Consider the following 56548-nt stretch of genomic DNA (forward strand, 5'->3'; position numbering starts at 1 on the left):
TGTTCGCGCCGGGCCTTGAAGAACGTCCCCATGTTCTGGATGTCGCTGATGGCCGCCTCAGCGTCCGGAGAATGCCCGGGCCAGCGACCCAGTTCGAGTCATTCCCGACGCCGGACCAGACGGCGGGGTCAGGCTCCCTCGGGAGTCACGTCCGACTCCGGGTGGTCCGCAATGCCACCGGTGGACGCCCTGCTGCCCTGGACGAACTCCGGCAACAGGACTGTCACCGGCCCGTCAGCCATTCCTGCAGGTCAGCGAGCCCTTCCGCGCGGCTTGAGCGGCACCGGAGGCAGCGCAGGAGCAGGCAGCGGGGCGCCGTCGTACCCCTTGACCTCGCCGAACCGGGTCCCCGTCATCCAGTCCGCGCGAGCCTGTTCGATCTCCTCCTGGGTGCGTCCGATCCAGTTCCAGAACATGATGAGTTCCTCCTCGAACGGCTCGCCCCCCAACAGCATCAGATCCGCGTCCGACTCGGCGCGCAGCGGGAGTTCGGTGCGGCCGCAGCCGAGGTACAGCATCGATCCGGGAAGCACCGGTACACCGTCGACGTGGGCCTCGCCCGACATGGACAGCACGGCGTACTCGAAGTCCGTGTCGAGCGGCAGGCGTACGTCCGCCCCACGAGTGAGGCTGAGGTCGGCGCCGACGATCGGGGTGTAGGTCGTGCCGGGCGACGTCGCGCCGTCGAGGGAGCCGAGGATGAGCGTGGCCGTCAGGCCCGGCGCGGTGACCTGGGGCAACTCGGCGTGGTGCTCGAAGTGCGGGTCGGTGTGGCGGTGGCCGTCGGGGAGGGCGACCCACAACTGGGCGCCGTGCAGGAACCGGGCGTGGGACCTGGGGCTCTCCTCGGAGTGGCTGATGGCCCGGCCGGAGGTCATGAGGCCCAGCTCGCGCGGGCGGATCGTCTCGAGGCTGCCGGTGGAGTCGCGGTGCAGCACCTCGCCCTGGTGCAGCCAGCTCACGGTCTGCAGGCCCATGTGGGGATGCGGAGGCACCTGCATGCCGGGCTCGTCGGCGATGTCGTCGGGACCGTAGTGATCGACGAAGCACCACGCACCGACCATGCGGCGGCCCAGGTTGGGCAGCAGGCGGCGGACCTCGGTGGACTCGCCGAGCTTCACGCGGCGAGGGCTGAGGAGTTCCCGGACCGGCTCGGCCACCACGAAGCCGCGGCCACCGCACAGGGTCGGGGCCGCCTCGCGATCAAGATTGCTCATGGCGCTCAACCTAGCCCCGCGCGGGCTTCCACGTCAGGTCGACGAGCTCCGGGGCAATTAGTAGCCATGGATATAGTAGTCATGTACTTTATTCGCATCACCGAGGTCCGAAGAGACACCACAGAGGAACCGTCAAGGCACCGAGGAGCAGTCATGACCACCCCCGCACCCACTGTCGACGGCCGGGTCATCGGCCTGGCCCACTACGCCGGACGCGCGGTCCTGGAGAGCGTCGTGGACCAGTACGACCTGTCCTTCCAGCACCTGGTGACCCTGCGACTCGTCGCGGTCTCCGACGCCCCCGTCGAGCGCGACGCGGTCGTCGGACAGGTCGCCGACTCGCTCAAGGTCGGCGCCGCCGAAGTGCACGGCGTCGTCGAGGAACTGACCGCCAGGCGACTGGTGACAGCCGAGGGGCCGAAGCTGCTGGCCACCGATGCCGGACGGGAGCTGTACGCCACCGCGAGCGCCGAGACCTCGAAGATCTCGGCCCGGATCTACGCCGGTGTCCCCGCGGCGGACCTGGCGGCCGCGGGGCGGGTACTCGCCCTGGTCACCGAGCGTGCGAACGCGGAGCTGACCGCGCTCGCCGGGGAGCGCCCGAAGTAGTGGAATGTTTGACCACCTCGCCCGGTTGAAGCCCGCGAAGGAGGTCGACAGTGGAGATGACGTACTACGACCACGGAACGCCGGCCGAGCGCTGGGAGCGCGCGCGGATGTTCTTCGACGCGAAGGAGTACGCGGCCGCGGCGCGTGTCCTGGGCGGACTGGTCGAGGAGGTGCCCGAGCAGACCGGACCGCGGCTGCTGCTGGCCCGCGCCTACTACCACTCGGCCCAACTGCGGCGCGCGGAGAGCGAGTTGCGCGTGATCGTCGAGCGGGACCCGGTGGAGCACTACGCGCGGTTGATGCTCGGCCGCACGTTGCAGCGGCAGGGCCGGGACGACGAGGCCGAGCCGCACCTGCGTCTCGCCTCGGCACTCGCGGGCGACTTCGAAGAGCGCTGAACGACGACGGCTCGGGCCCGGCCCCCAGGTAGGGAGCCGGGCCCGAGCCGTGTCACGCCGCCCTCGGATTCGCCAGGACCCGCTACCCGGCGTCGACGCCGCTCGCCTGCGCGCGCCGCCCCCGCCGGTGGTCGATCTCGCCGAGCACGACGTCCACGGCGATGAACGCGGCCAGCGGAATGCCGAGCAGCGGGACGAAGTAGCCCAGCACGGCGATCGCCGCCACGCACGGCAGGAGGATCTGCGGCGGCACCTGCTGCCAGGCGCCGCGCGGTATCGGCCGGCCGAAGGCGGAGCCGCGGCCGCGCTGCCACCACATGCGGTAGCCCAGCACGATCAGCACGATCAGCGAGAGCGCGAGCAGCATCAGCGCGATCTGGTTGACCAGGCCGAACAGCACGCCCGTGTGCAGGTCGATGCCCCAGCGGGTCAGCTTGGCCAGCACCGGATGGTCCTCGAACCGCAGGACGTCGGTGACCTCGCCGGATGCCGGGTCGATCGCGACCGCGTCCTGCTTCGTGGGCCAGCTGCGCTGCGTCTGCTTCACGACGTACGCCGAGGAGGCGTCGGCGGGCGGGACGATCTCGACGGGGTCGCCGAGGCCCTCCGCGCGGGCGGCAGCCAGGACCTTGTCTAGGCCCACGCCGTGCTCCGCGTCCCCGGCCGAGGCGGACGCACCGTGGCCCGAGTGGTCACCGCCCGCGGACGCCGTGACCGACGGGGTGGAGTGACCGAGCGCCGTGCGCAGTTCGTCGATGTTCGCTCCGGCGTACGTCGACCAGGTCAGCCCGGTCGCCGACAGGAAGAGGAACCCGGCCGCCGCCCAGGCCCCGACCGTGCCGTGCAGCCCGAGCGAGCGGCGCCGCCCGCTGGTGCCGCGCAGCTTGCGCAGGGCGCGACGGCGGGAGAACCACAGCACCAGACCGCCGAGCGCGATCACCCCCAGCCAGCTCGCGGCGAACTCGCTGTACAGACGCCCGTTCTCGCCCAGGTGCAGGTCACGGTGGAACTCGTCGATCCAGGTACGCAGCGGCAGAGCGCCGGTCGCGCCGTACTGCTCCAGCGCGCCCTGCACCTTCGCCGTGTACGGGTCGACGAACACGGCCAGGGTGTGGTTCGGGTCGACGCCCTCGACGCCGGACAGCAGCACCCGGGTGGTCGCGTCGTCCTCGGGCGAGGGGCGGACGGCCGAGACGGTGCCGCCGGGATGAGCCTCCCTGGCGGCGGCCACCTGCTCGGATATAGGCAGCCTGGCGTCGCCGACGGCGGAGACGGTCATCTCGTCGGCGTAGACGATCTTCTCGGCCTGGAACGCGCCGGCGTACAGGAAGCCGGTGACGGCGGCGACGAACAGGAACGGCGCGACGAACACACCGGCGTAGAAGTGCAGGCGCAGGACCAGCGGGCGCAACGGCGCCCAGCTGCCGCGGGGCTTCGGCGCCGGGGCGGCGGGCTGCGGGGCCTCGTCCGTGGTGGTCGAGGGAGCGGTGGACATCGGCGGGCTTCTCCCGGGGCAGGGGACGTTTCTCGGTGGTGGCGGTCCAGAAGTCGGGAAGAAGCAGCGCCGAGTTCCCGGCGGATCATGTGGCCTGCGTCACACGGAAGAGCGGGGGTCGGCTCGGGGCTCCGTGGCATCCTGGCGCGATGGCTGCTTCCCGTGATCGCGCGCCCCTGGCCGAACTGGTCGAGGAACTCCTGGCGACGGACGGCCCGTTGCCGATCGTCGCGGCCGGTGATCCGGTGCTGCGGCGCGCCGCCGAGCCTTTCGAGGGACAGCTGGGGCCCCGTCTGCTGGCCCGTTTCGTGGAGGCGTTGCGGATCACGATGCACGCGGCCCCGGGCGTGGGCCTGGCGGCACCGCAGGTCGGGGTGGGGCTGCGGATCGCGGTGATCGAGGATCCCGCACCGGTGCCGGAGGAGGTGCGGCTGGTGCGCGGACGGGTGCCGCAGCCGTTCCGGGTGCTGGTCAACCCGTCCTACGCGCCGGTCGGCGGCACCCGGGCCGCGTTCTTCGAGGGCTGTCTGAGCGTGCCGGGCTGGCAGGCGGTGGTGGCCCGGCCCGCCGAGGTACGGCTGACCTGCGAGGACGAGAGGGGTCGCGCGGTGGACGAGGTGTTCACCGGCTGGCCCGCCCGGATCGTCCAGCACGAGACCGACCACCTGGACGGCACGCTCTACCTCGACCGTGCGGAGCCGCGCTCGCTGTCCTCGAACGAGGCGATGGCCCGGTGGTGGGCGCAGCCGACGCCTCAGGAGGCCGCGGCCTCCCTCGGCTTCGAGCTGCCCGGGTGACGCGCGTCAGTTGTCCCGGTACGCCTCCAGCAGCCGCAGCCACACCTCGCTGATCGTCGGGTACGACGGGACCGCGTGCCAGAGCCTGCTGATCGGGACCTGGCCGGTGACCGCGATGGTCGCGGAGTGGATGAGCTCGCCGACGCCGGGTCCGACGAAGGTGACGCCGAGGAGGATCTCGCGTTCGAGGTCGACGACCATGCGGGCGCGTCCCCGGTAGCCGTCGGCGTACAGGCCCGCTCCGGAGACGGAGGCGAGGTCGTGGTCGATGGCGCGGACCCGGTGTCCGGCCTGTTCCGCTTCCGCCAGAGAGAGCCCCACGGAGGCGGCCTCGGGGTCGGTGAAGACGACCTGGGGGACGGCGGCGTGGTCGGCGGTGGCCGTGTGCGCGCCCCAGGGCTCCGACTCCAGGGTCGCGGTCCCGGAGGCGCGGGCGGCGATGGCGGCGCCCGCGATCCGGGCCTGGTACTTGCCCTGATGCGTGAGCAGGGCACGGTGGTTGACGTCGCCGACGGCGTACAGCCACTCGTGGCCGGTGACCCGCAGGCTGTCGTCGACCTCCAGCCAGGAGCCCGGCTCCAGACCCACGGTGTCGAGGCCGATGTCGTCGGTGCGCGGGGCTCGGCCGGTGGCGAAGAGGATCTCGTCCGCCTCGACCCGGTCGCCGGCGTCGGTGACGACCACGACCGTGCCCCTCTCGCGGGTGACCGACGCGACGGAGGTGCCGGTGCGGACGTCGACGCCGGCCTCGGTGAGGGCCTCGGCGACGAGTTCGCCGGCGAAGGGTTCCATGCGGTTGAGCAGACCCTTGCCGCGGACCAGGAGCGTGACCCGGGAGCCGAGCGCCTGCCAGGCGGTGGCCATCTCGGTGGCGACCACTCCCCCGCCGACGACGACCAGCCGCCCGGGGGCCGCCTTGGCGCTGGTGGCCTCGCGGCTCGTCCAGGGCCCGACCTCCGCGAGGCCCGGCAGGTCGGGCAGGACGGCCCGGGTGCCGGTCGAGACGGCCACGGCGTGCCGGGCGGTCAGGACCTTCCGCTCGCCGTCGGGGCCGGTGACCGTGACCGTGCGGGGCCCGGCGAGGCGGCCGTGGCCGCGGTGGAGGTCGGCCCCGATGCTGTCGAGCCATCCGACCTGGCCGTCGTCCTTCCAGTGGGAGGTGTAGTAGTCGCGGTGGGCGAGGACCGCGGCCGTGTCGAGGGGGCCCTGGACCGCCTGGCTCAGGCCGGGTGTGCGGCGGGCGTCGGCGCGGGCGATGACCGGGCGCAGCAGGGCCTTGCTGGGCATGCACGCCCAGTACGAGCATTCGCCGCCGACCAGTTCGCTCTCCACGACCGCGGTGGAGAGGCCGGCCGCACGGGTGCGGTCGGCGACGTTCTCCCCCACGGGCCCGGCACCGAGCACCACGACGTCGTACGCGATGGATTCCGTTTCCGTCATGGGGTCAGTCTGGTGGGTGGTGTGCGCACAGGCCACATGGGTACGCGCGCGGAATACGGACCAGCGCCGCCGTGTTGTGCCCACGGCTTCGCCCCCACACCGAGGAAGTAGGGATCACGCCATGACCAGCACCGTGGAGCTGACCAAGGAGAACTTCGACCAGACGGTCACGGACAACGAGTTCGTCCTGATCGACTTCTGGGCGTCCTGGTGCGGGCCGTGCCGTCAGTTCGCGCCGGTCTACGACAAGGCCGCCGAGGAGAACCCGGACCTGGTGTTCGGCAAGGTGGACACCGAGGCGCAGCCGGAGCTGGCCGCGGCCTTCGGTATCCAGTCGATTCCCACCCTGATGATCGTCCGTGACCAGGTCGCCGTGTTCGCCCAGCCGGGCGCCCTGCCCGAGGCCGCCCTGACGGACGTCATCGGGCAGGCCCGCAAGCTCGACATGGACGAGGTCCGCAAGGCCGTCGCGGAGCAGCAGGCACAGGCCGAGCAGAACGGCGCGTGACCCTGCCGAGCAGCGTGGGTGACCCGTCGGACCGCTAGAACGGGTACGGCGCGACGTCCCCGCGCACCGTCGTCCAGCGGACGTCGGTGAAGGCCTCCAGGTTGGCCTCGCCGCCGAATCGGGCGCCGGTGCCGGACGCGGCGATGCCGCCGAACGGGGCGACGGCCTCGTCGTTCACGGTCTGGTCGTTGATGTGGACGATGCCGGTCGGGATCCGCTCGGCCAGGTCGAGCCCGCGGGCGGTATCCCGGGTGACGATGCCGAGCGAGAGGCCGTACGAACTGTCCGCGGCCAGGACGGCGGCCTCCTCGATGGTCGAGAAGGGCCGTACGGGCGCGACCGGCCCGAACACCTCCTCCGCGTACGCGGGTGTGCGGTCGCCGACGTCGGCGAGGACCGTGGGCCGGTAGAAGAGCTCCTCGTGCGTGCCGCCCGCGGCCAGCCTGGCGCCCTGGGCGGTGCTCGCCTGCACCAGGCCGTGCACCTTGGCGAGCTGGCCGGAGTCGATGACCGGGCCGAGATGGACCTGACCGCGGAAGGGGTCGCCGACGGCCAGCGAGTCGGCCTTCGCCGCGAGCCGCTCGACGTACTCCGCGTACACGGACCGGTGGACGAGGTGGCGGCCGGTGGTCATGCAGATCTGGCCCTGGTGGAAGAAGGACCCCCAGGCGGCGGTGGAGATCACCGCGTCGAGGTCGGCGTCCTCCAGCACGATCATGGCGGAGTTGCCGCCTAGTTCCAGGTGTGCGCGCTTGAGGTGGCGGCCTGCGGCCTCGCCGACGGCCCGGCCGGCCGCGGTGGAACCGGTGAAGGAGATCACCGGCACCCGCGGGTCGGCGACCAGGGCCTGGCCGGCGTCCGGGCCGCCGGGCAGGATGTGCAGCAGGTCCTCCGGCAGGCCCGCCTCGGCGAAGACCGCGGCGAGCGAGAGGCCGCCGCAGACGGCCGTGCGCGGGTCCGGCTTCAGGACGACCGCGTTGCCCAGGGCGAGCGCCGGGGCGACGGAGCGGATCGAGAGGATCAGCGGGGCGTTGAAGGGCGCGATGACGCCCACGACCCCGACGGGGACGCGTCGGGTGTAGGACAGTCGGGGTGCCTCGCTGGGCAGGATCTGTCCGGCCGGGCGGGAGGCGAGGGCGGCGGCCTCGTAGCACTCCTGGGCGGCGACGTGCAGTTCGAAGTCGGCCTTGCCCGGGATGGACCCGGACTCGCGGACCAGCCACTCGCGCAGTTCGGCGGCGTGCTCGGCGAACAGGTCGCCTGCCTTGCGCAGCACGCCGGCGCGGACGAAGTGGGGAACGCGGGCCCACTCCGCCTGGGCGGAGCGGGCGGCCTCGGCGGCGGTGCCGACGTCCTCGGCGGAGGCGAGGGTGACGGTGCCGAGCGTGTCGCCGGTGGCGGGCTCCGTGATGGTGTGTTCAGGGCCCGAAAGGGTGCGGGACTGCCAGGTCTTGGGGTCGAGCAACGGCATGACGGCTCTCCGTTCGATCACCGGTGGGACTCACAGCGGGAGCGGAAGTCCCGTGTAGTGGGCGGCCAGTTCGGCAGCTGCGTGGCGGGATGCGGTGATGCGGCGCAGCCGTGCGAGCTGCATCCGGTTCTCGAACGCATCCCCGTTTGGTTGAGCATGCAACATCCTAGTCATGTCGTCGGAGAACCGGGTGGCCTGCCACACCCTGGCCAGACACAACTCGGAATACCGGTCCAGGAGTTGCGTGGACCCGGTGCCGTACAGGCCGGTGAGGGCGCGGGCCAGGAGGCGGACGTCGGACACCGCGAGGTTGAGGCCCTTGGCTCCGGTCGGCGGGACGATGTGCGCGGCGTCCCCGGCCAGCAGCAGCCGTCCGTGGCGCATCGGCTCGTGGACGTGACTGCGCATCGGCGTCACGGACTTGGCGGTGACCGGGCCGCGGCCCAGCGTCCAGTCGGCGTCGATCGCGAAACGGGCGGCGAGTTCGTCCCAGATCCGGTCGTCGGGCCAGTCCCCGGGGTCGGTCCCGTTGGGAACCTGGAGGTAGAGCCGGGAGACGGACGGGGAGCGCATGCTGTGCAGGGCGAACCCGCGCTCACCGCGCGCGTAGATCAACTCGTCGCAGGACGGCGGGACATCGGCGAGGATGCCCAGCCAGGAGTACGGGTAGTCGTGGGCGTACGTCCGGCTGCCCGCCGCCGGGAAGGCGTCACGGGCGATGCCGTGGAAGCCGTCACAGCCGACGACCCAGTCGCAGGCCAGCGTCCGCTCCCGGCCCTCGTGACGGAAACGGACGACGGGCTGCTCACTCTCCGGCTTCTCGACCGACAGCGCCTCCGCCTCGAACAACAGCGGCGGCCCGTCGGCGAGTTGCAGCGCCACGAGGTCCTTCACGATCTCGGTCTGGGCGTAGATCGTGACGGTACGGCCGCCGGTGAGAGCCGGGAAGTCGATGCGGTGGCGTTCGCCCGCGAACCGCAGCTCGATGCCGTGGTGCACCAGCCCCTCGGTGTCGAGCCGGTCGGCGGCCCCGGCCTCGTGCAGGGCGTCGACCGTGCCCTGCTCCAGCATTCCGGCCCGCTGGCGCTGTTCGACGTACTCCCGCGTCCTGCTCTCCAGGACCGCGCAGTCGATGCCGGCCCGGTACAGCAGTCGGGCCAGGAGCAGCCCTGCGGGGCCGCCGCCGATGATGCCGACCGTCGTGCGCATGGCCCGCCTCCCTGGGGATCAGCTGGAGTCGCGGTGCACCACCGTGGCTCCCAGCACCGTGTGCGTCTCGGGCGCGGCACCGGGGTTGCGCACCGCGCGGTCGACCAGTTCGGCCAGGTCGCGGCCGGACGGCAGTTCGATGTGCACGGTACTCAGTCTGGGCCGTAGCAACCGTCCGAGCATCAGGTCGTCGGCACCGATGACCGCCGCCTCGTCCGGGATGGCGACGCCCTCGTCCTGCAGGGCCCGCATCAGCAGCATCGCGTACTCGTCGTTGTAGGCGAAGACGCCGTCCAGGCCGAGCTCGCGCCAGCCGGCGGCGAGCCGGGCGGCGGCGGACTCCTCGTAGGCGAGCGGCAGCTCGGTGACCGTGGCGTCGGTGCCGTGCAGGGCCCGTCGTACGCCTTCGAGGCGGGGCGTGGAGAAGGAGCCGAGGCACGGTTCCTCGGGCACGACGACGCCGATGCGGCGCCGGCCGCGGGCATACAGGTGGGTCCCGGCGCAGTGCCCGACGGCCTCGTGGTCCATGAGCAGGGCGTGGGCGCCGTCCACGGCCTCGGGGCCGAGGGTGACCACGGCCCGGGCACCGGAGCGCTTGAGCACGGTCACACCCTTGGGATGCAGACCGGAGCCGGGCACCAGCACCGCGACCGGCCTGAGCTCGGCCCAGGCACGGGCGGCCTCGTCGCCGTGCACACCGACCGTGCCGAACTGTACGACCGTGTAGTCGAGGCGTCCGAGGGCCCACTGGAGCTCGCTGATGAACTGGCTGTAGAGCGGGCCGACCGGGAAGCTCGGCGCGGGCATCAGCACCATCCTGCTGTGCCCGGCGCGCAGACTGCGGGCGGCCGCGTGCGGCACGTACCCGAGTTCCTTCGCGGCCTCGTGGACCCGTCGGCGGGTGGGCTCACTGATCCGGACGGCGCTGGTGTTGTTCAGGACGTAGGAGACGGTCGCGCGCGACACGCCGGCCAGGCGGGCCACATCGGCGCTCGTGGGCACGGAGCGCGGTACGGGCGACGCGGGGGCGGGCGTTTTCGGTATCTGCACCATGACGTACCGCATCTTTGCAGAACCTGTGCGCACGACTTTCGTCTGGGGGAACCTTCGTGACGAAGGCGCTGGTGAGCGCGGCGGCCTAGTGCGGGGCCGACGGCGGCCCGGTCTCCGTGGCCGTCATCCGGTCGACCAGGTCGCACCAGCCGGACTCCAGGCGCTCCAGGGGCATCCCGCACTGCCTGGTGAGGTGATGGACGAGGACCGGGCTGAGATAGCCCATGAGGGTGTGGGCGAGGAGTTCGGCGTCCGCGTGCGGGGCCGCCTGCCGCAGCAGCAGGGCGACATGACTGAACAGGACGCGGCGGGCCGGGACGGAGAAACGGCGCTCCGGGCTCGGTTCGGCGGCCAGTTGCAGTTCGAGTTCGTCCGCCGAGCGGCGCAGGAGAGCGCAGCCGAACGCCCGCAGCCGCTCGGCCGGGTGCGCTCCGGGGCCCAGCGGCGGGGGGCCGCTGAGGAAGGCGGCCTGGAACTTCTTCTCGGAGTGGTCCAGCAGCGCGGTCAGCAGGCCGGTGCGGTCTCCGAAGCGCCGGAAGACGGTCCCCTTGCCGACGTTGGCGGCGGTGGCCACCGCCTCCATCGTCACGCCGGCGGCGCCGTGCTCCGCGACCAGACGGGCGGCCGCCTCCAGCAGCCGGGCCCGGTTGCGCGCGGCGTCGGCCCGCAGGCAGGGCTCCTCCTCGGCGGTCCCGACCTGGAGCAACCCGGGCCGCTCGACAGGCTCCTGGGACTGCGGGATCGGAGGCAGGACGGCGGACATGAAAACAGCGTAAAGCATCGGAACAGAACTGGACCGCGGTCCGGTTAGGATGCTAGAAAGTTAAACGGACCTCGGTCCGGATCGTAAACGGCAGTGTTTTCAGTACCCTGGAGTTTCATATGTCTGTTCGTATCCTCGCGCTCGTCGGCAGCCTTCGCGCCGGTTCGACCAACCGCCAGCTCGCCGAGGCGGCCGCCAAGCACGCTCCCGAAGGCGCCGACGTGGTGCTGTACGAGGGCCTGGCCGAGATCCCCTTCTACAACGAGGACGTCGACGTCGAGGGCAGCGTCCCGGCCGCCGCGGCCAAGCTGCGCGAGGCCGCCGGCGCGGCGGACGCCTTCCTGCTCTTCTCGCCCGAGTACAACGGCACCATCCCGGCCGTCCTGAAGAACGCCATCGACTGGCTGTCCCGTCCGTACGGCGCCGGCGCCTTCGGCGGCAAGCCCGTAGCCGTGGTCGGCACCGCCTTCGGCCAGTACGGCGGCGTCTGGGCGCAGGACGAGGCCCGCAAGGCCGTGGGCATCGCCGGCGGCCGGGTGATCGAGGACCTCAAGCTCTCCATCCCGGGCTCCCTGACCCGTTTCGCCGAGACCCACCCGGCCGACGACGCCGAGGTCGCCGAGCAGCTCACCGAGGTGGTCGCCCGTCTGCACGGCCACGCCGGCGAGGCGGTCGCCGCCTGACGCGTACCGGACCCCGGCAGGGGGCTGGAACCGCCGAATCACCGCAGGTCCCAGAGGGGGCCGGAGCCCGCGCGGGGCTCCGGCCCCCTCCTTTGCGTCGCCCTGCTCGTCACGCCACCGCCGTGGGCGCCAGGTCCCGCAGCTCCTCCAGCGCGGCCACCACCGCGGGGCGTGTGCGGCCGCCCGTGCGGGTACAGGTGAGCAGTTTGCGGTGCGGGTCGCCCGTGCAGTGCACCCGTGCGATCGGCAGGTGCGGGGTGAGGTGGGCCAGCCTCGGGATCAGCGCGACGCCGAGCCGGTGGGCGACCAGATGAGCGGTGACGTTCCAGTCCAGCGCGTGGTGCACCACGTCGGGCGTGAACCCGGCCTCACCGCACGCCGAGAGCACATGCGGACGGCACGGACTCTCCGGCACCGGGGCGATCCAGGGCTCGTGCGCCGCCTCCGCGAGGTCGACGCGGGCCCGCCCGGCCAGCGGATGGTCCTCGGGGACGACCAGGTCGAACGGGTCGTCCAGCAACGGCTGCTGGTCGAAGCGGGCGTCGCCGAGCGGCGGGTTGTGCGGGGTCGCCTCGACCACCGCCAGGTCGGTCTCGCCCTCGAAGAGCAGGTCGAAGCTCGCGGGCACCACCGCCTCCTGGATCCGGACCGCGAGCCGCGGATGCCGCTCCCGCAGCCGGACCGCCATCGGGGCCAGCAGCACCGAGACGGCCACCGGGAATCCGCTGACACGCAGCGGCCCCGCGGGTTCGCCGTGGTCGGCACGGAGGTCGAGTTCGGCCTGTTCCCAGCGGGCCTGGATGGCGTCGGCGTGCGCGAGCAGGCTCTCGGCGGCCGGGGTGAGCCGCACCCCGCGACCCTGTGGTTCGAGGAGGTCGACGCCCAGGTCGCGGGCGAGCTGGCGGATCTGCTGGGAGGCGGCGGACGGCGTGAAGTGCAGGGCGCCCGCCGCGGCGGTGACGGTGCCGTAGTGCGCCACCGCCCGCAGGACATGGAGTCGGCGCAGATCAATCATGAAGCCCACGCTTCAAGGTCGGCTCCAGAAAGTCAACCTGGACGTGTACGGAGGTGCCGACGCACCCTGGCTGTGTCGCGACGGCCCACCAGCCCTCCGCACGAAGGAGTTCCCATGATCAGCACGACCGGCACCGTCTGCCCGCACTGCGGCTGGCCCGACGACGCCGAGCCCTTCCAGGTGGTGTCCCGGCACGGCACGGCGGCGGGCGGCACGGTGTGGACCCGCTGCGGCTGCGGTTCGCTCCAGGTCCGGATCGTCGACGGCCGGGGCACCCGGATCGTCTCCCGCAGCCGTCCGGCGGCGGCTCAGCCGAGCTCGACCTGTCGCTGACCGGGCGGTGCCGCGCAGCCCTCGACCCACTCGGCGGCTCCCCGACGCGCGGGGCCAGGACACCGTGTCGATGCCCGGGCCGCCGCGGGCCGCGACGCGCCTGCCCCGTCCGACCTCGCCCGGACCTGGGGTCGCCCGGACCTGGGGTCGCGCGGACTTGGGGTCGCCCGGACCTGGGGTGGCCGACCGACAGCCGGCCCGCGCACCCGCCGGTCAAACCACGCGCTCCGCCTCGGCCTCCTCCTGCTTCTTCGAGGCCCTCAGGCTGGTGACGGTGGTGACCGCGAGGACCAGCACGATGAACCCGAGCGAGAAGGGGATGCTGATCTCCGGGACGTGGACGCCGGACTCGTGCAGTGCGTGCAGGACCAGCTTGACGCCGATGAAGCCGAGAATGATCGACAGGCCGTAGCTGAGGTGGACGAGCTTCTTGAGCAGTCCGCCGATGAGGAAGTACAGCTGCCTGAGCCCCATCAGCGCGAACGCGTTGGCCGTGAAGACGATGTACGGATCCTGGGTCAGCCCGTAGATGGCGGGGATGGAGTCCAGGGCGAACAGCACGTCGGTGGAGCCGATCGCCAGCATCACGACCAGCATCGGGGTCATGACCCGCTTGCCGTTCTCCTCGACCCACAGCTTGGTGCCGTGGTAGCGGTCGGCCACGCCGAATCGCTTCTCCACCGCTTTGAGCAGCTTGTTCTCCTGGTACTCCTCCTCGTGCTCCTCCTTGCGGGCGTCCTGGATCAGCTTCCAGGCGGTCCAGATCAGGAAAGCGCCGAAGAGGTAGAACACCCACGAGAACGTGGAGATGATCGCCGCGCCGGCCGCGATGAACGCGGTGCGCAGGACCAGGGCCATGACAACGCCGACCATCAGGACGCGCTGCTGGTACTGGGACGGCACCGCGAACTTCGCCATGATCAGGACGAAGACGAAGAGGTTGTCGACGCTCAGCGACTTCTCGGTGACATAGCCGGCGAAGAACTCGCCCGTGGGCTTGGCTCCTCCGTAGAAGAACAGCCCGATGCCGAAGAGACACGCGAGGACGACCCAGACGACGGTCCAGGTCCCGGCCTCTCTGATCGACACCTCGTGCGGTTTTCGGCCGATGAAGAAGTCCACGGCGACCAACGCGCACAGACCGGCCACGGTCAACAGCCAGACAGTCAGAGAGACGTTCACAGATACTCCTGGTACATGGGGGGCATCGACAGCGTTGTCAGCACATCCGAACCCTTCCACCGACAGCAGGTGAAGAACAGGCCATGTCCTGGTAAAGAACAGCAGGTCATATCGGGGCATGGCCGGAAGTCGCGGGCGCCCACCCGCCGGACGGCGGGCAGCTTCCGCCGTCCGGCGGCGCCCCGGAGGAGCGCCGGTGCGCGGACCATGGCGCAACGAGCCGCCGCGTTCCCGCGTGAGGAGAACCCCCATGAGCCACGTTCCGCCCCCGTTCGACCCGGAGCTCGCCGCAGCCCTGGACCTGATCAAGGACGTCCTGTCCCCCGGTCTCGCCCCGGACGAGATCGACGCCGTACGGCAGGGCCCGGGCATTCAGATGCTCGCCGAACTGGACCTCACCCTGGACGGCTGCTTCAAGGTCGAGGACCGCACGGTGCCGGGGCCCGAGGGTGCTCCCGACATCTCGCTGCTGATCTGCCGGCCGACCGCCCAGGAGTTCGTGGGCGTAGCGCAGCCGGTCCTCTACCACGTGCACGGCGGCGGCATGGTCCTCGGCAACAACAGGGTCGGCGTGGACGGTCCGCTGGCCTGGGCGAAGGAGCTGGGCGCGGTGGTGGTGTCGGTCGAGTACCGGCTGGCCCCCGAGAACCCCTATCCCGCCCAGATCGAGGACGTCTACGCCGGGCTCGTGTGGACGGCCGCGCACGCGGCGGAGATCGGCGGTGACCCGGAGCGGATCGTGCTGGCGGGCGCCAGCGCGGGCGGTGGCCTGTCCGCGGCGCTCGCCCTGCTCACCCGTGACCGCAAGGGGCCGCGCCCGCTGGGGCAGCTGCTGATGTGCCCGATGCTGGACGACCGCAACGAAACTCTCTCCTCGCACCAGATGGCGGGCCTCGGCGTGTGGGACCGTACGGCGAACGAGACCGGCTGGGGCGCGCTGCTGGGCGACCTGCGCGGTGGCCCGGACGTGCCGGCGTACGCGGCGCCGGCCCGGGCCGAGGACCTGTCCGGCCTGCCGCCGGCCTTCCTCGACGTGGGTTCGGCGGAGACCTTCCGGGACGAGGTCGTCGCCTACGCCTCCCGTCTCTGGCAGGCGGGCGGGCGGGCCGAGCTGCACGTGTGGCCCGGCGGCTTCCACGGCTTCGACGGTTTCGCCCCCCAGGCGGCCCTCTCCCAGGCGGCCCGGGCGGCCCAGCTGACGTGGCTGCGGAGGCTGTTGGGCGACTGACCGAAGCCGGGCTGCCCGCCTTCGCCCGCGCCTTCGGGGCCGTACGCCGACGGTGGTCCGGTCCCTTCGCCTCAGGGACCGTACGCCGGAAGCGATCCGGCCCCGTCCCACAAGCTCCACAAAACACGACGGCATGGCGCACCATGGACCTATGAAGGAGCTGGCCGGGCGCCTGACCGCGCTGGATCCGGACGCCGGTGCCGCCGTCCAGGTCATCGCCTATTTCGACCGACTGGCCGAGTCCCGGGCCGGTCTGGAGGCACTGGTGCGCGGGGCCGCGGTGCTGGCCGGGGTGCCCGCGCGGCTGGTCGACGCCGACCGGCGGGTGCGGGTCCGCGTGGAAGCCGACGGCACGCGCCGGGAGACGGACCTCCCGCCGGACGCCGCCTGGCCGTCGGCCGCGCTGACGCCGGGCGGGGCTCCGGCGCTGTGGCTGGAGCGGGCGCAGGCGACGCCCAGCGTGGTCGACGCGGTGATCCTCGAGCGGGCCGCCGGTGCCGTGCGCCTGGTCCTGGACCGCACCCGGGGCCGGGCTCCGGCCGACGATCCCGCCCTGGTCGAGACGGTCCTGGACGCCACGGCCCCGGAACCGGCCCGGCTGCACGCGGTCCGCGGGCTCGGCCTGGACCCGGCGGCGCCGGCCCGCGCGCTGGCCCCGCACGACGGACGCCCGCGGATCGTCCCCGCGCACCCGGAGACCGGACTCCCCGCCGGCCGGCTCGGCGTCGGCCCCGCCGGACCGGTGTTGGAGCTGCCGCACTCCTGGGCCGCCGCCCGTGTCGCCCTCCGCTTCACCGCCGACGGCACCGCGCAGGACCCCGGACCACGGGTGGTGTACGCCGACGAGCTCGGCGGTATCGCCCTGCTGGCCGACCTCGTCGCCCCCGGCTCCGAACCGGCGCCCGACGTCCGGGCGTTGGAGGCGGCCGCCGCGACCACACCCTGGCTGCTGGCCACGCTGCACGCCGTGGCGTCGACGGCGAGCCTGCGCGCGGCTGCCACCGAGAGCAACGTGCACCACTCCACGCTCCAGGACCGGCTGACCCACGCCGAACACCTGCTGGGCTGGCCGCTGCGCACGCCGCAGGGCCGGCTCAGGCTGCATCTGGCCCTGACGATGCGGCATCTGTCGCGGTCGTAGCGGTCGCACCGACGCCCGGCCGCCGGGCCCGGCGGCCCGCCCCTTCGGCGGTCAGTGGAACTCGTGCACGACCTCGATCCGGCCGACGACGTGGGCGTTGAACTCGTCGAGTTCCTCGGCGGGCACCCACAGTTCGAGGATCGTCCGCCCGCCCACCTGCCGGACGGGGTAGCGGCCTAGGAACCCGGTGTCGACTTCGAAGCGGGTGACGAAGCCCGCGCCGTCGTGCTTGACGTTCCAGTCGCGGGCGATCCGGACCGCGTAGTCCTCGTCGAGGACCGGGTAGAAGATCGGCTGTTCGGGCAGCCGCGGCGGCCAGGCCCGCCAGTCCAGCTCACGGACCAGGGCCAGCTCCGCGGGTCCGGTGGGGCGCCACAGGGTGGTCGTGGCTCGACGGCCGGTCATGGGGATCGCACTCCGTACTCGGTCCGGCCGCCTGTACGGCCGGTTCGGACCTGGACGGTATCGAGGCCGCCTTCGCGAGGGCCACTGGGTTACGGAGGTCCTTGCATGCGCGCTATAACCGCACCCGCTGGAACTTTCACACATGCCCTATCCTGGATGGCCAGCCACTTCGGGCCGGAGGAGCACGCCTCATGACCGCCACAGACCCCGCACTCACCGCTCTCGCACAGGGCTGGTGCGCCCTCTCCCTGCTGCACGGCAGGATCGAGGCCCACATCGAGCGCGCCCTGCAGGCGGGACACGACCTCAGCGTGCGCGAGTACTCCCTGCTCGACGTCCTCAGCCGCCAGCACGACGGAGAGGGCGGCCACCTCCAGATGAAGCAGGTCGCCGACGCCGTCGTCCTCAGCCAGAGCGCCACCACCCGCCTGGTCACCCGCCTCGAGGACCGCGGTCTGCTCTCCCGCTACCTCTGCCCCACCGACCGGCGCGGCATCTACACCAACGTCACCCAGGCCGGCCTCACGCTCCTGGAAGAAGCCCGCCCGACCAACGAGACGGCCCTGCGCGAAGCCCTCGACACGGCCGCCCGCACCCCCGAACTCGCGCCCCTCGTCCACGCCGTGGAAACCCTCAAGGTCCCCGCCTGAGCCCCTGCCCCGCAGGTCAGCGGGACAGGGACCGGGTGAGCCCCAGAGCCTGTCGTTTGGATCATGCCGGCGTCGCGGGGCGTGGCACGCGCATCTGCCGCGTTGCCGTCGGTTGTCGACGTCCCCCACGTCGGTTGTCGACGTCCCCCACGTCGGTTGTCGACGTCCCCCACGTCGATTGTCGACGTCCCCCAGCCTTCGGCCGGGGGTGCCCCCACCGCGTCGCCGCCCTCCTCCGCCTCGCAGCTGCAGGCACCACGCCCCGCTCGGGTCGGCCGAGAGGCGCGGTGCCTCCCAGCCGGCCTGATCCAAACGACGGCCCTAGTCCACGGTCAGCACCAGCTTGCCGCGGGTGTGCCCGTCGCGGCTGATGCGCCAGGCCTCCGCGGCCTCCGCGAGCGGTAGCGCCCGGTCGATGTGGACGGTCAGCCGGCCCTGGTCGGACAGTTCGGCGAGGGCGGTCAGGTCAGCCGGGTCGGGACGCACCCACACGTAGTGGCCGCCGTTCTCCAACGCCGTGTGGTCGGCGATGGACGCCAGCCGCTCGGGCCGCTTCAGGACCTGCCGGGACACGTCGACCGCGTCGCCGCCGACGAAGTCGAGGGCCGCGTCGACGCCGTCCGGGGCCAGTGTGCGGATCCGGTCGACGAGGCCCTCCCCGTAGGTCACGGGCTCCGCGCCGAGGGAACGTACGAAGTCGTGGTTGCGTTCGCTCGCCGTGCCGATGACCCGGGCACCGAGCGCGGCGGCGATCTGGACGCCGAACATACCGACGCCGCCGGCCGCGGCATGGACGAGGACGGTCTCGCCGGCGACGACACCGACGCGCTGGATCGACTGGTAGGCGGTCAGGCCGGCCAGCGGCGCTCCGGCGGCCTGCTCCCACGAGAGCGAGGCGGGCTTGCGCGCCAGCATGCGCACATGGGCGGAGACCAGCTCGGCGTAGGTCCCGAGCTGCACCGAGTCCTTGCGGACATAGCCGAACACCTCGTCGCCGGGTGCGAACTCCTCGACGTCCAGTCCGACGCGCTCGACGACCCCGGCCACGTCCCAGCCGGGGATCATCGGGAAGTGCGTCTCCATGAGGGCGTCGAGGAGCCCCTCTCCGAGTTTCCAGTCCACCGGGTTCACACCGGCCGCCTTGACGCGGACGAGGACCTCTCCGGGAGCCACCTTGGGGTCGGGGTGGTCCGCGAGCTTCAGATCATCGGGCTGACCGTACTTCTGCAGTGTCATTGCCTTCATCCCTCCATGAAAGCAAACGGCGTTTGCAATCAACCCGCGCCTGTAATTACCCGCCACCTCTCGACCGCCGCCCCTCCCCGGGACCCCTCCGCCCAGGTGAGTGGCCTTGATCACCGTTGACCAGCTCGCGGGCGCGGCCGTACAAAGGGCCGTATGAGCCTGCCGCAGCTTCCTCTGTCCGGGATCACCGTGGTCAGCCTGGAGCAGGCGGTGGCCGCCCCCTACGCCACGCGTCAACTCGCCGACCTCGGCGCCCGGGTCATCAAGGTGGAGCGCCCTGGCGACGGCGACTTCGCGCGCCGCTACGACACGACCGTGCACGGCCACTCCAGCTACTTCGTGTGGCTCAACCGCTCCAAGGAGTCCCTCACGCTGGATCTCAAGGACCCCCGGGGCCTCGACATCCTGCACGAACTCCTGGACGGCGCCGACGTATTCGTGCAGAACCTCGCACCGGGCGCCGCCGACCGGCTCGGCCTTGGCGCGGCGGCCCTCCAGGAGCGCCGGCCGCGGCTGATCCCGTGCACGATCTCCGGCTACGGCACGAGCGGCCCGTGGGCCGACCGGAAGTCCTACGACCTGCTGGTGCAGTGCCAGACGGGGCTGGTCTCGCTGACCGGCACCGCCGACGAGACGGCCCGCGTGGGAGTCTCCGTCGCCGACATCGCGGCCGGCATGTACGCCTACACGGGCGTCCTCACCGCCCTGTACACCCGCGCCACCACCGGGACGGCACATCCCGTGGAGGTGTCCCTGTTCGAGGCGCTGGCCGAGTGGATGGGCCAGCCCGCCTACTACACCCGCTACGGCGGCACCCAGCCGCCCCGCCTGGGAACCCAGCACGCCACCATCGCCCCCTACGGCACCTACACCGCCGCCGACGGCAAGGACGTGCTGTTCTCCATCCAGAACGAACGGGAGTGGGTGGCCCTGTGCGCCGGCTTCCTCGGGCGGCCCGAGCTGGCCGACGATCCGCGCTTCGCCACCGGCTCCGCCCGGGTCGCCCACCGCGAGGAGCTCAACACCGTCGTCGCCGAGCGGGTCGCGTGCTCCGACGCCGCGGAGATCCTCGAGGACCTGGAGGGCATCGACATCGCCTGCGCCGGCGTCAACGACGTCGCCGCGTTCCTCGACCACCCGGTCCTGGCCGGCCGGGACCGCTGGCGCGAGGTGGGTGTGCCCGGCGGGGCCCTGGTGGAGGCGCTGGTGCCACCGGCCGACCTCGCGGGCCTGCCCGCGCGCATGGACCCCGTGCCCGCCGTGGGCGAACACACCGAGGCGATCCTCACCGAACTCGGACGCGACGCCGCCGACATCGAGGCGCTGCGTGCCGACGCCGTGGTCTGAGCGGTCCTCCGCGGCCGGGGCTCACCGGGCCACCGCGACCTCGGCGTCGGAGTACCGGGTGGTCAGACGCTCGTCGGCTGGTTGCGCGCGACCCTGAACCCCACGTCGTCGACACGGAAGGTGGGGTGGCTGCGGCGCCGTACGGACGCCCGGCAGCTCCACTGCTCGTCGAACCAGCCACCGCCCCGCAGCACCCGGTAACTGCCGTAGACCTCGGGGTCGTAGAGGTCCCAGCACCACTCCCAGACGTTGCCGAGCATGTCGTACAGGCCCCACGGGTTGGGCCGCTTGGTGCCCACCTCGTGGATCCGCTCCTCGGAGGTGCCCCGGTACCAGGCGATCTCGTCGAGCGGCCCGTAGCGCGGTCCGGTGGTGCCGGCGCGGCAGGCGTGCTCCCACTCCGCCTCGGTCGGCAGCCGGTAGCCGTCGGCGCCCGCGTCCCACTCGGCTGTCTCACCGTCGGGGTGGACGCGGTAGGCGGGTGCCAGGCCCTCCAGTCGGGACAGGTCGTTGCAGAACCGGACGGCGTCTGTCCAGGACACGCTCTCGACGGGGAACCGGTCGCCCGCGGCGCCGCCCGGCCGGGCTCCGGTCACCCGGTCGTACAGCTCCCGGGTGACCGGACGCGCCGCCAGCAGGCAGGGTGCGAGCTTCACCTCCCACCTGCGTTCGGTCCGCCGGTCCGACAACGTGACCTGTCCCGCCGGTACGGCGACCATCTCGTGCTCCGGGTTCGTGTCCACCCGCGGATGATCTCACCCGGCGGGCGGCCTCCCCAGGGCGGTTCCTCGCCGTTCCCGGCACTCCCGGCACTCCTGGCGCTCCTGGCCCTTCCTCGACCTTCGTCGCCCTTCCGCGCAGACCTGAGCCGAGAGTTCAGCCTCTCCGGTCGAGCGCGATGGCGGCGGCCGGGCAGACGCTCGCCGCCTCGTGAACGGCCGGGCGCAGTACCGCGGGCGGCTCCGCGTCGAGCAGGACGACCACGCCGTCCTCGTCACGCTGGTCGAACACGTCGGGCGCCACCATCACGCACTGCCCGGCGCCACAGCACTTCACTTCGTCCACGGTGATCCTCATCGCGCCCCTCCTGGTCCCGACGTGCCCGTCACCACCGCACCGGCAGCTCGTGCAGCCGGCCGACGACGAGGCCCTCGACGCGGCGCAGTTCGTCGGCCCCGACCGCGAGGTCGAGGGTGGGCAGGCGGCGCAGCAGGACGTCGAGCACGACCTGCAGTTCGGTGCGGGCCAGTGGCTGCCCGAGGCAGGAATGGGCGCCGGCACCGAAGGCGAGGTGCGGGTTGGGGCTGCGGCCCAGGTCGAGTTCGCCGGCACTCTCGAACGCGGAGTCGTCCCGGTTGGCCGCGGCCATGCTGCACACCACGGTGGTCCCGGAGGGCAGCAGCCCGCTGGAGATCTCGGCGTCCTCGTGCAGGAACCTCGGCAGCCCGAAGCCGCCGTTGGGGTCGAAGCGGAGGATCTCCTCCACGGCCGTCCGCACCAGGGTCCGGTCGGCGGCCAGTCGCTCCCAGTGCCGGCGGTCGGCCAGCAGCATGGCCACCATCTTGGCGATCATGCTCGCGGTGGTCTCGTGTCCGGCGACCAGCAGTGCCTGTGCGGTGGCGACCAGCCCCGCGTCGCTCATCGGCCGACCCTCGGCATCGGTGACGGCGAGGAGTTCGCTGAGCAGGTCGTCGCCCGGCTGCTCGCGTTTGGTGTCGACGAGGTCGGTGAGACAAGCGGTGAACTCGTGCTGCGCGGCGTCGATCTCGGTCCCGCTGTACTCGGTCAGGCTGAGGGTGACGTCGGACCAGTGCGCGAACCTGTCCCGGTCGCTCTCCGGGGCGCCGAGCATGTCGCAGATGACCCAGACCGGCAGCGGGAAGGCCAGGTGCGTGACGAGGTCCGCCGGTTGGCCGTGTTCGAGCATCCCGTCGACGAGCCGGTCGGCCGTCGCCTCGATGCCGGGACGCAGGGCGGCCATCCGCCTGGCGGTGAACCACTTGCCGACCATCCGGCGCCAGCGCGCGTGTCCCTCGGCGGCGAGGGTGTTCGCCACCGGGCTGTTGAACAGCCCGCCCGACTCGGTGTCGATGATCCTGGCCGCGCCCGGGGCGTTCAGCTCGCGCGTGAACCGGGGGTCGGCCAGCACGCTCCGGACGTCCTCGTACCGCGTGACCAGAGCCGCTTCGTCACCGCTGGGCAGCTTCACCCGCGCCACCGGGCACTGCTGCCGCAACCGGGCCCACTCCGCGGGCGGTTCCAGGGCGGCGGGGGCGGGAAGCGGGTAGTCCAGCGGCTGCTCGATGGGTACGTCGCTCAAGTGGGCCTCCTGTGGGGGGAGAGGTGGGGCTCCGAGAGCCCAGCCAAGCCACCCCACAGGAGCAAAGTCAAGCAGTTGACTTAAAAACCGGCCAGCTGGACCGGCCCGCCCGGCGACGGATCATCGGGGCGTCGGATCAGAGGCCGTAACGGCTCTTGAGGTGACGCCAGAAGTCGCGGAACATCCACTTGTCGAACTCCGTGATCTGCGCGGCGCTGCCGGCCTTCATGAGGAAGCAGCACTGGCCGGTCGGCGTCCAGTCGTAGAAGTCGTCGAGGCCGAAGGTGTGGCCGACTTCGTGCAGGTAGATGTGGATGTTCTCCTGGTTCAGCGCGCCGGTGAAGTACTCCTGTCCGACCCGCTGCCCCCAGTCGCCGCCGGCACCGCCCTGGAATCCCTTGGTCAGCCACAGCGACTGGTCGTAGTGACGGGCCGCGCCGCCCGGGCACTTCGAGTAGTTGCCGTCCTGATGGAAGAAGCGCCCGCAGTCCGGCGCGCACTGCGGGGCGCCGCCCTCGTCCAGGTTCCCGGCGTAGATGTCGACGGAGTTGTCCGTCCACTGCAGGGTCGACCGGTTCTTCACCGCCCAGCCGACGATGTTGACGGGGACGTTGGTGTAGGGCCAGGCGTTGTGGCCCGTGCCGCCCTCGACCATGACCGACATCCACTTCCCGAACTGCTTCTTCAGCGCGGTGTGGATCCGGTCGCGCAGGGCGGCGCTGACGGGGGCGTCCGACTCCCAGCGGACGCAGTAGTTGACGCTTCCCCTGTTGGCCATGACCTGGTCCCAGCCGTAGTTCCGGAAGCCGTAGAGGTTGGGGTAGGTCGACTGGACGTGGTTCCAGACCTCGTTGAGGGGTTGGACCAGGTTGGCGGGCGGGTTCCAGGTGTCGGCGGCCTGCCCTGGCGGGACGGCTGCGATGACCGGGGTGCCGGTGGCCTGTCCGGCGGCGGCGGCGGCCTGTCCGGCAGCGGCTGCGGATGCGGCCGCGACCGGGGACGCCGCGGTCGGTGCCGAGGGCGCCGCGGCCTGGGCCGGGCTGATCGCCAGGCCCGGCGCTGCGAGGATCGCCGCCAAGGCGGCTAAGACGGCGACCAGACGCGCAATGCGGGTGCGCATGGTGAACTCCCTTGGTGGGGGTACGGGATTTCCCCCTCAGGTCGCCACCGACCGCCGACAGGTTGCCGTGAACATGGCAGAAACGGCCCAGGCGGCACACGACGAGGTCGCCGTGTGCCGCCTGGGCCGTTGTCGTGAGGCCTTCGCGGCGAGATGGTCGTGAGCCGCCTGCTGCTCAGGAGGCCGGCAGTGCGTCCACGGGCAGCTCCGCAGCCGGAGGTGCCACTGCCGGAAGGTCCGCTGCGGGGAGTTCCGACACGGGCAGCTCCGCCGCCGGAGGTTCCGCCACCGGCAGCTCTGCCGCGGGCAGTCCGCCGCCCAGCAGCCCCGTGACCAGTCCGATCACCGGCGTCAGAAGCCCGGTCACCGAGCCCAGCACCGCGCCCAGGTCGAGCGAGGTCAGCGAGCTCACCAGCCCGTCGACCGCCGACTGGAGGGACGTGAGCAGGTCCGACACGGGGTCGGCGGCCGCCGCCGCGGTCGCCGGGACGGCGGAGGCCGCCAACCGCTGCTGCACGGCGGTGTGCGCGGTCCGTACGGACTTCGCGTACGCCGCCGCCTCGGCCGCGTCGAGACGGCCGCCGTTCGTCGCGGCGATGGAGCTCACGGCGTCGACCAGTGGAGTGACCACCTCGGCGCGGTCCGCACGCTCCAGCGCGTCGAGCCGTTTCACGACCGCGTCCGCCGCGGGCGCGGACCACGCGACCGCGGCCCGGTCCGCGGCCTCTGACGAGATGTCGCTCACGGCGGCGGCCGTGCCGGCCGGCACGAGCAGCAGGGCCGAACACAGCAGTGGCGGCAGCAGGAGACCGCGGGATACCAGGGGGCGCATGCACGTTCCTTTCGAAATCGCTGTTCCTGCGATCACCGTGGAAAGCACCCCGGCCCGCCGCAACCGGTGCCGCGGCTACTTCCCCTCGCCCTCCCCTCACCTCAGAGGCACTGACCAGCAGCTTTCCCCGAACGCAGAGCCGCTTTACCCAGCACGGCCCGTTCGTCCGTCAGGGTGCGGCACGGCTCGGGCCTGGAAGCGGGCCTGGACGGCAGCGCGGGTCGCGGTCGGCCACGAGGCCATCGGCACCCGGTCCGGTCACCCTTCAGAGCGGAGACTCCTCCTCGGGTCGCGTGGCCTGCATGAGCACCGCGGCCACGTCTTCCGTCAGCAGCTCGTCGAGGATGCGGCGGAAGGCACCGTCGCCGAGGGCAGCCCTCTGTCGGCAGAGCCAGTGGAGGGATATGTCGGGCGGACTTCCGATCTCCATTTGCAACTCCAGTGCCTGCAGCGTGTAATGCACACCCTCTGCGGGGCGTCGCTGCTTGGTACGGAGCACCCCCAGCTGGCCGTAGCTGGTGGCGATTCCGGCCCGGTTACCGAGCTCCTCCTCGATGCCGAGAGAGGCGCGATAGAGCTCCTCCGCCTCCTCGTAGTCGCCCTGTTCCTCCGCGATCATGCCGAGCTGGTGGTAGCCACCGGCGACACCGGCCCGATCACCAAGCTCCTCCAAGATGGCGAGGGAGGCGCGAAAGCGCTTCTCCGCCTGACCATACTCCCCCCGCAGGTGCGCGATGATGCCGAGCTGGTGGTAGCCACCGGCGACACCGGCCCGATCACCGACCTCCTCCAAGATGGCGAGGGAGGCTCGATAGCGCGCCTCCGCCCCTTGGTAGTCGCCCCGCAGGTACGCGATCATGCCGAGCTGGTGGTGACCACCGGCGACACCGGCCCGATCACCAAGCTCCTCCAGGATGGCGAGGGAGGCGCGATAGCGCTCCTCCGCCACCTCGTAGTCGCCCCGCAGGTGCGCGATGATGCCGAGCTGGTGGTAGCTGGTGGCTATACCGGCCCGGTTACCGAGCTTCTCCTCGATGGCGAGGGAGGCGCGATAGCGCTCCTCCGCCACCTCGTAGTCGCCCCGCTGGTACGCGATCATGCCGAGCTGGTGGTAACCACTGGCGATACCGGCCCGGTTACCGAGCTTCTCCTCGATGGCGAGGGACGCGCGATAGCGCTCCTCCGCCACCTCGTAGTCGCCCCGCAGGTGCGCGATCATGCCGAGCTGGTGGTAACCACTGGCGATACCGGCCCGGTTACCGACCTCCTCCAAGATGGCGAGGGACGCGCGATAGCGCTCCTCCGCCTGACCGTAGTCCCCCTGCGCCTGCGCGACGATGCCTAGTTGGTGCGTGCAGACGGCGGCAGGATGGGAGCGGGCGGGGAGCCAGGTGAGGGTTTCCTCAAGCAACCGCTGTTCCCAGTCCAAGGCTCCCCAGGTGTGCAACTGCGAGCAGACGTGCCATGTGGGGATGAGGGCTTGGTCGATGTCGCCGGCCTGGTGATGGTGGTGGCGTGCTTCGATCAGCTGCATGACGCCGTCGGCTCGGGACTGGGGCCAGACGTTGACGCGCCATCGCCAGTAGGCGGCAGCCCGCCGGTGAGCGGCGTCGAGGGTGTCGGCCCGGGCGCGTCGGCGGAGGGCGTCGGCGGTCCAGTGATGCACCGTCAGCCCGCTGGGCAGGCTGCCCGGCTCGTCCTGAGGGGCGGGGGCCGGGGAGACCAGCCCGAGGTCCAGCAGTCGGTTCAAAGCATTCGCTGCCTTGGTGTCCCAGTCGACGGGGGGTCTCTGCAGCTCCGCCCAGACCGCCGTGTATTCGGCGATCGTCTCAGGTGGCAGGCCGTAGTCGTCCTCCGGTCCCGCTCCTGTCGCGCGCGCCTGCTCGATGAGTGTGTTCAGCGAGTGGACGCGCTGCCGGACCGCGGGGTCGGGCTCGGGGAACGCGGTGAGATCGGACAGTTGCCAGGCGGCCCCGGTCTGGTCGACCGGGGTGCGGTAGACGGCCAGCCCGTCCAGCAGCGGCCGTGCCCCCGGCACTTGTTCGATCTGGGCGAGCAGGGTGTCGAGGAGGATGTCGTCGACAGCGAGAGTGACGGTCTCGGCCAGCGCGGTGTCCAGGTCGCCTCCCACGCCCGCCAGCCAGCGTTCGGGATCGGATATGCCGCGGCTTTCCAGTGCGGCTTCCATGCGGTCGGCGATGTCGGGGAAGCGTGCCTGTCCACCACGCAGTAGGGCGTCGAGGTACTCCAGGGCGCGCGGGTGGCCTCCGACATCGGCGTAAGCACGGTGCTGGTCTGCGGGGCTGAGGGCGTCGAGGCCGGGCAGCCGCCACATGAGCTTGCGGGTCTCCGCCAGTGAGAGCGGTCCCAGATGATGGGTGGTGAGGCGCCGGTGGGCGCGCCGGGGCAGGGTGAAGGGGTAGCGGCTGGTGACCAGCAGCCGGGATCGCGGACTGGCTGCCGTCCACGCGGCCAGCAGATCCGCCAGCTCCGGGTCGGCAGGCTGCCGCCCGTCACCGGACGGCGTGGGGGTGAGCAGGTCTTCGGCGTTGTCCACGATCAACACCGCCTGGAGGCGCGGCAGCACGATCTGCCGAATCAGCTCCCAGCGCTCCTGCCACGGCGCTCGGGCGTCCGTCAGCTCTACCGCTGCCCGCCGCAGCGGGTCGTTCTCCGGCAGGCCTTCGGTCGAACAGTAGGTGCTCAGGCGCAGCCGGAGGGCCTGCAGGACGGCGTCGACGGTGCGGGTCGTAGTGGCGGAGACCGGCACGATCAGCCGGTTGTGGGTGCCGTAGTGGTGCAGGAGTTCGGCGGCCAGGGTTGATTTGCCGACGCCGCCGATGCCATGCACCAACACTCCGGCCGTCTGGGGGTCGCGCAGCGCGGCCAGCAGGTGGCGCAGTTCGGTGCGGCGGCCGACGAACTCGCCGACCTTGCGGACCACCATGCCCTCCTCCAACACCGCCTCCGGCTCCAGCGGCACCTGGCCGACGCTGTGGGTGCGGTCGAACAGCGGCAGCGGCGGACCGGCCAGGAACAGGGCTGGAGTCGCCCATTCCGTGCACGCGGCGAACGGATCGCTCTCCGGCAGCTCCCGGCGCCGCGCCTCCAGGGTGCGGCGCGCTTGGGACAGCGCGGTCAGCGGATCGGGGTGCTCCGCACGGGCCAGCGTCCTGTAGATCTCCGCGGCCAGCTCGGTGGCGTAGTGGTCGGTGACGGATTCGGTCATCGCCAGCACCGCCGGCACCCCTCGCGCCGGCAACTCACGTGCCAGACCGGCCCGAGCCCGCCCCTGCTCACGCGCGTCCTCCACCGCGGGTCCTTCAGCGCCGGAGTCCGATCCTTCCTCCGCAGCGACAGAGGGAGCTGGGGTACGGGCCGTGGAGCAGCCCGCCAGCACCACCAGCGGCACGACCCGACCGGTGGGCAGGCCTTCCGTCAGAAAGCGCTCCGCGTCGACCTCGTCGGCCTGGCCCCGCTCGTCCTCCAGCAGGAGCACCCCGGGGCCGGCGTGGCAGGACAGGTGCAGGACATGGAACCGCTCCCGTTCCAGGGCGGCGCGGATCTCGGCCAGGCTGCCCCAGTTCAGCACCCGCACATACGCGCCGTGGCCTGCCCGCGCCGGGTCGACCGCGTCCAGGATCCGGCCCAGCTCCCGCTCGTAGTCGAGGAGTTCGCCACCGCCGGCCTCCGGACTCGCCACCACCGCCAGAATCCGCAGCGGACCCGGCACCTGCACCGCCACCGGAGCACTCTCCCGTGCGACGGCGCGGTACAACTCGACCTGCTCCGACAGCACCAAGGGCCCTGTCCCCGCGACGGACAGGGTCTCCCACGGCAGGTCCACCCACTGCGGGTCGTCCACCGCCAGTCCGATCCGCAACGACGCATGACGCGCCCTTGCCAGCTCCTCCTGCTCGGCCAGCGCTGCCGCCACCTCACCGCACACGAACCGCTCGCTCAACGCCTCGCCCACAGCGGTCAGCATCCCGGCGGGCCCTCCCGAAGCGGTCACGTCCTCCGCCGGCGGCAGCTGCCGCGTGGCCAGGCCGAACGAGGCCCGGTCGCGAGACCGCTGCAGCAGCCACAACCGCTGCTCGAGAAGGTGATCCACACCGCGCGGCCGGCAGGATGCCTCGCCGCTCGCGGTGGAGAACGTCACCATCGACGTGCCGATCCGTAACTCCGCCTGCGTGGGGCCGTCCGGCCGGTAGGCCACGGCGTCGGGAATGACCAGCGGCCCGCCACGCTCCGGGCGCCGCGTCGACGGTCGCCCGCGCAGGGCCCGCTCCAACTGCCGTACCAGGCTCTCGTACTGGGCCGGAGAGGCGACGTGGCGGAAGTCGACGTACAGACGGGCAGCGATGAAGGGCGGCAGGTCCACCTCGCCCACCACGACGGGGATGAGAGGTTTGCCCTGCTCCACGGCAGCGGTCACGGCGGCTGCGAATTCCAGGCCGCACCACCCCGACTCCACCCAGCGCCGACTGACCACAGCCACCACGGCGCCGGCCTCTGTCAGCCCGTCCTGCAACCGTGTCGCCACCTGATGGCCCGGGACCATCTCCCACTGGTCCAGCCACAGGTCGAGGCCCAGTCGATGCAGGTTGTCCGCCAGGGTGGTCACCCACGGCACATCCTCGTGCGCATACGAGACGAACGCATGGAACCGCCGGACCTCAGCCACACCGCACCCCCGAACCGGGCCCCCGCGACGTGAGCGCCCCCGGCCACTGCTCTTCAAGCTGGTCACACAGTAGAGCAGCTTATGAGCCTGTAAGCCTGCGGTGACTCGATTGCCCCGCATCGGCGGCTGCCGATCGCCCGGGGCAGGGTGTCGAATGCGCCGGATCCCGATCGACGCGAGGGTGAAGGCAGGACAACCCGGAACCCCAGGAGCATCCCATCGTGACCGTAACCGCGGATCTGGCCATCTCCCTCGACGGCTGCGTCGCCGGCAGCGACGTCTCCGTCGACAACCCCGGAGGTGACGGCGCCGAGCCGCTCTTCGAGTGGATCCACAACCTGGCGAGCTGGCGGGAGCGCCAGGGCATGACGGGCGGGGAGGAGAACCGTGACTCCGAGCTGATGCGTGAGTGGTTCGACGCCACCGGAGCGGTGGTCATGGGGCGGATGATGTACGACACGGGCGAGGGGTTCTGGGGCGACAACCCGCCGTTCCGGACCCCCGTCTTCGTGCTCACCCACCGCCCCCGGCCGACCCTGGTCAAGGAGGGTGGCACCACCTTCACCTTCGTCACCGACGGGATCCACAGCGCCCTCGAACAGGCGAGAGCCGCCGCCGGGGACGCCAACGTCGACATCGCGGGCGGCGCGAGGACGGTGCGGCAGTACCTTGAGGAGGGGCTCATCGACGAGCTGCAACTGCACGTGGTGCCCGCTCTTCTCGGGGAGGGGCTGCGGCTCTTCGAGGGACTGGGTGCCCGGCGGAATCTCGAGACGGTCCGGGTGGTCGAGACCCCCCTCGCCACCCACCTGAAGTACCGCTTCGTGAAGTGATCAGAGGCGTGCGGTCAGGGTGGAGGAGAACTCCTCCGCCCTGGCCAGTTGAACGCGCAGGTCCTCGATCCGCCGCTGGACGGCCTGGTCGAAGCCGCGGATACGCTCCAGCAGTTCCCCGCGTTCCTCGGGCGGCAGTTCCTCGCCGGAGTCGAGCCGGTCGGCGGCGTCGAGCAGGGCGCGCATCTCGTCGAGGGTGAAGCCGAGCGGCTTCATGCGGCGGATGACCATCAGGCGGGTGACGTCGGCCTCGGTGTAGAGGCGGAAGCCGCCCTGCGAGCGCGCGGACGGGATCACGAGCGCGGCGTCCTCGTAGTGCCGGATGGTGCGCAGCGACAGCTCGGTCCGTGCGGCGACCTCGCCGATCTGCATGTGCTCGCTGCTCACGCGGGGTGCCCTTCTCGTGTCTCGCCGCGGCGCCGCGGACGCGGGCGCCATCTCTACTCTAACGTTAGGGTAGAGTTCCCGGGGTGCCGGGCCGGCTGGTGTCGTGGCGTTTCCGTGGCGCCGTTTCCGTGGCGCCGTTTCCGTGGCGCGGGTTCCGTCCCGTGACCGTCCGTCGGTCGTACCGGGGCCGACGACGCCCCCGGTGGAGCCCGTCGTCCGCCGCCCGCGGACCTGCCGGAGGATCCCCGCCCTCCGCGGACTCCGTGCCCCTGACGCACTCCACGCCTTCCGCGCGCCCGCCTGACACCGGGTGTGCCCGAGCACGACAGGTTCCTCTCGTCTTGTCCTCCTCCGCACTGTCCCCGGCCGCGTGGCTGCGTGGCTCCCGACGTCCGTCCTGGCTGTCCGACCCGAAGGTGCTGCGCACCGAGGTGCTGGCCGGCCTCGTCGTCGCCCTCGCCCTGATCCCGGAGGCGATCTCGTTCTCGATCATCGCCGGGGTCGACCCGGCGATCGGCCTGTTCGCCTCGTTCACCATGGCCGTCACCATCGCCGTCGTCGGCGGCCGACCGGCCATGATCTCCGCCGCCACCGGCGCCGTCGCCCTGGTCATCGCCCCGCTCAACCGGGAGCACGGCTTCGGCTACCTGGTCGCGGCCGTCATCCTGGCCGGTGTCCTCCAGATCGTCCTCGGCGCGCTCGGGGTGGCGAAGCTGATGCGGTTCGTGCCGCGCAGCGTGATGGTCGGCTTCGTCAACTCCCTCGCGATCCTCATCTTCATGGCCCAGGTGCCGGAGATGACGGGCGTACCGTGGCCGGTCTACCCGCTGATCGCGGCAGGGCTCGCGCTGATGGTGTTCTTCCCGAAGGTCACCACCGTGGTCCCGGCGCCGCTGGTGTCCATCGTCATCCTCACCACCATCACCCTCGCGGCCGGCATCGCGGTCCCGACCGTGGGCGACAAGGGCGAGTTGCCGTCGTCCCTGCCCGTGCCCGGCCTGCCGGACGTGCCGTTCACCCTCGACACGCTCACCACCGTCGCCCCGTACGCGCTCGCCATGGCTCTGGTCGGTCTGATGGAGTCGCTGATGACCGCCAAGCTGGTCGACGACATCACCGACACCCGTTCCTCCAAGACCCGCGAGTCCGTCGGGCAGGGCGTCGCCAACATCGTCACCGGGTTCTTCGGCGGCATGGGCGGTTGCGCGATGATCGGCCAGACGATGATCAACGTACGGGTCTCCGGTGCCCGCACCCGCCTGTCGACGTTCCTCGCGGGCGCGTTCCTGATGGTGCTGTGCGTCGTCTTCGGGCCGGTGGTCTCCGACATCCCCATGGCGGCGCTGGTCGCGGTGATGGTCATGGTGTCGGTGGCCACCTTCGACTGGCACTCCGTCGCCCCGGAGACCCTCAAACGCATGCCGGCCGGGGAGATCACCGTCATGGTGGTCACCGTCGTATGCGTGGTCGCCACCCACAACCTCGCCGTCGGCGTGGTCGTCGGCTCGGTCACCGCGATGGTCATCTTCGCCAAGCGCGTCGCCCACCTCGCCGAGGTCACCGCCGCCCCCGGCCCCGACCGCGCCACCGTCGTCTACCGGGTCACCGGCGAGCTGTTCTTCGCCTCCTCCAACGACCTCGTCGGACAGTTCGACTACGCCACCGAAGCCGACAAGGTCGTCATCGACCTGTCGGCCGCCCATATCTGGGACGCCTCCTCCGTCGCCGCCCTCGACGCCGTGGAGACCAGGTACGCGCAGCGCGGCAAGACCGTCGAGATCACCGGGCTGAACGATCCGAGCGCCCACCTCCACGGCAGGCTCAGCGGCGAACTCACGCCCGGCCACTGACCGACCGAAGCGGACGAAACCCCGGCTCGACGGAAGCGGACAGCGGGCCCCGGCTCGACAGCCGGGGCCCGCCCGCGTTCAGCCCGCACTCATCCGGGCAGGGTTGGTCAGGCCAGCGCGGTCACCGGCACGAACGAACTGTCCTGCCGGAACAGGGCGGTCCCGTCGGTGCGGTCCACCCGGAGCTGGTAGTTGTAGTGGCGCAGGTAGTAGCCCGGGTAGTTGTACGACTCGAAGCGGAGCGAGTTGCTCGTGCTGCCGGTGCGGGCGATGAACGTGGCGTCCTTCGCGAACGTCGACGTGCCGTTGTTGGCGTCGAAGCGGGCGCGGAAGTCCCAGTGGCGCAGGTAGTTGCCGGCGGCGTCCCGGAAGGAGTAGCCGCCCGCGTCGGCGAGGCCGGCGACGACCGTGAAGGTGGCGGCCTGCTTCTCCGCGGTGGTGCTGGAACCGCTCACCACGGGGAGGTTGAGCAGGGACGACTGGGACTGCCAGTAGCGGGTGGAGAAGTTGGCCGACTGGAACGAGCGGGTGACGTTGCGCGCCAGGCTCGGGCCGCCCGAAACGGTCTCCTTGATCACGGTGAAGTGGCGGGCCGTACCGGAGACGACGGGCAGCGCGGCCGGCGCGGACCAGGTGGCGAAGGTGTCGTAGCTGTCGCTGTAGTAGTAGGTGCCGTCGCCGTAGCCGTCGAAGAAGATCCGCCAGCCGCCGTTGTCGAGCTGGACCAGAGCCGGGCCCTCGCGGTAGCTGCCCCAGCCGGCCCAGTTGCCGGTGCGGCTGATCGTGTAGGGGCCGTTGAGGCTGGAGGCCGTCGCGTACTCGATGTACTTCGTCGTCTCGTTCTTGGTGAACGCGTGATAGGTCGAGCCGATCTTCACGATGTACGTGTCGATGTGGTTGGCACCGATGCCGGACAGGGCGACCGGTGAACTCCACGCGGTGAGGCTCGAGTTGGTGGCTCTCAACCGGTAGGGCGTGAAGATCCACTGGTCGTTGGCCGTCGAGCAGGACACGATGACGTTCACGCTGCCGTCGCTGTCGACGAACCACTCCGGCGCCCACGCCCGGGACAGGTTGGCGATCGGGACCGTGTAGTCGTACAGGAAGGTCCAGTTGACCCGGTCCAAGCTGCGGGCGAAGCCGATCGTGGTGCTGACGTCCTGCCAGGTGTGCGTGGTGTAGGTGATGTAGTAGTAGCCGTCGGTGTGCTTGAAGATGCTCGCGTCGCGGATGCGGTTGCTGGGCGGTGTGTAGGCCGACGACTTGGCCAGCCGGAAGTCGGTGGCGTCGTCGGACTGGTAGACGTTCACGGTGCCGTCGTTACTGTTGAGGAACGGCACGATCGTGTAGCGGGTGGCGGAGCCGCTCGGCGGGGCCGCGGCCGAGGCCGTACCGAGCAGGCCGGGCGTCTGGCCCAGCAGTACGGCCGAGGCGGGCAGGGCGGCCATCGCGCGCAGCAGGGCGCGACGGGACGGCGTGGGCGGCGATGAGGTCACGTGCGGCTCCTAGGTCCAACCGAAGACTCGATGTCCAGCATTTCGAACACAGTTCGGCAAGTCGGTCAGAAGGTAGAGGTGAGGCGTGCGCACGTCAATGCTTCGCACACGACCCGATGACGCCTGTGTGAACGCTGTGCCGCGTGATGATCCGCCTGGCGACGCGCCGCAGGTGCCAGCGATGTTCGAGATCCCGTACCGCGGCGCCCCGCCGGACGTTACCGTTCGGTAGACGACGTCGTCCCGGAGGTGCCCGCATGCCGCTCGACCGTTTCGCAGGCCTCGCGGAGTCCGCCCGCGCGCTCGCCGCCGCCGAGGTCACGTCCCGTGCGCTGGTGGAGCGGGCGCTGGCGCGGATCGAGGCCACCCGGACCTCGCTGAACGCCTTCCGGATCGTACGGACCGAGGCGGCGCTCGCCGAGGCGGAGGCCGCCGACAAGGAGCTGGCGGCCGGGGTGCGCAAGCCGCTGCTCGGGGTGCCGGTGGCCGTCAAGGACGACATGGACGTGGCCGGCGAGCCCACCGCGTTCGGCTGCCGGGGCGAGTTCCCGCCGGTCGCCGAGGACGGCGAGGCGGTCCGGCGGCTGCGCGCGGCCGGGGCGGTGATCGTCGGCAAGACCAACACCTGCGAGTTCGGGCAGTGGCCGTTCACCGAGGGGCCCGCCTTCGGCGCGACCCGCAATCCGTGGAGCACGGAGCACACCCCGGGCGGCTCGTCCGGCGGTTCGGCGGCCGCCGTCGCCGCCGGTCTGGTGCCGGCCGCGCTCGGCTCGGACGGCGCCGGCTCGGTGCGGATCCCCGCCTCCTGGACCCATCTGATCGGCATCAAGCCGCAGCGCGGCCGGATCTCCACGTGGCCGCGCGGCGAGTCCTTCCAGGGCATCACGGTCAACGGCACCCTGGCCCGCACCGTCGCCGACGCGGCCCTCCTCCTGGACGCGGCGGCCGGCAACCACGAACGCGACCCCCACCGGCCACCGGCCGTCGACGCCTCGGCGGCGGTGCACCGCGACCCCGGCCGGCTGCGCATCGCGCTCTCCCTGAAGCCGCCGTTCACCGCGCTGCCCGCGCGACTCCAGCCGGAGGTACGGGCCCGGATCCTCCAACTCGCCGAACAGTTGGCGCGGTTGGGCCACACGGTCGAGGAGGCGGATCCGCCGTACGGTCAGATCGGGCTCACCTTCGTCCCCCGTGCCACGGCAGGTATCGCCGAGCGCGTCCGCGAGGCGCCCTTCCCGGCCCTTCTCGACCGCCGCACCCGTGACGCCGCCCGGCTGGGCGGGCTGCTCGGCGGCCCGCCGCTGCGGGTGGCCCGGCGCGCCGAGGCGGCCCTGCACCGTCGTATCGGCCGGTTCTTCGAGTCCTACGACGTGATCCTCGCGCCGACGACGGCCGCTCCCCCGCCACGCGTCGGCGCCCTGCTGAACCTCGGCGGCCTGGCCACCGACCGCGCGATGATCGCGGCCTGTCCGTACGCCTGGCCGTGGAACGTGCTGGGGTGGCCGGGGGTGAACGTGCCGGCCGGTTTCGTGGGCGGTGGTCTGCCGGTCGGCGCCCAGTTGCTCGGACCGGCCAACAGTGAGCCGCTGCTGATCTGCCTCGCGGCGCAGTTGGAGGCGGAGCTGCGCTGGCACTCGGCGCGGCCGCCGGAGCACACGGTCACGGACTCCGCGGCCACGTAACGGCGTTCGGCCCGTACCCTGTGACCATGGACGACGCGTCGATGGTCGGGCTCATGGGACGGGTCACCGGGACGATCGGGCCCGGGCTGGTCGGCGAGGTGATCGTCCGGGTGCGCGGCGGCGCCGAGCACTTCCTCGCCTACCCCGCCTCCGGCACTGACCGCATCGAGCGGGGCACGGTGGTCATGGTGGTGGAGTACCTGCCGCCGAGAACGGTCTACGTGCAGGCGGCGTACGACAGTTGAGCCCGCTGCCCCGCAGGTGAGACCGGGTTTGTACCAAGCTTTCGACAAGGCTGCGCAAGCGTCTGTACCCAAGGCCTCGCACGGGCGCACACTCCCTTCGTTCGGTGCCGAAAGGGCACCATCCAAAGGGGGCGTATGCCGATGGTTGTCGGCGTCGTTGCGGGGGTGGCGGTTGCCGCCGTCCTCGTCGTGATCGGTCTGTTCAAGATGATGTGGCGTGTCGCGGAACCGAACGAGGCACTGATCATCTCCGGCTCCAAGCACAAGACGGAGGGCCTTGAGGCGGGCATGGGCTTCCGTATCGTCACCGGGCGCGGCACGCTCGTGCTGCCCGGAGTCCAGGCGGTGCGCAAGCTGTCGCTCGACCTCAACGAGACCGAACTGCATGTGGACTGCGTGACCCACCAGGGCATTCCGCTCAAGGTGCGGGGCGTGGTCATCTTCAAGGTGGGCGACGACTTCGTGTCGATCGCCAACGCGGGCCGCCGGTTCCTCGACCAGCAGAAGCTGATGTCGGAGCGGGTGCACAACGTCTTCGCCGGTCATCTGCGGTCCATCGTCGGCGGGTTGACGGTCGAGGAGATGATCCGGGACCGGGAGAAGCTCACCGGGCAGACCCGGGCGGCCTGCGGCACGGAGATGGAGAAGCTGGGCCTGATCGTGGACTCGCTGCAGATCCACGAGATCGAGGACCCGACCGGGTACATCCAGAACCTGGCGATGCCGCACGCGGCAGCCGTCCAGAGGGACGCGCGCATCGCGCAGGCCGAGGCGAACCGGCTGGCCACCGAGGCCGAGCAGCAGTCGTTCGCGCGCATGGCCGAGGCCACCCGGGACAGCGAGATCCTGCAGGCCGGCTACCAGGCCGAGCGGGACAAGGCGGGCGCGAAGGCCCGCCAGGCCGGTCCGCTGGCCGACGCCGCGGCCCGGCAGGAGGTCGTCGTCCAGGAGACGCGGGTCGCCGAACTCGAGGCGCACCGGCGCGAGCAGCAACTCCAGGCGGACGTCCGCAAGCCCGCGGACGCGCAGGCGTACGAGAAGCGGACCCTGGCCGAGGCGGAGCGTGACGCGCGGATCTCCGGAGCGCAGGCCAAGGCGAAGGAGACGGAACTCGCGGCCGCGGCCGAGGCGACCCGGGTCAAGACGGCCGCGGGCGCGGAGGCCGAGGCCACCAGGGCTCGCGGCACCGCCATGGCGGCGGCCACCCGCGCGACCGGTGAGGCGGAGGCCGCCGCGGCACAGGCCAGGGGCCTCGCGGAGGCCGAGGCGGCCAAGGCCAAGGGGCTCGCGGAGGCGGAAGCCATAAAGGCACGGGCCGCTGCCCTGGCCGAGAACCAGGAAGCGGTCGTCGCCCAGCAACTCGCGGAGAACTGGCCGGAGATCGTGAAGGCCGGCGCGTCCGCGTTCGGCAGCGTGGACAACATGGTGGTGCTCAACGGCGCCGACGGCATGGCCGACATGCTCGCCAAGGCGCTCACCATGGGCGGCACCGGTCTCGGCCTGGCCCGCCAGCTGCTCGCCTCGATGAACCAGAACGGTCAGGTGCCGAACGGGACTTCGTCCCTCAACGGGGTCACCCCTCCCCCGGCGCGGAAGGTGCCGGTGGACAAGGACGGGGGGTGAGCGGCGAAAGGTGAGGGCCGACGTGCCGGGGAGGGCGAGGGCACGGGCTTTGACGGGGCGTTCTAACGTTGGCCCCGTGACTGCGACCACCGATGAGAACGTCCCCGGCCGGTTCGGCCCCTCCGCCACCGTCGAGGCCGACACCCGCAGGGTAGGCCGGGTACGCACGGAGTACTCGCCCGCGCACGACGGGGACCCGGATCCCGGCGAGATCGTCTGGACCTGGGTCCCCTTCGAGGAGAACGACGGCCGGGGCAAGGACCGCCCGGTTCTCGTCGTCGCCCGCGAGGCTGGCGGCACCTTCCTGGCCGTCCAGCTGTCGAGCAAGCGGCACCACGGCGATCGGGAGTGGGTGCCGATCGGCAGCGGTCCCTGGGACCGCTCGGGCCGGGACTCGTGGGTGGACGTGGACCGCGTGCTGCGGCTGCACGAGGACGGCATGCGCCGGGAGGCGTGCGCCCTGGACCGGATGCGGTTCAACCTCGTCCGACACCGGCTGGGGGAACGCTACGGCTGGAGCTGAACCGGACCCGGCGGCCGCCGCGCCCGGAGCTGACTGCTGACACCCACCAGGCGGCTAAGGCTGAAGCTCCCGCTCCGGGAACGCCCGGACGAAGGCCTCCCGCACCACCGCACCCTTCGTCCGGTCGAGGACGCCGAAGACCACGTGCTCGAAGGCCCCGGCGAACCGGCCGCCGGGGCCGAGCAGCGCTCGGAACGCGCCGGCGACCTGGACCGGGTCGTTCTGGAACACCCCGCAGCCCCACGCGCCCAGGACCAGCCGTCGGTAGCCGTGGACGACGGCGGTCTCCAGCACCCGCCCGGCGCGTGCGGCGAGGGCACCCGGCAGCTCGGCGGCCCGCTCCGGAGCCGTGCGCAGCACCACCCCGGCGTTCGGCGCCGCCGCGGTCAGGAAACCCGCGGTGTACGGCTCGTCCAGGAGCCGGCCGCGGTCGTCGCGGAAGACGGGAACGGCCGGGGAGTGGATGACACGGTCGGTGTAGAAGGGGTCGCGATGCGCGCGGTGGTGGTCGTAGAACTCCCGGACCCCGATCAGGCACGTGTACAGCGCGGAGGCCCGGCACAGGGCCTCTTCCTGGGCCTGGGCGCCGTTGAGGTAGCCGCCGCCGGGATTGCGGGCCGAGGAGAAGTTCAGGACGGCCACCGGACCCGTGAGCCGACGGGCCGCCTCCAGGCTGCTCTCGCCCGTCACCTCGAACAACGTCTTCACCGGGTCGACCGGCGGCACCGGCACCGGTTCCGGCCCGTACATGCGGGTCCCCGCCCGCGCCGCGTCCGTCTCCGCGGCGACGGACACCTCGCGGCCGTCCCGCGCGCGGTAGACACCCGCGGCGACGATCTCTTCGGTCTGCTGCGCGATGCCGCGCAGACGCGCGCTCATGGTGCGACCCCCGTACGCCCCATGACCGCGCGCCGCGCGGACTCCCCCGTCGTGCTCATACACGCATCCTGAGCGATTCTGGAGAGGCCGTGCAACAGAGTTTTCCGGCCCCGGAGGCGTCCGTCGAACTTCTCGAGAACACCCCGGAAACACACATCCTCGGCCCCGATTGCGCCGATGTGCACCCTTGTGCGAACGGACGGGAGGGTCTTGGGTGGGACGAGTGACATCGGCCCGACCCACCAGAACCCGGGCCGGTGACATGGTGGAATCTCAGGAGGATCCCGACATGTCCGATACACACAGTGGCTGTACGGAGCCCCGCTCCGCGGTCACCGAAGCCGAGGTGGAGGCCCTGGTCCGGGGCATCTGCTTCAAGACCGGCCCGCCCCGCACCGTAGGGGTCGAGGTGGAATGGCTCGTCCACGAGCTGCGCGCCGAGCAGCTCCCCGTGACACCCGAACGACTCGAAGCGGCCTACGCCGCACTGCGTACCGTGCCCCTGAGGTCGGCGCTCACCGTCGAGCCCGGCGGCCAGCTGGAACTGAGCTCGCCGCCCGCCGCCTCCCTGATGGAGTGCATCGGTACCGTCTCCGCCGACCTCGCCGCCGTCCGCGCGGTGCTCGCCGAGGACGACCTCGCCCTCGTCGGCGTCGGCCAGGACCCCTGGCACCCGCCCCGCAGGTTCCTGCGGGAGCCCCGGTACGACGCCATGGAGACCTGCCTCGACCGCACCGGCCCGGCCGGCCGGGCCATGATGTGCACCTCCGCCTCCGTCCAGGTCTGCCTGGACGCCGGTCACGAGGAGCCCGGCCCGCTGGGTCTCGGGCGACGCTGGTGGCTGGCGCACCAGCTGGGCGCGGTCCTGGTGGCCGCGTTCGCGAACTCTCCGGTGGCCGGACGCAGGCCCACCGGCTGGCGCTCCTCCCGGCAGCTGCTGTGGATGGAGATAGGCGCCGGCCGCGCCGGAGCTCCCCCGATGGACGTGGATCCGCGCACCGCCTGGGCCCGGCACGTGCTGGACGCCCCGGTGATGTGCGTACGGCGGGACGGCGGCCCGTGGGACGTGCCCGAGGGGCTGACGTTCCGGGAGTGGACCAGGTCGGGGGTGCCGAGGCCACCGACCAGGGAGGATCTCGACTATCACGTCACGACGCTGTTCCCGCCGATCAGACCGCGGGGCCACCTCGAGCTGCGCATGATCGACGCCCAGCCCGGCGACGACGGCTGGATCGTGCCGCTGGCGGTGACGACGGCGCTCTTCGACGACCCGGAGGCCGCCGAGACCGCATACCGGATCGTCAAGCCGCTGGCCGAACGGGCCTACGCACTGCCCGCGCCGCACAATCCGCTGTGGACCGACGCGGCCCGACGCGGCCTGACCGACCCCGAGCTGCACGAGGCGGCCGTCGCGTGCTTCGGGGTGGCCCTGGAGGCCCTGCCCCGGCTCGGTGCCACCGCCGAGGTCACGGCCGCCGTCACGGAGTACCGGGACCGCTACGTGGTCCCCGGCCGCTGCCCCGCCGACGATCTGCTCGAACGCCTGCACGACATGAGCCTCTCCGCGTCTCGGCCCGGGTCGACCGGGAGCGCCCACACCGCCCACGGGAAGGACCTCCGCACATGAGCGACCCCGCTCTCGACACCGCTGCCGACGTCGGCGACGCCGTCGACGTCGACGCGTTCCGCGACCGGGCGCTGACCACCCTGACCACCGCGCGGGACCGTACGACGCTGCTGACCAGCTGCGTGGAGGGACCGGACCTCACCGCACAGCACTCGCCGCTCATGTCGCCGCTGGTGTGGGACCTCGCGCACATCGGCAACCAGGAGGAGCAGTGGCTGCTGCGGGCCGTCGCCGGGCAGGAGGCGATACGGCCCGAGATCGACAGCCTCTACGACGCCTTCGAGCACCCGCGTTCGGAGCGGCCCTCCCTGCCCCTGCTGGCGCCCGCCGAGGCACGCGCGTACGCGGCGGACGTACGCGGCCGGGTGATGGACGTACTGGAGCGCACGGCGTTCCACGGGACGCGGCTGACGGAGGCGGGCTTCGCCTTCGGGATGATCGCGCAGCACGAACAACAGCACGACGAGACGATGCTGATCACCCATCAGCTCCGCAAGGGCCCGCAGGCCCTGACCGCGCCGGATCCCGAACCGGTGCCGCTGTTCACCGGTCCGGCCGAAGTCCTGCTCCCCGGCGGTCCGTTCACGATGGGCACCTCGACCGAAGCCTGGGCGCTGGACAACGAACGGCCCGCCCACCGGCGCGAGGTGGCGCCCTTCTACATCGACACCACCCCCGTGACCAACGGCGCCTACCAGAGGTTCATCGAGGACGGCGGCTACGACGACGAACGCTGGTGGACCCCGGCGGGCTGGGATCACATCCGCCAACACTCCATCCACGCCCCGCTGTTCTGGCGCCGGGACGGAAAGCAGTGGCTGCGGCGCCGCTTCGGCGTCACCGAGGTCGTACCGTCCGACGAGCCGGTGGTGCACGTGTGCTGGTACGAGGCCGACGCCTACGCCCGCTGGGCCGGGCGCCGGCTGCCCACGGAGGCCGAGTGGGAGAAGGCGGCCCGCCACGACCCGGTGGGCGACCGCTCAACGCGTTACCCGTGGGGTGACGCCGACCCGGCGCCCGAGCACGCCAACCTGGGCCAGCGACACCTTCAACCGGCACCTGCGGGAAGCTACCCGGAGGGCCAATCCCCGTTGGGTGTACGACAGTTGATCGGCGACGTGTGGGAGTGGACGGCGAGCGACTTCCTGCCGTACCCGGGGTTCCAGGCGTTCCCGTACAAGGAGTACTCGGAGGTGTTCTTCGGCCCCGACCACAAGGTGCTGCGCGGCGGCTCGTTCGCCGTGGACGCGGTGGCCTGCCGGGGGACGTTCCGCAACTGGGACTACCCGATCCGGCGGCAGATCTTCTCCGGGTTCCGCACGGCCCGCTCGGAGGCCGTCTGATGTGCCGTCACCTGGCCTACCTGGGCCCTCCGGAGCGGCTCGGCGACCTCCTGATCGAGCCCGCGCACAGTCTGTACCGGCAGTCGTGGGCCCCCCGGCGGCAGCGGTACGGGACCGTCAACGCCGACGGTTTCGGCGTCGGTTGGTACGCGGACGGTGATCCCGTGCCTGCCCGGTACCGCCGGGCCGGGCCCATCTGGGCCGACCAGTCGCTCGCCGACCTGGCGCGGGTCGTGCGCTCGGGCGCGGTGCTCGCCGCGGTGCGGGACGCGACCCTGGCGGGCGCGGACGCGGAGGCCGCGGCGGCGCCTTTCGCGGCCGGCCCGTGGCTGTTCAGCCACAACGGCGCCGTGGCGGGCTGGCCGCGGTCCCTCGCGCCCCTCGCCGAGACCCTGCCCGCGGCCGACCTGTTGTCGCTGGAGGCCCGCAACGACTCGGCGCTCGTGTGGGCGCTGGTGCTGGCCCGGCTGCGCGGGGGCGACGAGGAGGGGCAGGCCCTGGCCGACACGGTCCTCGACGTGGCCGCGGCGGCTCCCGCCTCCCGGCTCAACCTGCTGCTCACCAACGGCGAGACCGTCATGGCGACGGCCTGGGGCGACACCCTCTGGTACCTCGCCGAGCCCGGCCGCCGCACCGTCGTGGCCTCCGAGCCCTACGACGACGACCCGCACTGGCAGGAGGTCCCCGACCGCACCCTGCTCGCGGCGAGCCGCACGGACGTGCTGCTCACCCCGCTCAAGGACCCGAGCGACGCCCTGGCGCACACCCCAACTCCCGGCTCCGCTCGCGCGGAGGGAGACCCGGCACCGAAGGAGCCCAGCACGTGAGTCCGTTCCTTCTCACCCGCACCCTGCCCGAGGACGCCACGGACGCCGCCCTGCGCGCCGACGTCCTGCAAGGGTTGACGCACACCCCGAAGACCCTGCCGCCGAAGTGGTTCTACGACGCCCACGGCAGTGAACTGTTCGAGCAGATCACTGAGTTGTCCGAGTACTACCCGACGCGCGCCGAGCGGGAGAGCCTGGTCGCCCGCTCCGGGGAGATCGCCGCGGCGACCCGCGCCCGCACCCTGGTCGAACTGGGCTCGGGCTCTCCGGAGAAGACCCGCCACCTCATCGACGCCCTGACCGCTCTGCACACCTACGTCCCGGTCGACGTCAGCGAGAGCGCGCTCACCCAGGCCGGGCACGCGCTCATCGCCGAGCGGCCCGGCCTCGAGGTCCACGCCCTCATCGCCGACTTCACCGCACGGCTGGCGCTGCCGGACACCCCCGGGCCCCGGCTGGTGGCGTTCCTCGGCGGCACCATCGGCAATCTGCTGCCGGCCGAACGGGCCGCGTTCCTCGCGGCCGTCCGCGCCCTGCTCTCCCCCGGTGACGCGCTGCTGCTCGGCACCGACCTGGTCAAGGACGAGGAGGTCCTGGTGCGGGCGTACGACGACGCGTCCGGGGTGACGGCCGCGCTATGTGGGTCGTTCATCCTGTCCGTTGTCCGCACCGCAAGGCCCACTCGCGTGCCCAAGCCCAGGCAGAGAAGCCGGATCAGCAAGGGAAGAACTCGGCCTGCTTCCCGGCCCCGTCGGTCATCCCGGGCACCCAGCGGCCCGGCGATGGGAAGGGTGCCCGCTGCTGCCGGCGTGGCGCGTTCGACAAGGAAACTGCGATCCCGGCACTCCGCCGATGTGGCGTCGACCGAAGAGAGGCACGCATGACCGACAACCGGGCCTATGGCTACACCGACACTCTCGAGGCCGAGCACTACGCCAAAGCACTTCGCGCCGACATCAGCGACGGGCTGACCCGCACCCCGAAGTCCACGGCACCCACGTGGTTCTACGACGCCCGGGGCAGCGAGCTCTTCGAGGAGATCACCCAGTTGCCGGAATACCCCTTGTGGCGAGCCGAACTGGGATTGCTCCAACTCCATGCCCAGGACATCGCCGTGCGGACCGGCGCCCGCAGCCTTGTCGAGCTCGGGTCCGGGAGCTCAACGAAGTCCAAGCTGATCATCGAGGCACTGGATCCGGTCGGGCTGCACTACGTCCCTGTCGACGTCAGCGCGGACGCCCTCCATCAGGCCAGCGCCCAACTCGTCCAGGACTACCCGGGGATCCGTCTGCACGCCCTCCGCGCCGACTTCACGGCTTCCCTCGTCCTACCGACGCTGCCCGAGGACGGCCCACGCCTCATCGCCTTCCTCGGCAGCACGCTTGGGAATTTCCGGCGACCCGCCCGTGGCCCGTTCCTCCGCGGGCTCCGAGACATCATGCGTCCCGAGGACTTCCTTCTGATCGGCGCCGACCTGGTCAAGACCGAGCAGGAAATGACTGCCGCCTACGATGACGCTCAAGGCGTCACGGCTGCGTTCGACAAAAATCTGTTGCACGTCTTGAACCGCGAACTGAACGCCGACTTCGACCCGGACACCTTCGACCACGTATCGGTGTGGAACAGCACGGAAAGCCACATCGAAATGCGGCTGCGCAGCCGAGCTGAACAGCTCGTCAAGATTCGAGACCTCGACCTGGCAGTGCACTTCGCACGCGGAGAAGAATGGATCACCGAGCGGAGCGCGAAATTCACGCAGGACGGACTCCAGGAAGAAATGACTGGGGCGGGTCTCCGTACGAATCAGCTCTGGGCCGACACCAACGCCGGCTTTGCACTCATTCTCGTCACCGCTCACTGAACAAGCTGGTGCACGATTCTCTATGAATCCAGATCGCTGCTCTGCTGACGGGACAGCAGAGCAGCGACTGCTGGTAAGCGACGCGTGCTCGCGACCCCAGCTCCAACGGCCACATCGACCGGCAGGATCCTGCCATTCGGTGGGCGATGATCGACGCATGACGCAGTTCCTCACCGCCAACTACGCACGAGTGCGGCAACCCGTCGTTCGAATTCATCTTCGAACGCGGCGTCAGGGGGTCACCCGTATGGGGATTTCCGGGACAACGGGGCAGACCTTCGAATGATCCTTAAATCGGATCCGGTCCTTGCCCGGCCCCCTGGTTGACGGCGGGGGCTCCTCTGTGCGTGATTGCCGCACGAAAGGTGTTGCCCATGCAATGCGCTCTTCTCTGACGGCAGTGAACCACCCCAACCTCCCACCGTGTCTCCGACGGCGGTTGCCTTCCGGGCCACTGACGGCCGGACGCACACCTTCAGGCTGGCCGAACTACCGTGCCCCGACCTGCACTTGGAGATGGCTAAGGGCCTGGCCGGGGTGCTGAAATCGGTAGGCGCACTGCCCACGGCTCAGGCTTACTTCTCCACCGTACGGCGCTTCCTGGCTTTCCTGGACTCATTGGGCGAACCATTGGATTCGCTGTCGTCCCTGCGCGAACGGCATCTTGGGCAATACGTAACCATCCGGAGGACAATGACTGCCGCGGGCGCCTGCTACCAAGACATGACTTCGCTGTGCAGGCTCCTGCGGAACGCACCATACGGCAGCCTGTCTCCGGAGGTCGGAACTCTAGTTACCACCCGGGGTCGCCCTCCCTTCACTCGACCGGGCTCGAGACTGCCTACGCACCTCTTGCGGCCAGCCCTGGAACAACCCGCTTTTTACCTCACTCGCAACGAGTTCGAGCAACTCATGGGCACGGCCGTGGGTGACGCTGTCGCCGTGCGCGACCGAATTGACCGGAGAAGCCCGCCCTGAGCTGTACGGATACCGTCCACGTCGCCTCACGGCACACGGCCTCCACGCGCCGCTCCGAGCACGCTCGTGCCCGTCCGCGCTGTCCTGTCCGCTGTGGTCCCGAGCGCCGTGAACGCCAACGGCACACCCGTCGGGAACCCGTACACAGCTGTCCAGGTCGTCGGCGGCCTGCTCGGCGCCGTGGATCGGCTTCGGTCAGGGGACGGCGGGGCGTCGCCACCGGACTTCGACGGAGACGACGCCCCGCGCAGGGACGGCCGGGGTGGTCAGGCGTCGGCCTGGAGCTGGGCCAGTTCGGCTTCCAGGTCGGCCATGGCCTCGCCGCCGGCCATGAGGTCGGTGATCTCCTCGCGGGTGCGCTCGCCCTTGCGGAAGTCGTCGGCCTTCTGGCCGCGGATGAGGACGGCGAAGTGATCGCCGACCATCATCGCGTGGCGCACGTTGTGGGTGACGAGGATGACTGCGACGCCCTTGGCGCGGGCCTGCATGACGATCCGCAGGACGTGGGCGGCCTCCTTGACGCCGAGCGCGGCGGTGGGTTCGTCGAGGATGAGGATGTTGGCGCCGAAGTAGACGGCCCGCGCGATGGCGAGGGCCTGGCGCTCACCGCCGGACAGGCTGCCCACCAGGCGGCTGCCGTCGGTGACCCGGGTGATGCCGAGGGACTGCATCTCCCGGACCGCGATCTCACCGGCCAGCTTCTTGTCGAACAGCCTGAACGGGCCGAAGCCCTTGGTGGGTTCGGCACCGACGAAGAAGCAGCGGCCGACGCCCATGAGCGGGAAGGTGCCGCCGAACTGGTGGACGGTGGCGATGCCCCGGGAGCTGGCGTCCCGGGGACTGTCGAAGACGACCGGGGCGCCGTTGATCTCGATGGTGCCGGTGGTCGGCTTGTGGAAGCCGGCGAGGATCTTGATCAGGGTGGACTTGCCTGCGCCGTTGTCGCCGAGCAGGCACAGCACCTTCCCGGCGTGCACTTCGAGGGAGATGTCCTGCAGCGCGTTGGTGCCGAGGAAGGACTTGCTGACGCCGTCCAGGCGAAGGAGGGGTGCGGTCATGATCAGGCCTTCTTCGTGCGGGGCTTGTAGGACAGGGCGAGGCGGCGGAAGGTGTTGTTCATCAGGACCGCGGCGAGGATGAGGATGCCGAGGATCAGGCTGGCCCAGTCGGAGTTCCAACCGGTGTAGTAGATGCCCTGGTTGACGATGGCGAACGTCAGGGTGCCCAGCACGACGCCGACCACGGAGCCGTAGCCGCCGGTGAGCAGCACACCGCCGATGACCACGGCGATGATGGAGTTGAAGACGAAGGACTGGCCGTTGGCGACCTGGGCGCCGTTGTAGAGGATCGTCTGGATCACCCCGACCAGGGCGGCACCGAAGCCGCTGGCCATGTACAGGGCGATCTTCACCCTGTTCACCGGGATGCCGGTGGCGCGGGCGCTCTCCTTGTCACCGCCGATGGCGAAGATCCAGTTGCCGTACTTCATCCCCTGCAGCACCACGGTGACCACCGCGGCCAGACCCAGCCACCAGAAGATCGCGACCTCGAACTGCCCGGCGATCAGCTTCCCGAACAGCGCCTTCGACAGCGGGTCGGGGCTGACCGGCACGCTGGTGGTGCCGGTCGTGACCCGGGACAGGCCGAGGGTGAGCCCGGCCAGGCCGGACAGCGTGGCCAGCGTGACGACCAGGGAGTGCACGTTGGTGCGGGTGACGAGGATGCCGTTGAGCAGGCCGGTCAGCAGGCCGAGGCCGAGTGCGCACAGGATGCCGACGATCATCGGGGCGCCCCAGTACCCGGAGACGATGGCCAGCGTCATGGAACTGCCGGCCAGTACCGAGCCCACGGAGACGTCGAGTTCGCCGGCGATCATCAGCAGGCCGACCGGGATGGCGATGATGCCGAGTTCCGCGGCGATGTTGAGCCAGCTCGCCGCGCCGCCGGTGGCGAGGAACTTCTCGCCGCCGAAGATCGCGAAGAAGACGAAGACGCTGATCGTTCCGATGAGCGCGCCGACCTCGGGACGATGGCGCAGCTGCCCCAGCGGGCTCTCGGTCTGCTTCGGGGGTGCGGCGGCGGTCTCTTTCTCGGCCGTCGTGTCGGGAGTTGAGGTTGTCATCGGAGTGGTGTCACCTTCGTGGATCAGGATGCGGTGCGAGGGAGGAACTCAAGGAGTGGTGCCGGGCCCGCGCAGAGCCCGGCACCTGCGGGCGGATCAGCGCACGCCGGCCTTGGTACCGGCGATCGCCGCGGCGACGTTGTCCTTGGTGACCAGCAGCGGTCCGGTCAGGATCGGATTCTGCGGCGGGAGGACGCCGTAGGACAGGTACTGGTCGGCGATCGAGACGACGTAGAAGCCCTGGAGGTAGGGCTGTTGGTCGATGGCGAAGAGCTGGGAGCCGTCCTTGATCCGGTCCAGCTGGCTCTGCGAGAGGTCGAAGGTGCCGAGCTTCACCTTGTCGCCGGCCTTGGCCTGCTTGATCGCGGAGGCGGCGCTGTCCGCGTCCGCCACACCGATGGTGACCACGGCGTCGATGCTGGAGTCCTTCAGCAACGCGCCCTTGATGGCCTGGGTGACCGCGGACGGGTTGCCGAAGTTCGAGGAGGGCAGCGGGAGTTGCCTGGACGAGGCGCCCTTGCTGACGGCGCCGTCCTTGATGCCCTTGCAGCGGGCCTCCTGGTTGGCCGAGCCGGGCACAGTGTTGACGCACAGGACGTTCTTGGCGCCCTCTTCGGCGAACTTGGCGCCGCCGGCCTTGCCCGCCTCGTAGTCGTCCGACCCGACGTACTTCACGGCGCCGACGTTCTCGGCCGCCTCGGTGCCGCCAGCGTTGTACGTGAGCACCAGGATGCCCTTGGTCACGGCCTGCTTGATGGCGGCATCCTGGTTCTCGGGCACCCAGTCCGGGACCAGGATCGCCGACGGGTTCTGCGAGATGGCCGTCAGCGTCAGCTTGGCGACGTCCGGGCCGAGGTTGTCGTAGTTCTGCGGGCCGAGGTAAGTGACGCTGCCACCACCGGACTTCACAAGCTTGGCGGCGTCGTCGACACCGCGCTTGACGGTGGACCAGAACGGGTCGTCGGACTTTCCGCCGATGACGTAGATGTTGTTCTTGCCACTGCTCTTGGTGCCGGACGCCGTCCCGCCCCCGGCCGACGCCGTCGCCTGATCCGCGTCGCCGCCGGTGGCCTTGCCGCTGGCGCATCCGGTCAGCGCGGCCGCCGTCAGTGCGAGCAGGCTCACCGCTGTCATGGTTCTTCCGGAGAGGCGGCGACCGAGCGGTCTGCCGGACTGCTTGCGTTCCATGTGCTGGGTACTCCTTCGTGCGATGCCAAGGTGGCGTGGGGAGCGTGGCGCCGACAGTGTCGGTGCGGTGGTGATGCGGTACGTCGACGGACGTGCCGGGGCGCGGCCGGGCAGGGGAGGTGGGCCGCGCCCCGGGGACGGGGCACCCTCGGCAACGGGTGGGGCGGGGTCGGTGGTGCCGTCGGCCGTCCGTGCGGCGGGCCTGCTGTGCGGCAGGTGCCGTCGGCCGTCCGTGCGGCGGGCCTGCTGTGCGGCCCGAATTGTTACGCCGGAATAACTTTCCGGGCGTGCCCCGGAAACCGCTTGCGGCAATGGGGAGCCATTCGTTCCGCAATGTCTTTAAATCGCTTTAAGCGGTGCGGCAGAGCATGCTTGCGTTTCGGGAAGGTGTCAAGGGTTCGCTCCGAAATACACAGCTCGGCCACGCGCGCCCCGCGTCCCTGCGGCGGTCAGCGCGCCAGGGCCGTCGTCCCGCGCACGACGAGAGTGGGCGCGAGGACGATCTCGCGAGGCTCGGTGCGGCCGCGCTCCAGGCGTTCCATGGCCGCGGCCACCGCCTGCCGCGCCTGCTCCTCGGCGTTCTGGCTCACGGTGGTCAGGTCGAAGCAGGCCAGCCGGGACAGGGCGTCATCGTCGTAGCCGACGACGGAGACGGCGCCGGGGACCTCGACTCCCGCCCGCCGCAGGGCGGTGAGCAGACCGATGGCGCACTGGTCGTTGTAGGCGACGACGGCGGTCGGAAGATCCCCTCCGCCCAGGAGCTGGCGACCGGCCCGCTCGCCCGCCGCCTCGGTGCGGTCGCCGTGCAGCACCCTGATGTGCTCGTCGAGCCCGTGGCGGCGCATGGCGTCCCGGTAGCCGCGGCTGCGGTCGGTGGCGATGACACCCACGCCGCCCTCGACGTAGGCGATGGACCGGTGCCCCAGGCCCGCCAAGTGGTCGACGATCTGTCCGACCCCGTCGTCGTCGGCGGTCCGTACGACATCGAGATCGGCCTCGGCCGTCCGGCTCCCGACGGAGATGACGGGCGCCTGGCGGCCGAGCGCCGCGAGCACGGGGGCGGGTGACACCGAGCCGAGGAGGATCAGCGCCTCGCAACGGAAGGCCAGCAGCGTCTCGACAGCCGTGCCCTCGGCGCGGGTGCGGGTCAGGGCGCTCAGGACGAGGGCGTAGCCGACCTCCTCGGCGGCCCCGTGCAGGTGCTCGACCAGTTCCGCGTGGAAGGGACTGTGGATGTCGACCACGACACCGAGCAGCCGGCTGCGTCTGCTGGCCAGGGCGCTGGCCGTACGGTCGGGGCGGTAGCCGAGGTCGGCGGCGGCCCTCAGGACGCGCCGGCGGGTGCGCTCGCTGGGGCCGGCCGCGTTGCGCAGCACCAGGGACACCGACGCCGTGGACAGGCCGACGCGCGCGGCGACATCCTCCAGCCGGGGACGCGGAGTCGCACCGTCGCCACCTGCCGGGTCAGCGGGGTTGAGGTCGTCCATTTGGTCTCCCGTCGCTTTACGGCAACACCCTTGGCATGCCCCTGCGCGGCCGCTGATAGTAACAGCGTTTAAATCGCTTTAAGCAGTTCGCTGATCACATCGTGGGATCATTCCGTAGGAGCATTGGGCTTTCAGACCCAGGAGGGCTTGCCCGTCGCCCTCGTCGACGCGACCTCGCGAAGCCCCTGCCTCCAGCAGCCCCCTGCACTCACTTCGGCCGACGGCTGATGTCGACGGCAGGGCGACGGCGAAGAATTCCAGCCCGGTGGCCGGGCTGTTCCTGGTCGTCGCGGGTGCGGCCTACGCTCAGGTCCGCGACTGGCGGCGGGCCGCCGTGCTCACGGTTCCGCCGTTCCTGGTCGTCAGGGCGATCACGCTGCTGTTTCCGTTCGACGGCGAACAGCCGATGGCGGCGGGGCGATGCTGTGGCCCGTCGTGCTGGGTGTCGCGGTGGCGGTGTGCGCTCCGCGTCGCTGGCGGGTCGTCCGGCTGGGCGGCGCCGTGTACGCGAGCGGGCGTCGTCCTCACCTACTTCACCCCCTCCCCCATCGGCTCGAACGTGGGCGTCTGGCGCTGCTGTTCGCTCCCGCCGTGCTGCTGGCCGGCCTGCTCAGCGTGGAGCGGCCTGCCCGGTATCAGCGCGGCGGCCTCGCGCTGGCGTTGGCCGGTTCCCTGTTCTGGCTGGGGTCGGGCACACCCGCCTCCTTTCTGAAGGGCTCGGACGCGGTCCCGGCATGGGCCGCCGACACCCACGGGCTCGTCCACCAACTCGACCGGCTCGACGCGAACCGCACCCGGGTCGAGGTCGTCCCGGCCCACGACCACCGCGAGGCCGCCCTGCTCTCCTCCCACGTCAACATGGCCCGCGGCTGGAACACCCCACTGGACATGGAACGCGGCCAGCTCTATCTACGACGGCACCCTGACCACGACGGCCTACCGGGCCTGGCTGGACCGGTGGGCCGTCGGCTATGTGGCCGTCTCCGACGCCGAGCCCGACCGGTACGGAGCGGCGGAGGCGCGCCTGGTGCGCGCAGGCCCGGCCTGGCTGGAGCCGGTGTGGAGCGACGCGCACTGGCACCTGTACCGGGTACGGAACGCGGAACCGCTCGTGACCGCGCCCGCGGAGGTCGTCAGCGCCTCGGACGCCTACCTCGTCGTATACCTGCCGAAGCCCGGCTCGGTGACCATACGGATCGCGTACTCGCCCTGGCTGCACGCCGACAACGGCGGATGTCTGCGGCAGCAGGGCGAGTTCACTCGCCTCGCGGTCGACGAGCCGGTCTTCTACCAGATCTCCTCCGAGTACGAAGCCGCGTACGGCATCGCGATGCCACCCTCACAAAGGCCTCAGTGGTAAGGCTTCTCCGCGGAGCGGACGGGCTCGGGCCGGACGACGGGATCGGCCGAGGTCGCCGGGCGATCGGGGTCCGGTACGAAGGCGGCCTCGCCGTTCAGCGCCTTCTTCGCCTGCCCCAGGTCCAGCGCGCCCTCCCAGCGGGAGACCGCGAAGGCCGCCACACAGTTGCCGAGAAGGTTGGTCGCCACCCGCATCGAGTCCATGATGCGGTCCACGCCCAGCAGAAGGGCCACGGCCCCGGCGGGAATGACCCCGAGCGCGGACGCCGTCGCCGACAGGGCGAGGAATGCCGAACCCGCACGCCCGCCATGCCCTTGCTGGTGAGCATGAGCATCAGTACGACGGTGACCTGCTGGCCGAGGGTGAGGTCGACGCCGATGAACAGGGTGGCGATGGACAGGTAGATCGAGGCCCCGTCGAGGTTGAAGGAGTAGCCGGTGGGAACCACCAGACCCACGGCGTCGTCGCGGCAGCCCGCGTGGCGCAGCTTCTGCATCATGCGCGGCATGACCGTCTCGCTGGAGGCGGTATCGAGGGCGAGCAGCATTTCCATGGAGCGATACTGAGTTTCCGCAACGTGTCGGCCACTATGAATCAAGTCCGGCTTCATAGAAGTCCACAGGCCCCAGGCAGCCAAAACTTGGATCTTCGTCCAAGTGCCAGGGCGGCCCGGAAGGCAGCTCCGGAGACGGTGCCGCGACGCGTCGGCGACGCCGGTTGACGGTGGGAGACCTCAGCCGCCGCGGGAGAACGGGGTTCAGACAGCCTGGCCCGTGGTGCCGCGCACGATCAGGCGCGGGGTGAGGACGACCTCTCGGGGTTCGGTGCGGTCCTGGTCGAGGCGTTCGACGGCCGCGGTCACCGCGTGCCGGGCCTGTTCGCGGGCGCTCTGGCTGACGGTGGTGAGGTTGAAGCAGCTCAGCCGGGAGAGCGTGTCGTCGTCGTAGCCGACCACGGAGATCCGGCCGGGGACGGAGACACCGGCCCGGGTGAAGGCGGCGAGGACGCCGATGGCGCACTGGTCGTTGAACGCGACGACCGCGGTGGGGAGTTCGGGGCCGTCGAGGAGGTGGCGGGCAGCGCGTTCACCGGCCGCTTCGGTGTTGTCCCCGGCGAGGACCCGGATGCGGTCGCCCAGTCCGTGGCGTCGCATGGCGGTGCGGTAGCCGCGGCGGCGGTCGGTGGCGATGACACCCTTGCCGCCATCGACGTAGACGATCTCTCGATGACCGAGTCCGACCAGGTGGTCGACGATCTGCCCCACACCTTCGTCGTCCGCCGTCCGTACGACGTCCAGCGCGGCGTCGGCGATCCGGCGGCCGACGGTGATGACGGGCGCCTTGTTGTCCAGGACGGCGAGCACGTCCGCGGGCGAGGTCGGGCCGAGGAGGATCAGCGCCTCGCTGCGGAAGGCCAGCAGCGTCTCCACGGCGGTCTGCTCGTCCCGGGTGCGGGTCAGCGTGGACAGGACGAGGTCGTAGCCGACCTCCTCGGCCGCAGTGTGCAGATGTTCGACCAGCTCGGCGTGGAAGGGGCTGTGGATGTCGACCATGACGCCGAGCAGCCGACTGCGCCTGCTGGCCAGGGTGCTTGCGGTGCGGTCCACCTGGTAGCCGAGGTCGGCGGCCGCCTTGAGGACCCGCTGCCGGGTCCGCTCGCTCGGGCCGGCCACTCCACGCAGTACCAGTGACACCGAGGCCGTGGACAGGCCCACCCTTGCGGCCACGTCCTCCAACCTGGGACGTTTGTGCGCGCCGTTGCGGTGACGTGCCGTACCGCCGTCGTCCACCTGCGCCTCCCCACGGCAAATCTCCTTGAGCAACACCCTTGACACGCTCACAAAACAAGGTTGATAGTACCAGAACTTAAAGCGTTTTAAATTGTCCTGTTGTTCCGACGAAGCCAGCTCAAGAGCAACGACGCGGGCGCACGGCGCGGCAGCCACCCCCACTGCCCGCGACACTCCGCCTCCAGACACTCCGCACTCCCGGAGCACACCCAGTGGCTGGCGCATAATCCCGGTCCCCCAGACGCTTTTCCGACCTCCTTCCAGCTGCACAGTGAGGTGCACGCATGAACCGCACAGCGCGTTCCCGTTCCCGCAAGATCGCCCCCGCCGTGGCCGTGGCCGCCGCGGCCACCTTGATCCTCGCGGGCTGTTCCAGCAGTTCCGGCGGCAAGAAGGCCGAGGAGGAAGCGGGCGACATCTCCGCCGGCAAGGCCGACACCCCCCGTATGACGGTCGCGATGATCACCCACGCGCCCTCCGGTGACACCTTCTGGGACACCATCCGCAAGGGCGCCGAGGCCGCCGCGGCCAAGGACAACCTCAAGCTCATCTACTCCAACGACGAGAGCGCCGCCGACCAGGCTGCCCTGGTCCAGAACGCCATCGACCAGAAGGTCGACGGCATCGCGGTCACCCTCGCCAAGCCGGACGCCATGAAGGAAGTCGTCGCCAAGGCCGTCAAGGCGGGTATCCCCGTCGTCGGCCTCAACGCCGGCATGTCCGACTGGAAGGAGCAGGGCCTGCTCTCCTTCTTCGGCCAGGACGAGGCCGTCTCCGGCCAGGCACTCGGCACCAAGCTCAACTCCACCGGCGCCCAGCACGCCCTGTGCGTGGTGCAGGTCCAGGGCGCGGTCAACCTCGAACAGCGCTGTGCCGGCGTGGAGAAGAACTTCAAGGGCAAGACCACCAAGCTCTACGTCAATGGCGCCGACATGCCGTCGGTAAAGTCGACGATCACCGCCAAGCTCAAGCAGGACTCCTCCATCGACGAGGTGGTCACGCTCGCCGCCCCGATCGCACTGACCGCCGCGCAGTCGGTCGACGAGACGGGCAGCAAGGCGAAGATCGCCACCTTCGATCTCAACAAGGAGCTCATCTCCGCCATCAAGGGCGGCTCCATCGAGTTCGCGGTCGACCAGCAGCCCTACCTCCAGGGCTACCTGTCCGTCGACTCGCTGTGGCTCTACAAGAACAACGGCAACTACAGCGGCGGCGGCGAGGCGCCGATCCTGACGGGCCCGGCGTTCGTCGACAAGGCCAACGTCGACACCGTGGCCGCGTTCGCCGCGAAGGGCACCCGGTGATGAGCATGACCCAGCAGGCTGCGGCGGCGGTGACTACACCGCCGGCCCCCGGCCCCGGCACGGAGAAGGACGGGCGGACCACCGAACGCCCCCTTGCCATACGGCTGTTGGCCCGACCCGAGATCGGTGTCTTCCTCGGCGCCGTCGCGGTATGGGTGTTCTTCCTGATATCCGCCCCGCCGGTGCGCGACGGCGGCTCGATGGCGAACATCCTCTACCAGTCGTCCACCATCGGGATCATGGCGCTGCCGGTCGCGCTGCTGATGATCGGCGGCGAGTTCGACCTCTCGGCCGGTGTAGGCGTGATCGCCTCGGCGCTCACCGCCAGCATGGTCGCCTACCAGCTGAGCATGAACGTCTGGGTGGGCGTGATCGTCGCGCTCGTCGCGTCGCTGGGCATCGGGTTCCTCAACGGCTGGCTGCTGATGAGGACCGGCCTGCCCTCCTTCCTCGTCACGCTGGGCACGTTCCTGATCCTCCAGGGTGTCAATCTGGCCGTCACCAAGCTGATCACCGGCAATGTGGCGACCGACGACATAAGCGACATGGACGGCTTCAGCCAGGCGAAGGCACTGTTCTCCTCGTCCTTCGACGTCGGCGTCGTCCAGGTCAAGATCACCGTCGTGTGGTGGCTGGCCTTCGCCGCACTGGCCACCTGGGTGCTGCTCCGTACCAAGTACGGCAACTGGATCTTCGCGGTCGGCGGCAACAAGGACTCCGCCCGGGCCGTCGGTGTCCCGGTGGCCTTCACGAAGATCTCCCTGTTCATGCTGGTCGGCTTCGGCGCCTGGTTCGTCGGCATGCACCAGCTCTTCGCCTTCAACACCGTCCAGTCCGGCGAGGGCGTCGGCCAGGAGCTCATCTACATCGCCGCGGCCGTCATCGGCGGCTGTCTCCTCACCGGCGGCTCCGGCAGCGCGATCGGGCCCGTCTTCGGTGCCTTCATGTTCGGCATGGTGCAGCAGGGCATCGTCTACGCCGGCTGGAACCCGGACTGGTTCAAGGCCTTCCTCGGCGTGATGCTCCTCGGCGCCACGCTCATCAATCTGTGGGTCAGCCGCGCGGCGACCCGGAGGTGACCATCCCATGACAACCACCATCGAGACCCAGCCCGCCGAGACGGTGCCCGAGGACGGCAAGCCGGTCGTCGAACTCAAGGCCACCGGCAAGTCCTACGGCAACATCCGCGCCCTGCACGGCGTGAGCCTGTCCGTCCACCCCGGCAAGGTGACCTGCGTCCTCGGCGACAACGGCGCCGGCAAGTCCACCCTGATCAAAATCATCTCCGGGCTGCACCAGCACACCGAGGGCGGGCTCCTCGTCGACGGGCGGCCGGTACACTTCTCCACTCCGCGCGAGGCCCTCGACGCGGGTATTGCCACCGTCTACCAGGACCTCGCCGTCGTCCCGCTGATGCCGGTGTGGCGCAACTTCTTCCTCGGCTCCGAGATGACCAAGGGCCCCTGGCCGCTGCGTCGCCTCGACATCGAGACGATGAAGAAGACCGCCGACGAGGAACTGCGCAACATGGGCATCGTCCTCGACGACCTCGAACAGCCCATCGGGACTCTGTCAGGCGGCCAGCGCCAGTGCGTCGCCATCGCCCGCGCCGTCTACTTCGGCGCCCGCGTCCTCATCCTCGACGAGCCGACCGCCGCCCTCGGCGTCAAGCAGTCCGGCGTGGTCCTGAAGTACATCGCCATGGCCCGCGACCGCGGCCTCGGCGTCATCTTCATCACCCACAACCCCCACCACGCCTACATGGTGGGCGACCACTTCAGCGTCCTGCGCCTGGGCACCCTGGAACTGTCCGCCTCCCGCGACGAGGTCAGCCTCGAAGAGCTCACCAACCACATGGCCGGTGGCGCCGAACTCGCCGCACTCAAGCACGAGTTGGCACAGGTCAGCGGTGTCGACACCGAGGAGCTCCCGGAAGAGGGCGATGTGACCACCCCCGCGGCGACCGCACCGGACGGGTCAGCCTGAATCCCACGAA

49 protein-coding genes and 2 pseudogenes are annotated in these 56548 nt (G+C 71.0%); 25 read left to right on the top strand and 26 right to left on the bottom strand.

What is annotated here, in order from left to right:
• Positions 1–251 precede the first annotated feature (251 nt).
• Positions 252–1217, bottom strand: coding sequence for a pirin family protein (locus AQJ84_RS22155; RefSeq protein WP_030041711.1), 966 nt, complete (start codon positions 1215–1217; stop codon positions 252–254).
• A 153-nt stretch (positions 1218–1370) separates the two neighbouring features.
• Here AQJ84_RS22155 and AQJ84_RS22160 point away from each other — a divergent pair, with 153 nt between their 5' ends.
• Together AQJ84_RS22160 and AQJ84_RS22165 are read left to right on the top strand one after the other, a co-directional pair.
• The gene (locus AQJ84_RS22160) at positions 1371–1826 is read left to right on the top strand and encodes a hypothetical protein (protein ID WP_030041710.1); all 456 of its coding nucleotides are present in this window, start codon (positions 1371–1373) and stop codon (positions 1824–1826) included.
• Between the two features lie 50 nt (positions 1827–1876).
• Positions 1877–2224, top strand: a complete 348-nt coding sequence (locus AQJ84_RS22165; RefSeq protein ID WP_059198856.1) for a tetratricopeptide repeat protein — start codon at positions 1877–1879, stop codon at positions 2222–2224.
• 82 nt (positions 2225–2306) lie between these two features.
• Here AQJ84_RS22165 and AQJ84_RS22170 read toward each other — a convergent pair whose 3' ends face one another.
• The gene (locus AQJ84_RS22170; protein WP_053191799.1) at positions 2307–3719 is read right to left on the bottom strand and encodes a PepSY-associated TM helix domain-containing protein; all 1413 of its coding nucleotides are present in this window, start codon (positions 3717–3719) and stop codon (positions 2307–2309) included.
• A 149-nt stretch (positions 3720–3868) separates the two neighbouring features.
• Between AQJ84_RS22170 and AQJ84_RS22175 the strand changes: the two genes are divergently transcribed.
• On the top strand, positions 3869–4516 hold the full coding sequence (locus AQJ84_RS22175) for a peptide deformylase (protein ID WP_030041708.1): 648 nt from the start codon (positions 3869–3871) through the stop codon (positions 4514–4516).
• Between the two features lie 6 nt (positions 4517–4522).
• Here the strand turns inward: AQJ84_RS22175 and AQJ84_RS22180 are convergent, their stop codons facing one another.
• Positions 4523–5956 (bottom strand): dihydrolipoyl dehydrogenase family protein, encoded by a 1434-nt coding sequence (locus tag AQJ84_RS22180; RefSeq protein WP_030041707.1) that lies wholly within the window; start codon positions 5954–5956, stop codon positions 4523–4525.
• A 121-nt stretch (positions 5957–6077) separates the two neighbouring features.
• Between AQJ84_RS22180 and trxA the strand changes: the two genes are divergently transcribed.
• Positions 6078–6464: a thioredoxin gene (gene trxA / locus AQJ84_RS22185; protein ID WP_030041706.1), complete on the top strand. Its 387-nt coding sequence runs from the start codon at positions 6078–6080 to the stop codon at positions 6462–6464.
• Between the two features lie 34 nt (positions 6465–6498).
• Here trxA and AQJ84_RS22190 read toward each other — a convergent pair whose 3' ends face one another.
• The 4 genes from AQJ84_RS22190 to AQJ84_RS22205 form a co-directional block, all read right to left on the bottom strand.
• Entirely contained in the window at positions 6499–7935 is a 1437-nt protein-coding gene (locus tag AQJ84_RS22190; RefSeq protein WP_030041705.1) for a benzaldehyde dehydrogenase, read from the bottom strand.
• Positions 7936–7965: 30 nt separating this feature from the next.
• Positions 7966–9144 carry a 4-hydroxybenzoate 3-monooxygenase gene (locus tag AQJ84_RS22195; protein ID WP_053191797.1) on the bottom strand — a complete coding sequence of 393 codons (1179 nt, stop codon included), beginning with the start codon at positions 9142–9144 and terminating at the stop codon, positions 7966–7968.
• A gap of 18 nt (positions 9145–9162) precedes the next feature.
• Positions 9163–10197, bottom strand: a complete 1035-nt coding sequence (locus AQJ84_RS22200; protein ID WP_164873100.1) for a LacI family DNA-binding transcriptional regulator — start codon at positions 10195–10197, stop codon at positions 9163–9165.
• 85 nt (positions 10198–10282) lie between these two features.
• Positions 10283–10960 carry a TetR/AcrR family transcriptional regulator gene (locus tag AQJ84_RS22205; protein ID WP_053191795.1) on the bottom strand — a complete coding sequence of 226 codons (678 nt, stop codon included), beginning with the start codon at positions 10958–10960 and terminating at the stop codon, positions 10283–10285.
• A gap of 119 nt (positions 10961–11079) precedes the next feature.
• On the opposite strand from AQJ84_RS22205, the gene AQJ84_RS22210 reads away from it, so the two are divergent.
• A complete protein-coding gene (locus AQJ84_RS22210) occupies positions 11080–11643 on the top strand; it encodes an NAD(P)H-dependent oxidoreductase (RefSeq protein WP_030041699.1) in 564 nt (187 codons plus the stop codon).
• 109 nt (positions 11644–11752) lie between these two features.
• Here AQJ84_RS22210 and AQJ84_RS22215 read toward each other — a convergent pair whose 3' ends face one another.
• Entirely contained in the window at positions 11753–12658 is a 906-nt protein-coding gene (locus AQJ84_RS22215) for a LysR family transcriptional regulator (RefSeq protein WP_030041698.1), read from the bottom strand.
• A gap of 114 nt (positions 12659–12772) precedes the next feature.
• On the opposite strand from AQJ84_RS22215, the gene AQJ84_RS22220 reads away from it, so the two are divergent.
• Complete coding sequence (locus tag AQJ84_RS22220) at positions 12773–12991, top strand: hypothetical protein (protein ID WP_030041697.1); 219 nt, start codon at positions 12773–12775, stop codon at positions 12989–12991.
• 213 nt (positions 12992–13204) lie between these two features.
• On the opposite strand, the gene AQJ84_RS22225 is transcribed toward AQJ84_RS22220, so the two are convergent.
• Positions 13205–14173 carry a TerC family protein gene (locus AQJ84_RS22225; RefSeq protein ID WP_030041696.1) on the bottom strand — a complete coding sequence of 323 codons (969 nt, stop codon included), beginning with the start codon at positions 14171–14173 and terminating at the stop codon, positions 13205–13207.
• 250 nt (positions 14174–14423) lie between these two features.
• Here AQJ84_RS22225 and AQJ84_RS22230 point away from each other — a divergent pair, with 250 nt between their 5' ends.
• Complete coding sequence (locus AQJ84_RS22230) at positions 14424–15401, top strand: alpha/beta hydrolase (RefSeq protein ID WP_030041695.1); 978 nt, start codon at positions 14424–14426, stop codon at positions 15399–15401.
• Between the two features lie 151 nt (positions 15402–15552).
• Positions 15553–16542 carry a helix-turn-helix domain-containing protein gene (locus AQJ84_RS22235; RefSeq protein WP_053191793.1) on the top strand — a complete coding sequence of 330 codons (990 nt, stop codon included), beginning with the start codon at positions 15553–15555 and terminating at the stop codon, positions 16540–16542.
• Positions 16543–16593: 51 nt separating this feature from the next.
• On the opposite strand, the gene AQJ84_RS22240 is transcribed toward AQJ84_RS22235, so the two are convergent.
• Complete coding sequence (locus tag AQJ84_RS22240) at positions 16594–16947, bottom strand: hypothetical protein (RefSeq protein ID WP_053191791.1); 354 nt, start codon at positions 16945–16947, stop codon at positions 16594–16596.
• Positions 16948–17138: 191 nt separating this feature from the next.
• Here AQJ84_RS22240 and AQJ84_RS22245 point away from each other — a divergent pair, with 191 nt between their 5' ends.
• The gene (locus tag AQJ84_RS22245) at positions 17139–17597 is read left to right on the top strand and encodes a MarR family winged helix-turn-helix transcriptional regulator (protein WP_030041690.1); all 459 of its coding nucleotides are present in this window, start codon (positions 17139–17141) and stop codon (positions 17595–17597) included.
• Positions 17598–17918: 321 nt separating this feature from the next.
• Here AQJ84_RS22245 and AQJ84_RS22250 read toward each other — a convergent pair whose 3' ends face one another.
• Complete coding sequence (locus AQJ84_RS22250; RefSeq protein WP_030041689.1) at positions 17919–18842, bottom strand: NADP-dependent oxidoreductase; 924 nt, start codon at positions 18840–18842, stop codon at positions 17919–17921.
• A gap of 153 nt (positions 18843–18995) precedes the next feature.
• Here AQJ84_RS22250 and AQJ84_RS22255 point away from each other — a divergent pair, with 153 nt between their 5' ends.
• Positions 18996–20189, top strand: a complete 1194-nt coding sequence (locus AQJ84_RS22255; protein ID WP_030041688.1) for a CaiB/BaiF CoA transferase family protein — start codon at positions 18996–18998, stop codon at positions 20187–20189.
• Positions 20190–20251: 62 nt separating this feature from the next.
• Here the strand turns inward: AQJ84_RS22255 and AQJ84_RS22260 are convergent, their stop codons facing one another.
• The 6 genes from AQJ84_RS22260 to AQJ84_RS22285 form a co-directional block, all read right to left on the bottom strand.
• Positions 20252–20908: a formylglycine-generating enzyme family protein gene (locus AQJ84_RS22260; RefSeq protein WP_198536329.1), complete on the bottom strand. Its 657-nt coding sequence runs from the start codon at positions 20906–20908 to the stop codon at positions 20252–20254.
• Positions 20909–21065: 157 nt separating this feature from the next.
• Positions 21066–21266, bottom strand: a complete 201-nt coding sequence (locus AQJ84_RS22265) for a ferredoxin (protein WP_030041686.1) — start codon at positions 21264–21266, stop codon at positions 21066–21068.
• Between the two features lie 28 nt (positions 21267–21294).
• The gene (locus AQJ84_RS22270) at positions 21295–22509 is read right to left on the bottom strand and encodes a cytochrome P450 (RefSeq protein WP_030041685.1); all 1215 of its coding nucleotides are present in this window, start codon (positions 22507–22509) and stop codon (positions 21295–21297) included.
• A gap of 136 nt (positions 22510–22645) precedes the next feature.
• On the bottom strand, positions 22646–23629 hold the full coding sequence (locus AQJ84_RS22275; protein ID WP_030041684.1) for a hypothetical protein: 984 nt from the start codon (positions 23627–23629) through the stop codon (positions 22646–22648).
• Between the two features lie 175 nt (positions 23630–23804).
• Positions 23805–24461, bottom strand: a complete 657-nt coding sequence (locus AQJ84_RS22280) for a hypothetical protein (RefSeq protein WP_063785373.1) — start codon at positions 24459–24461, stop codon at positions 23805–23807.
• A gap of 265 nt (positions 24462–24726) precedes the next feature.
• Positions 24727–29268: a tetratricopeptide repeat protein gene (locus AQJ84_RS22285; RefSeq protein WP_079022688.1), complete on the bottom strand. Its 4542-nt coding sequence runs from the start codon at positions 29266–29268 to the stop codon at positions 24727–24729.
• A gap of 101 nt (positions 29269–29369) precedes the next feature.
• Between AQJ84_RS22285 and AQJ84_RS22290 the strand changes: the two genes are divergently transcribed.
• Complete coding sequence (locus tag AQJ84_RS22290) at positions 29370–29981, top strand: dihydrofolate reductase family protein (RefSeq protein WP_030044630.1); 612 nt, start codon at positions 29370–29372, stop codon at positions 29979–29981.
• On the opposite strand, the gene AQJ84_RS22295 is transcribed toward AQJ84_RS22290, so the two are convergent.
• The gene (locus AQJ84_RS22295; RefSeq protein WP_030044631.1) at positions 29982–30368 is read right to left on the bottom strand and encodes a MerR family transcriptional regulator; all 387 of its coding nucleotides are present in this window, start codon (positions 30366–30368) and stop codon (positions 29982–29984) included.
• 341 nt (positions 30369–30709) lie between these two features.
• Here AQJ84_RS22295 and AQJ84_RS22300 point away from each other — a divergent pair, with 341 nt between their 5' ends.
• Positions 30710–32218, top strand: a complete 1509-nt coding sequence (locus AQJ84_RS22300; RefSeq protein WP_030044632.1) for a SulP family inorganic anion transporter — start codon at positions 30710–30712, stop codon at positions 32216–32218.
• A 107-nt stretch (positions 32219–32325) separates the two neighbouring features.
• Here the strand turns inward: AQJ84_RS22300 and AQJ84_RS22305 are convergent, their stop codons facing one another.
• The gene (locus AQJ84_RS22305) at positions 32326–33714 is read right to left on the bottom strand and encodes a glycoside hydrolase family 43 protein (protein WP_053191786.1); all 1389 of its coding nucleotides are present in this window, start codon (positions 33712–33714) and stop codon (positions 32326–32328) included.
• Positions 33715–33971: 257 nt separating this feature from the next.
• On the opposite strand from AQJ84_RS22305, the gene AQJ84_RS22310 reads away from it, so the two are divergent.
• The 4 genes from AQJ84_RS22310 to AQJ84_RS22325 all read left to right on the top strand — a co-directional run bounded on the left by AQJ84_RS22310 (position 33972) and on the right by AQJ84_RS22325 (position 37787).
• The gene (locus AQJ84_RS22310) at positions 33972–35396 is read left to right on the top strand and encodes an amidase (protein ID WP_053191784.1); all 1425 of its coding nucleotides are present in this window, start codon (positions 33972–33974) and stop codon (positions 35394–35396) included.
• A gap of 26 nt (positions 35397–35422) precedes the next feature.
• Positions 35423–35641 (top strand): hypothetical protein, encoded by a 219-nt coding sequence (locus AQJ84_RS22315; protein WP_030044637.1) that lies wholly within the window; start codon positions 35423–35425, stop codon positions 35639–35641.
• 135 nt (positions 35642–35776) lie between these two features.
• Complete coding sequence (locus AQJ84_RS22320) at positions 35777–37264, top strand: flotillin family protein (RefSeq protein ID WP_053191782.1); 1488 nt, start codon at positions 35777–35779, stop codon at positions 37262–37264.
• 76 nt (positions 37265–37340) lie between these two features.
• The gene (locus AQJ84_RS22325) at positions 37341–37787 is read left to right on the top strand and encodes a type II toxin-antitoxin system PemK/MazF family toxin (RefSeq protein WP_030044640.1); all 447 of its coding nucleotides are present in this window, start codon (positions 37341–37343) and stop codon (positions 37785–37787) included.
• Positions 37788–37841: 54 nt separating this feature from the next.
• Here AQJ84_RS22325 and AQJ84_RS22330 read toward each other — a convergent pair whose 3' ends face one another.
• A complete protein-coding gene (locus AQJ84_RS22330) occupies positions 37842–38666 on the bottom strand; it encodes a TIGR02452 family protein (RefSeq protein WP_030044641.1) in 825 nt (274 codons plus the stop codon).
• A gap of 289 nt (positions 38667–38955) precedes the next feature.
• On the opposite strand from AQJ84_RS22330, the gene egtA reads away from it, so the two are divergent.
• From egtA to egtD, 5 genes and pseudogenes are all read left to right on the top strand, one after another.
• Positions 38956–40293 carry an ergothioneine biosynthesis glutamate--cysteine ligase EgtA gene (egtA, locus tag AQJ84_RS22335; RefSeq protein ID WP_030044642.1) on the top strand — a complete coding sequence of 446 codons (1338 nt, stop codon included), beginning with the start codon at positions 38956–38958 and terminating at the stop codon, positions 40291–40293.
• Complete coding sequence (gene egtB, locus AQJ84_RS22340; RefSeq protein ID WP_030044643.1) at positions 40290–41636, top strand: ergothioneine biosynthesis protein EgtB; 1347 nt, start codon at positions 40290–40292, stop codon at positions 41634–41636. The genes egtA and egtB overlap by 4 nt, the downstream gene beginning before the upstream one ends.
• Positions 41636–42463, top strand: a complete 828-nt coding sequence (egtC, locus tag AQJ84_RS22345) for an ergothioneine biosynthesis protein EgtC (RefSeq protein ID WP_053191780.1) — start codon at positions 41636–41638, stop codon at positions 42461–42463. Before egtB ends, egtC begins: the two co-directional genes overlap by 1 nt.
• Positions 42460–43098 (top strand): annotated as a pseudogene (locus AQJ84_RS22350) (L-histidine N(alpha)-methyltransferase); the annotation flags it as partial. The gene egtC and the pseudogene AQJ84_RS22350, both read left to right, overlap by 4 nt.
• 245 nt (positions 43099–43343) lie before the next feature.
• The gene (gene egtD / locus AQJ84_RS22355; RefSeq protein WP_030044645.1) at positions 43344–44324 is read left to right on the top strand and encodes an L-histidine N(alpha)-methyltransferase; all 981 of its coding nucleotides are present in this window, start codon (positions 43344–43346) and stop codon (positions 44322–44324) included.
• 1244 nt (positions 44325–45568) lie between these two features.
• Here egtD and AQJ84_RS22360 read toward each other — a convergent pair.
• The 4 genes from AQJ84_RS22360 to AQJ84_RS22375 all read right to left on the bottom strand — a co-directional run bounded on the left by AQJ84_RS22360 (position 45569) and on the right by AQJ84_RS22375 (position 50099).
• Entirely contained in the window at positions 45569–46360 is a 792-nt protein-coding gene (locus tag AQJ84_RS22360; RefSeq protein WP_030044646.1) for an ATP-binding cassette domain-containing protein, read from the bottom strand.
• A 2-nt stretch (positions 46361–46362) separates the two neighbouring features.
• Positions 46363–47424: an ABC transporter permease gene (locus AQJ84_RS22365; RefSeq protein ID WP_030044647.1), complete on the bottom strand. Its 1062-nt coding sequence runs from the start codon at positions 47422–47424 to the stop codon at positions 46363–46365.
• A 96-nt stretch (positions 47425–47520) separates the two neighbouring features.
• Positions 47521–48612 (bottom strand): sugar ABC transporter substrate-binding protein, encoded by a 1092-nt coding sequence (locus AQJ84_RS22370; RefSeq protein WP_030044648.1) that lies wholly within the window; start codon positions 48610–48612, stop codon positions 47521–47523.
• A 449-nt stretch (positions 48613–49061) separates the two neighbouring features.
• Positions 49062–50099, bottom strand: coding sequence for a LacI family DNA-binding transcriptional regulator (locus AQJ84_RS22375; protein WP_030044649.1), 1038 nt, complete (start codon positions 50097–50099; stop codon positions 49062–49064).
• Between the two features lie 973 nt (positions 50100–51072).
• Here AQJ84_RS22375 and AQJ84_RS43755 point away from each other — a divergent pair.
• A complete protein-coding gene (locus tag AQJ84_RS43755; RefSeq protein WP_051870248.1) occupies positions 51073–51459 on the top strand; it encodes a hypothetical protein in 387 nt (128 codons plus the stop codon).
• On the opposite strand, the pseudogene AQJ84_RS22390 reads toward AQJ84_RS43755, so the two are convergent.
• Both AQJ84_RS22390 and AQJ84_RS22395 read right to left on the bottom strand, forming a co-directional pair.
• Positions 51450–52024: pseudogene (locus tag AQJ84_RS22390) on the bottom strand (cation:dicarboxylate symporter family transporter); the annotation flags it as partial. The gene AQJ84_RS43755 and the pseudogene AQJ84_RS22390 overlap by 10 nt on opposite strands.
• Before the next feature lie 192 nt (positions 52025–52216).
• The gene (locus tag AQJ84_RS22395; protein ID WP_374935402.1) at positions 52217–53185 is read right to left on the bottom strand and encodes a LacI family DNA-binding transcriptional regulator; all 969 of its coding nucleotides are present in this window, start codon (positions 53183–53185) and stop codon (positions 52217–52219) included.
• 347 nt (positions 53186–53532) lie between these two features.
• Here AQJ84_RS22395 and AQJ84_RS22400 point away from each other — a divergent pair, with 347 nt between their 5' ends.
• From AQJ84_RS22400 to AQJ84_RS22410, 3 genes are read left to right on the top strand one after another with little or no spacing between them, the layout of a single operon-like run.
• The gene (locus AQJ84_RS22400; RefSeq protein WP_030044651.1) at positions 53533–54552 is read left to right on the top strand and encodes a sugar ABC transporter substrate-binding protein; all 1020 of its coding nucleotides are present in this window, start codon (positions 53533–53535) and stop codon (positions 54550–54552) included.
• Complete coding sequence (locus AQJ84_RS22405) at positions 54552–55631, top strand: ABC transporter permease (RefSeq protein ID WP_053191778.1); 1080 nt, start codon at positions 54552–54554, stop codon at positions 55629–55631. Before AQJ84_RS22400 ends, AQJ84_RS22405 begins: the two co-directional genes overlap by 1 nt.
• A gap of 7 nt (positions 55632–55638) precedes the next feature.
• Positions 55639–56538, top strand: a complete 900-nt coding sequence (locus AQJ84_RS22410) for an ATP-binding cassette domain-containing protein (RefSeq protein ID WP_053191776.1) — start codon at positions 55639–55641, stop codon at positions 56536–56538.
• The last annotated feature ends 10 nt before the right edge of the window (positions 56539–56548 follow it).

This window comes from Streptomyces resistomycificus (assembly GCF_001514265.1).
In the GTDB taxonomy this organism is placed as follows: domain Bacteria; phylum Actinomycetota; class Actinomycetes; order Streptomycetales; family Streptomycetaceae; genus Streptomyces; species Streptomyces resistomycificus.

Bases quoted from the DNA above. Each gene is read 5' to 3' on its own strand.
- AQJ84_RS22405 (WP_053191778.1), top strand. From the start codon at position 54,552: ATGAGCATGACCCAGCAGGCTGCGGCGGCGGTGACTACACCGCCGGCC.
- AQJ84_RS22245 (WP_030041690.1), top strand. From the start codon at position 17,139: ATGACCGCCACAGACCCCGCACTCACCGCTCTCGCACAGGGCTGGTGC.
- AQJ84_RS22180 (WP_030041707.1), bottom strand. From the start codon at position 5,956: ATGACGGAAACGGAATCCATCGCGTACGACGTCGTGGTGCTCGGTGCC.
- AQJ84_RS22210 (WP_030041699.1), top strand. From the start codon at position 11,080: ATGTCTGTTCGTATCCTCGCGCTCGTCGGCAGCCTTCGCGCCGGTTCG.
- AQJ84_RS22410 (WP_053191776.1), top strand. From the start codon at position 55,639: ATGACAACCACCATCGAGACCCAGCCCGCCGAGACGGTGCCCGAGGAC.
- AQJ84_RS22175 (WP_030041708.1), top strand. From the start codon at position 3,869: ATGGCTGCTTCCCGTGATCGCGCGCCCCTGGCCGAACTGGTCGAGGAA.
- AQJ84_RS22280 (WP_063785373.1), bottom strand. From the start codon at position 24,461: ATGCGCCCCCTGGTATCCCGCGGTCTCCTGCTGCCGCCACTGCTGTGT.
- AQJ84_RS22250 (WP_030041689.1), bottom strand. From the start codon at position 18,842: ATGAAGGCAATGACACTGCAGAAGTACGGTCAGCCCGATGATCTGAAG.
- AQJ84_RS22360 (WP_030044646.1), bottom strand. From the start codon at position 46,360: ATGACCGCACCCCTCCTTCGCCTGGACGGCGTCAGCAAGTCCTTCCTC.
- AQJ84_RS22235 (WP_053191793.1), top strand. From the start codon at position 15,553: ATGAAGGAGCTGGCCGGGCGCCTGACCGCGCTGGATCCGGACGCCGGT.
- AQJ84_RS22400 (WP_030044651.1), top strand. From the start codon at position 53,533: ATGAACCGCACAGCGCGTTCCCGTTCCCGCAAGATCGCCCCCGCCGTG.
- AQJ84_RS22285 (WP_079022688.1), bottom strand. From the start codon at position 29,268: ATGCGGGGCAATCGAGTCACCGCAGGCTTACAGGCTCATAAGCTGCTC.
- AQJ84_RS22255 (WP_030041688.1), top strand. From the start codon at position 18,996: ATGAGCCTGCCGCAGCTTCCTCTGTCCGGGATCACCGTGGTCAGCCTG.
- trxA (WP_030041706.1), top strand. From the start codon at position 6,078: ATGACCAGCACCGTGGAGCTGACCAAGGAGAACTTCGACCAGACGGTC.
- AQJ84_RS22170 (WP_053191799.1), bottom strand. From the start codon at position 3,719: ATGTCCACCGCTCCCTCGACCACCACGGACGAGGCCCCGCAGCCCGCC.
- egtC (WP_053191780.1), top strand. From the start codon at position 41,636: ATGTGCCGTCACCTGGCCTACCTGGGCCCTCCGGAGCGGCTCGGCGAC.
- AQJ84_RS22265 (WP_030041686.1), bottom strand. From the start codon at position 21,266: ATGAGGATCACCGTGGACGAAGTGAAGTGCTGTGGCGCCGGGCAGTGC.
- AQJ84_RS22215 (WP_030041698.1), bottom strand. From the start codon at position 12,658: ATGATTGATCTGCGCCGACTCCATGTCCTGCGGGCGGTGGCGCACTAC.
- AQJ84_RS22275 (WP_030041684.1), bottom strand. From the start codon at position 23,629: ATGCGCACCCGCATTGCGCGTCTGGTCGCCGTCTTAGCCGCCTTGGCG.
- AQJ84_RS22155 (WP_030041711.1), bottom strand. From the start codon at position 1,217: ATGAGCAATCTTGATCGCGAGGCGGCCCCGACCCTGTGCGGTGGCCGC.
- AQJ84_RS22220 (WP_030041697.1), top strand. From the start codon at position 12,773: ATGATCAGCACGACCGGCACCGTCTGCCCGCACTGCGGCTGGCCCGAC.
- AQJ84_RS22190 (WP_030041705.1), bottom strand. From the start codon at position 7,935: ATGCCGTTGCTCGACCCCAAGACCTGGCAGTCCCGCACCCTTTCGGGC.
- AQJ84_RS22260 (WP_198536329.1), bottom strand. From the start codon at position 20,908: ATGGTCGCCGTACCGGCGGGACAGGTCACGTTGTCGGACCGGCGGACC.
- AQJ84_RS22200 (WP_164873100.1), bottom strand. From the start codon at position 10,197: ATGGTGCAGATACCGAAAACGCCCGCCCCCGCGTCGCCCGTACCGCGC.
- egtA (WP_030044642.1), top strand. From the start codon at position 38,956: ATGTCCGATACACACAGTGGCTGTACGGAGCCCCGCTCCGCGGTCACC.
- AQJ84_RS22310 (WP_053191784.1), top strand. From the start codon at position 33,972: ATGCCGCTCGACCGTTTCGCAGGCCTCGCGGAGTCCGCCCGCGCGCTC.
- AQJ84_RS22230 (WP_030041695.1), top strand. From the start codon at position 14,424: ATGAGCCACGTTCCGCCCCCGTTCGACCCGGAGCTCGCCGCAGCCCTG.
- AQJ84_RS22320 (WP_053191782.1), top strand. From the start codon at position 35,777: ATGCCGATGGTTGTCGGCGTCGTTGCGGGGGTGGCGGTTGCCGCCGTC.
- AQJ84_RS22160 (WP_030041710.1), top strand. From the start codon at position 1,371: ATGACCACCCCCGCACCCACTGTCGACGGCCGGGTCATCGGCCTGGCC.
- AQJ84_RS22205 (WP_053191795.1), bottom strand. From the start codon at position 10,960: ATGTCCGCCGTCCTGCCTCCGATCCCGCAGTCCCAGGAGCCTGTCGAG.
- AQJ84_RS22365 (WP_030044647.1), bottom strand. From the start codon at position 47,424: ATGACAACCTCAACTCCCGACACGACGGCCGAGAAAGAGACCGCCGCC.
- AQJ84_RS22240 (WP_053191791.1), bottom strand. From the start codon at position 16,947: ATGACCGGCCGTCGAGCCACGACCACCCTGTGGCGCCCCACCGGACCC.
- AQJ84_RS22375 (WP_030044649.1), bottom strand. From the start codon at position 50,099: ATGGACGACCTCAACCCCGCTGACCCGGCAGGTGGCGACGGTGCGACT.
- AQJ84_RS22330 (WP_030044641.1), bottom strand. From the start codon at position 38,666: ATGAGCGCGCGTCTGCGCGGCATCGCGCAGCAGACCGAAGAGATCGTC.
- egtB (WP_030044643.1), top strand. From the start codon at position 40,290: ATGAGCGACCCCGCTCTCGACACCGCTGCCGACGTCGGCGACGCCGTC.
- AQJ84_RS22370 (WP_030044648.1), bottom strand. From the start codon at position 48,612: ATGGAACGCAAGCAGTCCGGCAGACCGCTCGGTCGCCGCCTCTCCGGA.
- AQJ84_RS22195 (WP_053191797.1), bottom strand. From the start codon at position 9,144: ATGCGCACGACGGTCGGCATCATCGGCGGCGGCCCCGCAGGGCTGCTC.
- egtD (WP_030044645.1), top strand. From the start codon at position 43,344: ATGACCGACAACCGGGCCTATGGCTACACCGACACTCTCGAGGCCGAG.
- AQJ84_RS22315 (WP_030044637.1), top strand. From the start codon at position 35,423: ATGGACGACGCGTCGATGGTCGGGCTCATGGGACGGGTCACCGGGACG.